Annotated in this window: 35 protein-coding genes; 21 read left to right on the top strand and 14 right to left on the bottom strand. The window is 72.5% G+C overall.

Annotated features, from left to right (window positions below; genetic code table 11):
• Window positions 1-199: 199 nt before the first annotated feature.
• Window positions 200-856 carry a hypothetical protein gene (locus ACZ63E_RS26075; RefSeq protein ID WP_465338726.1) on the bottom strand — a complete coding sequence of 219 codons (657 nt, stop codon included), beginning with the start codon at window positions 854-856 and terminating at the stop codon, window positions 200-202.
• Window positions 857-1035: 179 nt separating this feature from the next.
• The gene (locus ACZ63E_RS26080) at window positions 1036-2082 is read right to left on the bottom strand and encodes an SDR family oxidoreductase (RefSeq protein ID WP_465338727.1); all 1047 of its coding nucleotides are present in this window, start codon (window positions 2080-2082) and stop codon (window positions 1036-1038) included.
• A 75-nt stretch (window positions 2083-2157) separates the two neighbouring features.
• Between ACZ63E_RS26080 and ACZ63E_RS26085 the strand changes: the two genes are divergently transcribed.
• A complete protein-coding gene (locus ACZ63E_RS26085) occupies window positions 2158-2748 on the top strand; it encodes a TetR/AcrR family transcriptional regulator (RefSeq protein ID WP_465338728.1) in 591 nt (196 codons plus the stop codon).
• A gap of 52 nt (window positions 2749-2800) precedes the next feature.
• Complete coding sequence (locus ACZ63E_RS26090) at window positions 2801-3217, top strand: hypothetical protein (protein ID WP_465338729.1); 417 nt, start codon at window positions 2801-2803, stop codon at window positions 3215-3217.
• 54 nt (window positions 3218-3271) lie between these two features.
• Here the strand turns inward: ACZ63E_RS26090 and ACZ63E_RS26095 are convergent, their stop codons facing one another.
• The 6 genes from ACZ63E_RS26095 to ACZ63E_RS26120 all read right to left on the bottom strand — a co-directional run bounded on the left by ACZ63E_RS26095 (window position 3272) and on the right by ACZ63E_RS26120 (window position 7418).
• On the bottom strand, window positions 3272-3958 hold the full coding sequence (locus ACZ63E_RS26095) for an SDR family NAD(P)-dependent oxidoreductase (RefSeq protein ID WP_465338730.1): 687 nt from the start codon (window positions 3956-3958) through the stop codon (window positions 3272-3274).
• 11 nt (window positions 3959-3969) lie between these two features.
• Entirely contained in the window at window positions 3970-4362 is a 393-nt protein-coding gene (locus ACZ63E_RS26100; RefSeq protein ID WP_465338731.1) for an ester cyclase, read from the bottom strand.
• 95 nt (window positions 4363-4457) lie between these two features.
• Window positions 4458-5066, bottom strand: a complete 609-nt coding sequence (locus ACZ63E_RS26105) for a TetR/AcrR family transcriptional regulator (RefSeq protein WP_465338732.1) — start codon at window positions 5064-5066, stop codon at window positions 4458-4460.
• Between the two features lie 122 nt (window positions 5067-5188).
• Window positions 5189-6445, bottom strand: a complete 1257-nt coding sequence (locus ACZ63E_RS26110) for an alpha/beta hydrolase family protein (protein WP_465338733.1) — start codon at window positions 6443-6445, stop codon at window positions 5189-5191.
• 35 nt (window positions 6446-6480) lie between these two features.
• The gene (locus ACZ63E_RS26115) at window positions 6481-6951 is read right to left on the bottom strand and encodes an anthrone oxygenase family protein (RefSeq protein WP_465338734.1); all 471 of its coding nucleotides are present in this window, start codon (window positions 6949-6951) and stop codon (window positions 6481-6483) included.
• On the bottom strand, window positions 6948-7418 hold the full coding sequence (locus ACZ63E_RS26120; RefSeq protein WP_465338735.1) for a YybH family protein: 471 nt from the start codon (window positions 7416-7418) through the stop codon (window positions 6948-6950). Before ACZ63E_RS26120 ends, ACZ63E_RS26115 begins: the two co-directional genes overlap by 4 nt.
• A gap of 79 nt (window positions 7419-7497) precedes the next feature.
• Here ACZ63E_RS26120 and ACZ63E_RS26125 point away from each other — a divergent pair, with 79 nt between their 5' ends.
• From ACZ63E_RS26125 to ACZ63E_RS26155, 7 genes are all read left to right on the top strand, one after another.
• Window positions 7498-8148: a TetR/AcrR family transcriptional regulator gene (locus tag ACZ63E_RS26125; RefSeq protein ID WP_465338736.1), complete on the top strand. Its 651-nt coding sequence runs from the start codon at window positions 7498-7500 to the stop codon at window positions 8146-8148.
• A gap of 270 nt (window positions 8149-8418) precedes the next feature.
• A complete protein-coding gene (locus ACZ63E_RS26130) occupies window positions 8419-9381 on the top strand; it encodes a YdcF family protein (RefSeq protein WP_465338737.1) in 963 nt (320 codons plus the stop codon).
• Between the two features lie 519 nt (window positions 9382-9900).
• Window positions 9901-10893: an aminotransferase class I/II-fold pyridoxal phosphate-dependent enzyme gene (locus ACZ63E_RS26135; RefSeq protein ID WP_465338738.1), complete on the top strand. Its 993-nt coding sequence runs from the start codon at window positions 9901-9903 to the stop codon at window positions 10891-10893.
• On the top strand, window positions 10890-11891 hold the full coding sequence (locus ACZ63E_RS26140; RefSeq protein ID WP_465338739.1) for a polyprenyl synthetase family protein: 1002 nt from the start codon (window positions 10890-10892) through the stop codon (window positions 11889-11891). The genes ACZ63E_RS26135 and ACZ63E_RS26140 overlap by 4 nt, the downstream gene beginning before the upstream one ends.
• Window positions 11881-12885 (top strand): UbiA family prenyltransferase, encoded by a 1005-nt coding sequence (locus ACZ63E_RS26145; protein WP_465338740.1) that lies wholly within the window; start codon window positions 11881-11883, stop codon window positions 12883-12885. Before ACZ63E_RS26140 ends, ACZ63E_RS26145 begins: the two co-directional genes overlap by 11 nt.
• Entirely contained in the window at window positions 12882-14549 is a 1668-nt protein-coding gene (locus ACZ63E_RS26150) for a prenyltransferase/squalene oxidase repeat-containing protein (protein WP_465338741.1), read from the top strand. The genes ACZ63E_RS26145 and ACZ63E_RS26150 overlap by 4 nt, the downstream gene beginning before the upstream one ends.
• A complete protein-coding gene (locus ACZ63E_RS26155) occupies window positions 14546-15814 on the top strand; it encodes an FAD-dependent oxidoreductase (RefSeq protein WP_465338742.1) in 1269 nt (422 codons plus the stop codon). The genes ACZ63E_RS26150 and ACZ63E_RS26155 overlap by 4 nt, the downstream gene beginning before the upstream one ends.
• A gap of 62 nt (window positions 15815-15876) precedes the next feature.
• Here ACZ63E_RS26155 and ACZ63E_RS26160 read toward each other — a convergent pair whose 3' ends face one another.
• Complete coding sequence (locus ACZ63E_RS26160) at window positions 15877-16881, bottom strand: methyltransferase (RefSeq protein WP_465338743.1); 1005 nt, start codon at window positions 16879-16881, stop codon at window positions 15877-15879.
• A 141-nt stretch (window positions 16882-17022) separates the two neighbouring features.
• Here ACZ63E_RS26160 and ACZ63E_RS26165 point away from each other — a divergent pair, with 141 nt between their 5' ends.
• From ACZ63E_RS26165 to ACZ63E_RS26175, 3 genes are all read left to right on the top strand, one after another.
• Window positions 17023-17853: a TauD/TfdA dioxygenase family protein gene (locus ACZ63E_RS26165; RefSeq protein WP_465338744.1), complete on the top strand. Its 831-nt coding sequence runs from the start codon at window positions 17023-17025 to the stop codon at window positions 17851-17853.
• Between the two features lie 4 nt (window positions 17854-17857).
• Entirely contained in the window at window positions 17858-19054 is a 1197-nt protein-coding gene (locus ACZ63E_RS26170) for a cytochrome P450 family protein (protein WP_465338745.1), read from the top strand.
• 152 nt (window positions 19055-19206) lie between these two features.
• Window positions 19207-19674: an SRPBCC family protein gene (locus ACZ63E_RS26175; RefSeq protein ID WP_465338746.1), complete on the top strand. Its 468-nt coding sequence runs from the start codon at window positions 19207-19209 to the stop codon at window positions 19672-19674.
• Between the two features lie 223 nt (window positions 19675-19897).
• Here ACZ63E_RS26175 and ACZ63E_RS26180 read toward each other — a convergent pair whose 3' ends face one another.
• On the bottom strand, window positions 19898-20323 hold the full coding sequence (locus ACZ63E_RS26180; RefSeq protein ID WP_465338747.1) for an ATP-binding protein: 426 nt from the start codon (window positions 20321-20323) through the stop codon (window positions 19898-19900).
• 344 nt (window positions 20324-20667) lie between these two features.
• Here ACZ63E_RS26180 and ACZ63E_RS26185 point away from each other — a divergent pair, with 344 nt between their 5' ends.
• Both ACZ63E_RS26185 and ACZ63E_RS26190 read left to right on the top strand, forming a co-directional pair.
• Window positions 20668-21072, top strand: a complete 405-nt coding sequence (locus ACZ63E_RS26185) for an STAS domain-containing protein (protein ID WP_465338748.1) — start codon at window positions 20668-20670, stop codon at window positions 21070-21072.
• Window positions 21073-21129: 57 nt separating this feature from the next.
• Window positions 21130-21522 carry an STAS domain-containing protein gene (locus tag ACZ63E_RS26190; protein WP_465338749.1) on the top strand — a complete coding sequence of 131 codons (393 nt, stop codon included), beginning with the start codon at window positions 21130-21132 and terminating at the stop codon, window positions 21520-21522.
• Between the two features lie 267 nt (window positions 21523-21789).
• Here the strand turns inward: ACZ63E_RS26190 and ACZ63E_RS26195 are convergent, their stop codons facing one another.
• Together ACZ63E_RS26195 and ACZ63E_RS26200 are read right to left on the bottom strand one after the other, a co-directional pair.
• Complete coding sequence (locus ACZ63E_RS26195; RefSeq protein WP_465338750.1) at window positions 21790-22491, bottom strand: TetR/AcrR family transcriptional regulator; 702 nt, start codon at window positions 22489-22491, stop codon at window positions 21790-21792.
• A gap of 10 nt (window positions 22492-22501) precedes the next feature.
• Entirely contained in the window at window positions 22502-23614 is a 1113-nt protein-coding gene (locus tag ACZ63E_RS26200; protein ID WP_465338751.1) for an FAD-dependent monooxygenase, read from the bottom strand.
• A gap of 1209 nt (window positions 23615-24823) precedes the next feature.
• On the opposite strand from ACZ63E_RS26200, the gene ACZ63E_RS26205 reads away from it, so the two are divergent.
• Genes ACZ63E_RS26205 through ACZ63E_RS26235 form a run of 7 tightly spaced genes read left to right on the top strand, consistent with a single transcriptional unit; the run spans window position 24824 to window position 38449 of the window.
• The gene (locus tag ACZ63E_RS26205) at window positions 24824-29764 is read left to right on the top strand and encodes an amino acid adenylation domain-containing protein (RefSeq protein ID WP_465338752.1); all 4941 of its coding nucleotides are present in this window, start codon (window positions 24824-24826) and stop codon (window positions 29762-29764) included.
• Between the two features lies 1 nt (window position 29765).
• On the top strand, window positions 29766-34265 hold the full coding sequence (locus ACZ63E_RS26210; RefSeq protein WP_465338753.1) for an amino acid adenylation domain-containing protein: 4500 nt from the start codon (window positions 29766-29768) through the stop codon (window positions 34263-34265).
• A gap of 18 nt (window positions 34266-34283) precedes the next feature.
• Window positions 34284-34475 (top strand): MbtH family protein, encoded by a 192-nt coding sequence (locus tag ACZ63E_RS26215; RefSeq protein ID WP_465338754.1) that lies wholly within the window; start codon window positions 34284-34286, stop codon window positions 34473-34475.
• Window positions 34476-34518: 43 nt separating this feature from the next.
• Window positions 34519-35736, top strand: a complete 1218-nt coding sequence (locus ACZ63E_RS26220; RefSeq protein ID WP_465338755.1) for an MFS transporter — start codon at window positions 34519-34521, stop codon at window positions 35734-35736.
• Between the two features lie 10 nt (window positions 35737-35746).
• A complete protein-coding gene (locus ACZ63E_RS26225) occupies window positions 35747-36421 on the top strand; it encodes a class I SAM-dependent methyltransferase (protein ID WP_465338756.1) in 675 nt (224 codons plus the stop codon).
• Window positions 36422-36449: 28 nt separating this feature from the next.
• Complete coding sequence (locus ACZ63E_RS26230; RefSeq protein ID WP_465338757.1) at window positions 36450-37211, top strand: thioesterase II family protein; 762 nt, start codon at window positions 36450-36452, stop codon at window positions 37209-37211.
• A 44-nt stretch (window positions 37212-37255) separates the two neighbouring features.
• Window positions 37256-38449 (top strand): cytochrome P450, encoded by a 1194-nt coding sequence (locus ACZ63E_RS26235; protein WP_465338758.1) that lies wholly within the window; start codon window positions 37256-37258, stop codon window positions 38447-38449.
• 35 nt (window positions 38450-38484) lie between these two features.
• Here ACZ63E_RS26235 and ACZ63E_RS26240 read toward each other — a convergent pair whose 3' ends face one another.
• Window positions 38485-44217 carry an SDR family NAD(P)-dependent oxidoreductase gene (locus ACZ63E_RS26240; RefSeq protein ID WP_465338759.1) on the bottom strand — a complete coding sequence of 1911 codons (5733 nt, stop codon included), beginning with the start codon at window positions 44215-44217 and terminating at the stop codon, window positions 38485-38487.
• Window positions 44214-56222, bottom strand: a complete 12009-nt coding sequence (locus ACZ63E_RS26245) for an SDR family NAD(P)-dependent oxidoreductase (protein ID WP_465338760.1) — start codon at window positions 56220-56222, stop codon at window positions 44214-44216. Before ACZ63E_RS26245 ends, ACZ63E_RS26240 begins: the two co-directional genes overlap by 4 nt.
• Between the last annotated feature and the right edge of the window lie 91 nt (window positions 56223-56313).

Here is a 56313-nt window from a genome sequence, read left to right on the forward strand (position 1 = left end):
CTGGCCCCCCCACCCCCCCCCTCCCCCCCCCCCCCCACCCCCCCCCACCCCCCCCCCCCCCCCCCCCCCCCCCCCCCCCCCCCCCCCCCGTGCTTCGATGATCCGGCTTCGCCGGATCAGCAGCAGGCGACGGAAGCCCGTTGACCTTCGCGGTAGCCGATGCGCGATGGACCCGGAAGGATTCCGTTGCCGCCGCCGCTCACTGGGTCGGTGCGCAGGCTGTTTCACCCAGCACGACCTGGCCGCTGACACCCGAGGCCGGAAGGAACGTGACCGTCAGCATCGTCAGGCCGATGCTCCCGTCGCCCGGCAGGGTCTGGGCGTTGAACACCGCGTTCGCCAGCACCGTTCCGTTGGTCTTCTTGATCGGCGTCACATAGCCGACCGGAACCGGCTTCGGCGGAGCGGGGATGCCCGAAAGGCCGCTGTAGGTCCAGCCCGCGTTCGTCTGCGTCTGGGTCGCTTCACACTTCACGGTGAACGACGCGAGCTTGATGCGAGGGCCTCCCGCGCTCACCAGTGCCGAGAGCTCGACGTTCTTCCCCGTCGCGGTGGAGGTCGTGGCCGTGGTGTCGGTCTGCGGGTCCGTCACGGTGGTCGTGCAGGAGGAGGTGCCGCCACCGAAGCTGACACCCGTCTTGGACACCGGCGGCGCGGTCGCGCTGGTCGGTCCGTCGACCGAGCAGTAGCCCTGGACCGGAACCGTGGTCGTGGAACCGGCTTTGGTGAACTCGGCCGAGCCGATGTCCGCCACACCGGCTTGCGGATCGGCCTGCGCCGGCGCCGTGGTCGCGGCGAACCCGGCCACCAGGACGGCCCCCGCGAGCCCGGCTCGCCAGGCGATGGTTGTGCGCACTGCGCCCTCCTCGAGGCCGGAAGATCCGCGCGGCCGGCGGATCAGCTGCGAAGCAATCATGCGTAGCCCGGCCCCCTCCGGTGGCGGAAAGGCCGACAATCATTCGCCCGTGCGACGAGACTCACCCGGAAGAGGTGCGGCCGGAGGTTCCGGCGCCGCGCTCGGCCGGTTCCCGTTTCCTACCGCGGGGCCGTGCCCACCAGCCCCAGTTCGAGGAGGCTTTGCCCGCTGGCGGCGATGGCGTCTTCGGTCGAGCGCGGTCGCCAGCCGAGCACGGCGCGGGCGCGGCTGTTGTCGACGTGCCGGACGACCCCGAGGTTGCCGGTCATCTCCCGCAGCGCGGGTATCGCCGGGGCGCCCAGCCGCACGAAGACGTCCGGCATCCTGCGTCGCGCAACGCGGTCGGCCGCCTCGCCGAGGTGCTCGCGCAGGATCCGGGCGATACCGGCGAACGGCACGGCATCCCCGGCGGCCGCGATGAACCGCCGGCCGGCCGCGTCCGGGTGCGTCATCGCCCGTAGCTGCAGGTCCGCCACGTCACGCACGTCGACCACCGCGGTGAACAGGTTCGGGATTCCCGGCGGCCGGCCGTGCAGCATGCCGTGGATGAGCTGCAGCGACCCGGACAGGCGCACCCCGCTCGCGGGGCCGAAGATCCCGACCGGATTGACGACCGTCAGCTGCATGTCGCCACCGCCCGGTTCGGCGAGAAGATCCCAGGCGGCTCGCTCGGCGAGGGTCTTGGACTTGATGTAGGGCGTGACACCGGGCCCGCTCAGCGCGGTCCAGTCTTCCTCCGTGAAGGCGTGCGGCGTCGGCGGATGTCCGTAGCCGATGGCGCCGAAGGACGACGTGAGCACCGTGCGGTGCACACCGGCGGCCCGTGCGGCCCGGAGCACTCGCAGCGTCCCTCCGCGCGCGGGGACGATCAGGTCGTCCTCGTGCTCGGGCCGGCTCGCGGGGAACGGCGAGGCGACGTGCAGCACGTAGCGGCAGCCGGCGACGGCGGCCGCCCAGTGCTCGTCGTGCCCCAGATCGGCCACGGCGAAGGCGAGCCGGTCGGTGCCCGGTGCGCCCGCCGCGGCCACGGCGGCACGGACGTCACGTTCGGCAGCGGTGCGGCGCACCGTGGTGCGGACCCGGTAACCCGCCTCGAGCAGCTGGGCGATGCAGTGCGTGGCCAGGAACCCGGTGCCGCCGGTGACCAGGACGAGGTCGTCCGTCATGTCCATCTCCTTGTTGAAAACGCGTTGTCGAAACCGTACAGTCGAAAGTACGTTTTCGACAACCAGGGAGGGCACATGAGCGGTACGCCGGCTTCGCGGCGCAAGCGCCTGACATCCGAGCGTGAGCAGCTGATCCTGCAGATCACCTTCGACCTGGTCGCGGAGGTCGGTTACGAGCGCGCGACCGTCGACGAGGTGGCGCGCCGGGCCAGGGCCAGCACCGCGACGCTGTATCGGCAGTGGGACAGCAAACCCAAGCTGGTCATCACGGCGCTGCTGGCCCGGAAGTACCCGCCGCTGCCCGAAGTGGACACCGGTGACCTGCGCGGAGACCTGGTCGCCCTCGCCCGGCTGATACCGCCTCCGCATCCCGCCGGAGCTCCGACCCTGGGAATCTGGCAGGCGGTCCTCGCCGAACCGGAACTGGCGCAGGCACTGCGTGAAGTGTTGTTCGCCCCGCACCTGCGCGCCCTGGCGGCGATCCTGCGGCGTCACGTCGACCGCGGCGCCATCCGGCCGGACAACCCGGCACTGGCGCACGCCGAGATGTTCCTGCTGGGGAGCGTCTTCGTCGAGAAGCTCTTCACCGGCACCGAAGCGACCGCCGACCAGTTGGTCGCCGTCATCGACGCCGTGCTGCTGCCCGCGCTGACCGCGCCTGCCTGACCGTCGGTCCGCGAGGACTGCCGGCCAGGCGACGCGCGCCTAAAGTTCTCTCATGACGTCCTCGCCAGTCGACCCGGTCGCGCCGCCGGCGGCATACCTCTCCGCCGCCGAGTACAACCTCGCCTACCCCGACGCTCCGGTACCCGCCGACGAATCCGACCGAGAGACGTCCGAGCGGTTCACCGGCACCGGGTTGACCGACGACATCACCGGCAGCGGCGAAACCTGCCTCCTGCTCTTCCTGCCCGGCGGCGTTCCCGGCCCCCGCGAGCGGGACAAGACCGGAGTCGTCCTGGCCGGCCGGCACGGTGATGGCCCCTATCTCGTCCTCGCGGAGGGCGTGCCGCTGCGCCGGGCGTGGGAAGCCTTGACCGCCGACCGGCCGGATGGTCTCCTGGCCGCGCACGCGACCCTGCAGGCTTTGCCGGCCGTGCCGGCGCCCCTCGACCGCGCCGCGCAGCTTCCCTGACCAGAACGGCAGGACGGCCACCCCGAGTCGAGCGCGAAAGCAGCCTTACCGGGCCTACCAGGGCAGTTCGCCGCTCTCGTCCTGGAGGGTTCCGGTCGGGCCGTCCGCGGCGAGGACAGCCAGGCGCACGACCGTCTTGGCACTCTCGGCAGGCGGCCGTCCGATGCCGAACGCGGCGGTCATGTCGGTGGCGGCGGTGCCGGGCTCGACGGCGTTGAACTTGATGCCCGGCTGCGACTTCGCGTACTGGACCGTCAGCATGGTCGCCGCGGCCTTGGACGCGGAGTAGAGCGCGAGCGGCAGCCCGAACTCCGGCCGGTCCGGGTTGGTCACCGCCCAGAACGAACCGGCGCTGCTGGACACCGTGACCACGGTCGGGTTCGAGGACTTGCGCAGCAGGGGCAACGCGGCTTCGGTGACCCGCACGAGCCCGACGGCGTTGGTGTCGAACACCCGCAACGCCGTCGGGCCGTCGAGGGAGCCGCCACCGAGGACACCCGCGTTGTTGACCAGAACGTCGAGGCGACCCTCGGCGGCGTCGATCGTGGCCAAAGCTCTGGTCACCGAGGCGTCGTCGGTGACGTCGAGCTGCACGAACCGTGCGCCGAGCTCGGCTGCGGCCTTCTCCCCCCGCTCGGCGTCGCGGGCACCGACGTAGACGGTGTGGCCGTGCCGCAGAAGCAGTTTCGCGGTCTCGAACCCGATGCCCTTGTTGGCGCCGGTGATCAGGGTGACGGTCATGGATCTTCCTCTCAGCGGGTGAGCTGCCGGCGCAGCTCGCCGGCGTCGTGCAGGGCGGCCATGTGGACGAACCGTCCGTTGTGGACCCGGTAGATGGCGTATTCGGTGATCTCGAACGAGGCTCCGGTCGGTGCCACGCCGAGCCATTCCCGCACCGGGGTGCCGGTGTTGACCAGGCGCGCGGCCAGGCGGTCACCGTCCAAGAGCAGGTCCTGGAGCTCCCAGTGCAGATCGGGAACCGCGGCCACGTCGGCCTTCTGGACGGCGATGAGGTCGTCGCGGGTGGCCGGCTCACCGTTGAGGGTCGTCCGGTCGTCGATGAACTCGGCCATCCGGCCGAACTCGTGGGCGTTGAGCTCGCCCAGGTAGCGCTCGTAGAACTCACGCAGGTCGCGGTCGGGCATCTGCCGCCTCCGCTCTCGGTCCAATTCCGCATCGATCGATGCAGAACTCAACCGTAGCAGATTTCGCATCGATCACTACAGAAGTGGCGGGCGTCTCAGGAAAGCGGCCAGGCGCGCAAGGCCGCGTCGGCCATCTCCTCCAGCTCGGCGCGGCCGACACCGCCGGCCGCCTGCACGGCGATGCCGTAGGCCAGGGCCGTGAGGTAGCGGGCCAGCAGGGCCGGGTCCGCCCCGGATGGCAGGTCACCCTCATCGACGGCTCGCGCGAACCGGTCACGGAGGGCCCGGTAGCCGTCTTCACGCCAGTCGATCAGCAGATCACGGGCGCCGCGGCCGGTGTCTCCGGTGACCAGGGCCCCTTGGACACCCAGGCAGCCGTGCGGACCGGCCGGCCGGGTGGTCGTCCTGATCGCCCCCGCGATGAGCGCGGTCGCGACTTCCAGCGCCGTGGGCTGGTCCAGCGCTCGCACGACATACGCGCTCGGGCCCTCGGTGTAGCGCTCCAACGCCTTGCGGAACAGCTCTTCCTTGTTGCCGAAGGTCGCATACATGCTGGTGGTGGAAATCCCCATGGCCTCGGTCAACGCGACCAGGCTCGCCCCTTCGTAGCCGTGTTCCCAAAAGACGAGCAGGGCGCGCTCGAGTGCCTCGTCGGGGTCGAATCCCCGTGGCCGCCCCGTCGAGCGACGCCGTCCGGTCTCCACGGCCACAGCCTACCTCTTTTCGCATCGATCGATACGGAACTGGGCGGAGGCCGAGCGGTGAGATCGCGAACCTCGCCGTCCACAACCGGGGACACGGCCTGGACGTGCTGTTCGCCAACGCCTCAGCCGAGAGCGTGGTCGAGCCACTCGTAGAGGATCTCTTCCGCACCGGGATTGCCCATGTGCCGGCGGTTTCCCCGGACCACGAGGTCCTTGCCGTGACCCCGGGTCGCCGCGAGAATGCTGTCCTCGATCGGGAAGATCGAGTCTTCCATCCCGTTGATGACGAGCAGCCGGCACGAGGGTGTGTCGAGCACGCCGGAGTCGAGGAGGCTGAACTTGCCCGCCTCAGCGGCGTACCGGGCCACGGCTGCCGCCGGATCCGGGTCGCGGTAACCGAACTTCCAGGCGAGCGCGTCGGCCAGGGCGAAGGGGTATTCCATCCGGTTCTGGGCGCCGATCCAGCCGGGGTCGAACATGTGGTGGCAGCCGGCGCCTTGGGCCACGACGGCGCGCAACCGGTCCGCGTGGGTGTGGGCGGCGCGCAGCGCGTAGTAGCCGCCGGTGCTGATGCCGCGGGCGAACACCTTTCCGATGTCGAACCCGTGCTCGTCGGCGGCGCCGGCTGTCCAGTCGAGAACGCTGCTCAGCAGCCGGTCCGGTGAGGCGGGATCGTTCGGCGCCGCGGGGCAGTCACCGGTCCCGGGGATCTCGAAGCTGACCGTCGCGTAGCCGCGCTCGACGTGGGCCTGGGTGCGCGGGGTGTGATCGGTCCGGTAGGCGTCGAGGCCACAGATGAACAGCAGGACGGGCCAGCCGGCCGCAGGCTTCGGACCTCGGGGCAGCCGGAGGTGGGCGGCGATGCCCGTGCCGAGATCGCCGGCGGCGGAGTCCAGGTGGGCGAAGGGGATCTCGATGGGGACGCTCGGCGGGTCGAGCAGCCGGCCGCCTCGTTCGTAGGCGGCTTTGCCCTTTTGCCAAGCCTGCCGGCTCAACGGTGACCGGTTGATGGGAAACCGCGCGATGCGGTACACCGCTGCCGCGCGCAGGTACAACTCCTTCGCTTCGGCCGCGCGGCGGACCGACGCAGCTTCGTCCGCGGCGGCGGCAAGGCGGTCGGCGACCGGGAAGAACGGCTTCGCGTAGTCGTCGGGACGCGACAAGATCGCCGGATCGTCGGCGAAGACGTCGCTCAGCTCGGCGAAGATCGGGTCGAAGTCGGCCACCCTGCCGTCGGTGAACGGGTAGCTCCCCGCCGCGCAGGGCGCCCGCCACTTCTGCGACCACAGTGCCGAGATCGAGTCATGGTGTGCGAAGCGGGGATACCCGTCGTAGCCGTTCTCCGCGGTCGATCGGACGTGGTAGGCGTTCGTGGTCATGACAGTGAGCCTCCGCTCCAGGTCGGGTAAGCCGGTCAGCTGAGCAGGCTGACGCCCAGGGCGAGCACGGCCAAGCCCTGCAGCGCAGCCCGCAGGACGATTACGCGGTCCCAGCTGCGCTGCCACGCGCGGACTTCGGCGGGAGCGTCGCCGGCGTCGGCCGCCGCGGTCAGCTTGCGGTTGATGGGGGCGCTGACGCGCAGGTAGACCAGCACCCAGATCACCAGCAGCACGAACGCGGCCGCCGCGGCCACCGATCCTGCGGGGTGCCCGGCGACGGCGGCCACCACCGCCGCGGCGGCCGCGGCGACAACCCCGAGGATGCCGGGAGCCGGCATCCGCCGATCGCCGAAACGGTGCACATTGCCCATCATCGAGGTGAGCGTCGCGTCGTCGACCCGCGCGAGAGCGGGGCGCTGGACGAGGGCGCAGAACGTGTCCGTGCCGTAGACGATCCCGGTGCTCAGGATCGCCACGAGGGCCGCGAAATGGGCGAAGGTGATCATGCCCGCTCCCTCGGCCGGCGCACCGGTTCCCAGAGGGGAATCCGGAAGGTCGCATAGGTGAACTTGCCGGTGATCTTCCCGGCGGCGTCGAAGTGGAAGACGTCCAGGCCGTGCCACTGCACCCGGCCGCCGTGGCGAAGCCGCGCGAACCAGCGCAACAGCGGAGTCGCTCGCCGGCCCTTGGCGCCGGTCAGGTCCAGCCGGCACACCCATCGGATCACCGCCCGGCCTCGCTCCTCGTCGACCACCTCGTCGTAGACGTCGAAGAACAGCTCCCCGTAGCGGCCGGCGAACTGCGGCGCCAAGGCCGCCCGGATCGCCGCGAGCCCGCGCAGCTCCGGACCGCGCCCAGGCAGGTAACGGGCGTCTTCGGCGAAGAAGGACATCACCCGGTCGAGGTCGGGATCGTTGAAGGAGGCCACGAACGCATCGATGGTCCGGCTCAGGCCGGCACTGCTGACCGTCATGGGCCCAGGTTATAAGAACACCGTCTCCTTAACAAGAGAACAGTGTTGCTTAAAACCTGGCGGTACTCTGACGGCCATCATGGATGCGGCGTTCCAGCGGGCCAGGCGCCCGGAACAGAAGGACCAGCGGCGCGAGACGATCCTCGCCACGGCAGGCGAACTCGCGCTCGAATCCAGCGTGACCCGGGTGAGCCTGGGCGACATCGCCACGGCGGTCGGCCTGGCCAAGTCCAACGTCCTGCGCTACTTCGGCACCCGCGAAGAGATCTACCTCCAGCTGACCATGCGGGAGGGCACCGGCTGGGCGGCCGCGGCCGGCGCCGCCCTCGAAGGCGAGAGCGGGGTCACGGCGGTCGCGGCCGCCCTGGCCGGCGCCTACGCCGACCGGCCGCTGTACTGCGACCTCACCATCCACACCGAAACGATGCTCGAACACAACGTCTCCGTCGCGGCACTGCGAGCCCACAAGCGATGGGCCGTGGACATGTACTTCACCCTCGGCCGGCAGATCTCCACCGCCTGCCCCCAGCTGGACGTCGCCGACGGCGCCGCGGTGGTCATGGCCGCCGGCGCGTTCGTCGCCAAGCTGTTCCCGCTCACCCGTCCCCCGCGGGCACTGCAGGAGCTGTACGAGCAGGAACCCGAGATCGCCGGGGTGTTCCCCCCGTTCCGGCCCACCCTGCAGCGCATGATCGCCGCCACCGCCGCCGGGCTGCCGAGCACGTCCTGAAGCGAGCCGTCCCGGCGCACTCGGCCAGGCCCGCGGCCGCCGAGCCGCCGCTTGATTCGGTCGCCCCGCGATCGGGCACCTCGCGCCGACACGCCACAGTGGAGCGTACAGCGCGGAGAACCCACCGCCCGGTCAGGTGAATCGCCGTCGCCGACGAGTGTCACAACCGCGCTGTTCACTCCCGAGGTCCGATGATCCTGCTGGCGATCCGAACCCGAGACTCCGGAGGCGACAGCCATCCTCTACGCCCTGGCCGCCCTGTTCCTGATCGTGGCACTGGTCAGCATCCGCCAGGACCGTCGGCGGTTCCGCAACGCGGTCCTGCTCGGCTTGGCCGTCGCCTGCCTGGTCATCGCGCTCCTCGACGACATCGACCGGCTTCCCCCGGAAACCGCCGGCGTCGTCGTGTTCTTCGTCCTCCTGGCACCGCTGGTCACGGTGCTGGTCCTGACGGTCTTCCTGCTCGCGAACGGGGTGACCATGATCCGGCGTGAGAGCCGGTCCCTGGGCAACCTCCTGTCCTTCCTCGCCGGCCTGGGGCTGCTGGCACTGGCGGTCCTGCTGGTCACCGCCCAGTACACCCAGCACCCGGCCATCGGCGCCGTGGCCGTCGCCGCATTGGCCGCGGTGTCCTACGTCAGCTTCCTGTTCTGCTGCTACCTGGGTTACGCCTTCCTGTACAGCCGGCTGCGCGTCCGTCCCGGCGTGGACTTCGTGATCGTGCTCGGCTCCCGGATCATCACCGGCAGGATCCCGCCGCTGCTGGCCGCCCGGCTCGACAAGACGATCGCCGTCTACCGGGACGAGCGCGACCGGGGCGGCGACCCGGTGGTCGTCGCCTCCGGCGGCCAGGGACCGGACGAAAACCAGCCCGAATCCCACGCCATGGCCGACTACCTCATCGCCTACGGCGTTCCCGCCGACAAAGTGCTCCGCGAAGACCGCTCGGCGACCACGGCGCAGAACCTCGCGTTCAGCCGCGAACTCATGCGGCAGCACCGGCCCGGGCACCGGTGCGTGGTCGTCACCAACAACTTCCACGCCTTCCGCGCCGCGATCCTTGCCCGCACGGCGAAGGTGAACGGACAGGTCGTCGGCGCACCGACCGCCCTCTACTACTGGCCCAGCGCCACCATCCGGGAGTTCACCGCCATCCTCATGGAGCACCGGCTCGTCAACTTCGGCGTGACGGGGTTGCTCGCGCTCACCGGCTTCCTGGCCGCGCTCCCCTGAACTCGCCTCCGGCGCCCCACCGGACCACCACCCCGACGCCGGGTCCCGGAACCGAAATTCGGAAATGCGGGCAACAGGAGAAACCGGGCTCCATCGTCGTGGCCGGTGTCGCGGCGCGCGACCTTAGCCGAACACCGCGCCGCCCGCCACCCGTCGAACACGAATCGCATTAATCTCGACCAGTCCCAAAAAATCGCCGTCTACGCGAATTCGACCAAGGTCTTCCGCCATTCGACGACGCCTACTCTGCCGAATGGCACAATCCGACGTGCCCGTTCCGCCGACAGGGTGACAGCGGCCGGCCATGACTCTTTGTGATGCACCTGCTGTCCGCGAGGGCAAATCACTCCCACGCGCTTGACAACGGCAGAAACCCGGTTCACAAGACAGATTCACGAATTACATTATTGTTGTTCAAGAATTGCACCCATGATGCCTTGACCGTGGAACGGCAACGATCGTAAGGTCGAGATCGCCCAGATCGGGAAGGTTCGTAAATTGACTCGAATCATTCATCAATTGGCATTCAACGAGAATCATTGGCCCCTGTTGCCGGGAGTGCCGGAAGCGCTGGCCGGCTCACTCGCCACCATCAACCTGACCGGTGACGCACTCGCCGCGCGGCTGGAACGGCGACTGGCCGAGGACCTCGGCACGACGGCGGGCCGGGTGGTCGCCGGCGCGGGTTCCGGGGCTCTGCTGCAGCAGTTCCTGACCGCGCACTGCGCGCCGGGCTCGACCGTGGTGCACACCGAGCCGTCGTTCGACCTCTACCCGCTGCTGATCCGCAACGCGGGAGCGGAGCCGGTCGCGGTGCCCGCGGCTGAAGACGACCGGCAGGATTTCGCCGCCCTCGCCGGAGCCGTCGACGAGCGGACCCGGGTCGTGCTGGTGTGCAACCCGAACAACCCGACCGGCGAAGTCCTGGGCTTGCCGTGGCTGCGATCCCTGCTCGCCGCGCTGCCGCCGCACGTGCTCGTGCTGGTCGACGAGGCGTACCGCGAATTTGCCGACCCCGTCCTGATCGGGGACGCGACAACGTTGTCGGATCCGCGCCTGACCGTGGTTCGCACCTTCTCCAAGTCGCACGGCCTGCTCGGCCTGCGAGTCGGTTACCTCGTCGGGGCGGAAGAAGTGGTGGGGCCCCTGCGGCGGACGGCGCCGTTCCACCGCGTGCCCACCGTCGCGCAAGCCGCCGCGCTGGCCGCTCTCGACGCCGGTGACCGGATGCGCGCGCAGTGCCGGGAGGTGGCCGCGGAACGGGACCGGGTCCGCGCGGGCCTGCACGAACTGGGCTTCGACGTCCCGCCCAGCGGGGGGAACTACCTCTGGGTGCGGCTCGGGCCGCGCAACCAGGAGTTCATCACGCACCTGGCCGAACACGGGGTGGCGGTGCGGGAAGTCGCCGGTGGCGTCCGCGTGAGCACCGGGCTCCCCGAGGCCAACGACGCCGTGCTCGCCGCGGCCCGCTCGTTCACCACCCACCCGCTCGTCACGGAGGCCGCGCGATGACCGGCACGATGAGCCAGGCGCTCGAGGCAGGCGACCGGTCCGAGGTGATCCGCGGCGCCCTCGTCCGGCGGCGTTCCGGGGCCGGCGACCGGTTCGACGAGCTGACGCACTACGCCATGGCTGTGCCGGGCAAGCTGCTGCGCCCGTTGATGCTCGTCACGGCCGCAGAAGCGGTCGGCGGCGCCGCCGAGAACACGCTGCCCGCGGCGGTGGCGGTCGAACACCTGCACGTGGCCTCGTTGGTGCACGACGACATCATCGACGGCGACGACCTGCGCCGCGGCCGCCCTTCGGTGCACGCGCGCTACGGCGTCGCGGACGCCATCGTCACCGGGGACGCCCTGCTGTTCGACCTGTTCGCCGCGGTCGCCGAATGCCGCGCACCGGCGCAGGTGGTGGTGGCGGTCGTCGACGAGCTGGCTCGCTCGGGCGGTGATCTGTGCCGTGGGCAGGTGCTGGAGTCGGCTTTGACACCGCCGGGGCCGCATCGGCCGGGGAGCCGGTTGGCGGACTACCTCGACGTCGCCGCGTTGAAGACGGGGGCGTTGTTCCGCGCCGCGTGCCGGGCCGGCGCACTGCTCGGCGGCGGTTCGGCCGAGCAGGTCGACCTGCTCGGCGACTACGGCCGGCACACCGGCGTGGCCTTCCAGATGTACGACGATCTCCTGCCCTACCTGGACTCCGGCCGGACCGGCAAGCCCGATGCCAGCGACGCCGCCAACCTCCGGCCGACCTGGCCGGTGCTGATCGCGCACCGCGACGGCCGGCCGGAACACCGAAAGGCCGTCGAGACCGCGCTTTCCGGCTCGCTCACCCCGGCCGAGGCACTCGAGTCGCTGCGGCTCGCGGTGATCGGCAGTGGCGCGCTCGACACCGCTCGCCACCTCGCGCGGGAGCGCTCCGGCATCGCGGTGGCGCGCCTGCGGGAGCTGCCGGGAGCCGAGGCCGCCGACCGACTGGCCGGCATCGCCGAGCTCGCCGTCGACCGTGACCACTGAGGCACGCGCCCCCGGGATCGCCGGGCGGACGGTACGGGGACGAGCGCAGGCGCACTGGGAGACGTGGCGGCCCTACACGACGTGCTACCCGGCCCTGCTCGGGCTCGCCGGGGTGCTGCTCGCCGGGGGCCGGCACCCCGCAGAGATCGCCGCCGCGGTGCTCGCTCCGGTGCTGGGCTGGATTTCCGGGCACTACCTCGGCGACTACTTCGACCGGCACCTGGACGCGATCGCGAAGCCGCAGCGGCCGATCCCGTCCGGGCGGTTGTCCCCCACCGCGGCGCTGACCGCGGGCATCGGCTGCGCGACGGCGTCGCTGGCGGTCGCGGTCGCGCTCAACTGGCGCATCCTGCCGGTCTTCGCGCTGGCGATGGGCGGCGTCGTCGCCTACAGCGCCGTCTTCAAGCGGATGGGGTTCAGCGGGAACCTGAGCCGGGGTGTGCTGTCGGCACTGGCGCTGGTGATCGGCGCGATGACCGCCGTCCCCTGGCCGCCGATGGCGCTGCTGCCGGTGGCCGCGGGATTTTTGCTGCACGACACCGCGTCCAACCTGATCGGCACCGTGCGGGACGTCGACGGCGACCGCGCCGGCGGCTACCACTCGGTGCCGGTGCGGCACGGCGTCGCGACCGCGGTCAAGCTCGCGAGCGGGCTGTGGCTGGCGGGCACCACCGCGGTCGGCCTCGGCGCCCTGGTCGCCGCGCGGCCGGGCGCGCAGCTCGCGCTGGTCGTCGTGGCCGCGCTGCTGGGCGGCTGCGCGTTCTCGGTGGCACGGCCGGTGTCGCTCACGGCCCGGCGAGCCCTCCGCTCGCACGAGCTCCTGGTCGCCGAACGCCTGGTGCTGACCGCCGCGGTGGTCGCGGGGGCCGCCGGCGCCGGCACCGCCTTGCCGGTGCTGGTGCCGGCGCTCGTCTTCTCACTCGCTCTGCAAAGCCGGATGCGGTCCCGGCACGAGTTCCCGGACGGCACACCGAACAAGGGAGACAGGCCATGAGCTCGGTCCACACCGGCACGGTGGCGGAACTGGAAACCGCGATCTCGGCGGGGGCGCGGGACCTGTTCGGGGCCCAGCGTGCGGACGGGGTGTTCGACTTCGGGGCGAGCACCCTGCGCTCCACCCTCGCGACCGCGGGGGCGATCACCGCGCTGCACTTCGCCGACCCGGGCGGCGCCGCGGACCTGATCGAAACGGGCGCCGACCGGCTGCGCCGCACCCGCAACGACGACGGGGGCTGGGCGATGGTGCCCGGTCTGCCGAGTGAACCGGGCCCGACCGCGGTGTCGGCGGCGGCCCTGCACCTGATCGACCCGGCCGGCAACGCACCGGTGGTCGAGGCCGGCCGGCGGTGGATGGCGGACTACGGCGGCCTGGAGGCGATCCCGCACCCGGAAGTCGTGCTGTGGTGCCGCCAGTTCTACGGGTTCGCCGGCTGGCTCGCCCCGGAGCGGATGCGCCGGTTCCCACTGGAGCTCGCGCTCGTGCCGGGCCTGTACCGGCGGCTGTTCGACCTGCGGCTGCCGATGGCCTCGGCGCTCGGGCTCGCGCAGGTCCGGCACCGGCCGCTGACCCGGCTGCAGCGATCGCTGGCCCGCCGGGCGGAGCCGAACGCGCTGCTGGGCATCCGGCAGGCCTTCGAACACGAGGGGTCCGCCGGCTCCTGGTCGGAGGACGCCTGGGTCACCGGGCTGGTCTGCATCGGCCTCGCGCGGGCCGGGCTCGGCCAGGACATGGTCGACGCGGCGGTGCGGTGGTTCCGCCGCACCATGCACCCCGACGGCTCGTGGGCGACGACCCCGCTGGACGCGGCCTGGACGATGTACGCGGTCCGCGGCCTGATCGAGGCCGGCTATCGCGACGACGAACGGCTGGCGGTGTCGCGGGACCTGTTCGTGCGCCTGCAGCAGCACCGGCCGTTCCTCGCGTTCGCCTGCCCGCCGGGGTTCTGGGGCTGGTCGGGTGCGGTGGGGTGGCCCGCGGTGCTGGAGACCGGCGAGATCGTCTCCGCGCTGGCGAAGCTGCCCGGGCAGGACCAAGCCGACGCCGTCCGCACCGGCGCGGCTTGGCTCGGGGATCGCCAGGACAGCCGTGGTTCGTGGGGACTCTGCGTGCGCAACACCAAGGTCGCCAACAGCGGCCCGTGCCCGATGACGACGGCGCAGGCCGTCGACGCCCTGCTCGACGCGGGAGTTTCCGTTCGTGGCAAACGGATCCGGCGCGCGGTGCGGTGGCTGGGCCGAGCGCAGCTGCCCGACGGCAGCTACGAGTCGGTGTGGTACCGCGAGCACACGATGGGCACCGCGGCGGTGCTGGAAACCTTCGCTCGCTGCGGTGCCGCCGACGGCGAAGCGGGGACCCGCGCACGGTCGTGGCTGCTCGGCGCGCGCAACGACGACGGCTCGTGGGGTGACGGGCACGGCGCGCCCGGGACCGTCGAGGAGACCGGCTGGGCGGTGTCGTCCCTGCTGGCGGCGGGTGCGGAACCGGCCGCGGTGGCGGCCGGGGTCCGCTGGCTGCTGGACGCCCGCGTCGCCGGCGGCGGGTGGCCCGCCGAACCGGTGCACGAATACGTCCGCCGGGTCAGCCGCTACGCCAACCCGGGGTTCACCACCGGTATGGCGTTGCGGGCGTTGGGCCGCTACCGGGCGGTGGCCCGATGAGCGCGCCGGACGTCGTCGTCTGCGGAGCCGGTGTGGCGGGCCTCGCCGCCGCCTGCGCGCTGGGGCGGCTGGGGCAGCGAGTCCTCGTGCTGGAGAAACAGCCCGTGCCCGCGCCCGTGGCCAAAGGTGAGGTGCTGCAACCGGGCTCGCTGGCGATCCTGCACGACTGGGGCGTGACCGACCGGCTCGAAGCCGCCGGGGCGGTGAGGTTGTCACGCCTGGTCGCCCGCGCCGCGGACGGCTCACCACGCATGGTGCTCGACTACGCCCGGCTTCCGGCCGCGCAGCCGTGGTTGCTGGCCCACGACTACCAGGCGATCCTCGACGCGTTGACCGACGCGCTCCCGGACAACGTCGAGGTGCGCCGGGGCGTGCACGTCCGCGAACCGCTGCGGGCCGGCGGCCGGGTGGCCGGCGTCCGGTGCGAGGACGGGGACATCCCCGCGACGCTCGTCGTGGCGGCCGATGGCATGTCCTCTCGGCTGCGCACCGCCGCCGGGCTGAGCGCGCGGCGGCAGGACTACCCGCATCGCTTGGCGGCGTTCGAACTGCACGACGTCGCCGAGCTCGAACCGGACTTCTCGGCCTACGTCACCGATGGCGGGTTGCGGCTGCACTACCCCCTGCCCGGCCGCCGGGTCCGGCTCTACGTCCAGGTCGGCCCCGGCGAGCTGCGCGGGATCGGCCCGGACGGGCTGCGGACGTGGGCGGACGGCGTGCTCGACGGCTGTCCCGGCCTGGCGCCGCTGGCCGCGGCGTTCCGCGCCGCGCTCGAGCGCCGTCAGGTGCTGCCGGTGTCCCGGTCGACGGCGGAAACCTTGGTCGCGCCGGGGATCGCGCTGGTCGGCGAGAGCGGGCACTCGGTGCACCCGATGGCGGCGCAAGGCATGAACAGCTCGATCGCGGACGCCCACGAGCTGGCCGCGATGGTGCGCCAGGGCGGCACACTGACCGCCGACGTCCTCGACCACGCGTTGCGCCGCTACGACGAAGCGCGCCAGGCCAACCTGGCCCACATCGGGCGGACGAGTCACAACGCCGCGCGGATGATCACGACCCGGTCCTGGGTCGGCCGCCGGGCGCTGGCCGGCACCGGCCGCAACGACCGTCTCCGGCACGAAGTCATGCACACGATGTCGGGGCTCGGGGTGCGCCGGCTCACCCCGCTGGACCGGCTGCACCAGATCGAACTGCTGCCCGACCCGCGGGCGGCCCGGCTCCCCGCCTGGGTGAACCGGGCGGTCTCCGGGGAGCCGGCCCGATGAGTCCGGGCCGGTCCGGCCCGGTGCGTTTTCCCCGCGGCGTCAGGGAAAACGCACCGGGGGACTCACCCGCGGGCGTACTCCAGGATCACCAGGCCGTCCGCCCCCTCGATCCGCCCACACGGTTTCAGACCGGCAGCGGTGGCGAGCGCGTCGAAGTCCTCCGGCCGCCGTTCCCGGCCGCCGAGCAGGGTCAGCGACTGCAGGTCGAACGACGAGTTGTTCTTGGCGTGCTCCGCGCCGGCGAGCACCTCCACCACGAGCACCCGGCCGTCCTCCGGAACCGCCTCCGCGCAGCGGCTCAGGATCCGGGTGGCGTCCGCGTCGGGCCAATCGGTCAGCACGCGGGAAACCATCAGCACGTGGTATCCGGTGGGCAGCGGGTCGAAGAAGCTGCCGCCGGCGAACTTCGCCCGGTCGCCCAGCCGGGCGAGGAACTCCTCGGCCTCCGGCCGGACCTCGGGCAGGTCCAGCACCGCGCCGCTCAGGTGGGGGTGCGCGGTCAGCACGGCCGCCAGCAGCGCGCCGGTGCCGCCGCCCACGTCGAGCACGCTCGGCACGGCGCTCCAGTCGTGGCGGGCGGCGACCTCGGGACCGGTCTGCCAGGCGAACCCGGCCATCGTCGCGCCGAAGAACGACCGCAGCTCTTCGTCGTCGCGGTAGTCCGCCCAGAAGTCCCGGCCGTGCACCGCACCGTAGGCCGAGGCGCCGGTGCGGACGGCGTGCAGCATCCCGCTGTAGGCCAGATCCATCTTCAGGCCGGGACCGTCGGCGTCGAGCCACGACCGCAGCAGCGCGTTCTGCTCGTCCAGCAGGGCCCGGGACACCGGGGTCAGCTCGTGCTCGCCCGGTGCGGGCTCGGCGAACAGCCCGACCGCCACGAGGTGGCGCAGCAGGCGGGCCAGCGCGTCCGGATCGGTGCCGGACGCCCGCGCCAGCGCCGCTGTCGTGGTGCACCCGTCCCGCACCAGCTCGGGCAGCTTCAACGCGACCGCGGACCGCACCGCGAACGGCGTGGCGAGGTCGACGAGAGCGGCGAGGGCGGCGGTGCCGGTGGTCTCACTGGTCACGGTGGTCCTTTCGGGAATGTCCCGCAGAGGGATTCGATGACCTTCTGAAGATGACACGAAAAACCGGCTCGGACAAGTTTCCGGGAATATTCGACCATCCGTTCCGCGTGATGCGGAACGGCTTTCAGGAATGAGCGGAAAATGATTTCTCTTGACGTTCGCCCCCTCACCGGGGCGCTGGGCGCCGAGATCCGCGGGGTTGCGCTCGCCGACGTCGACGACGCCCTGTTCGACCGGATCCACCAGCTGCTGCTCAAGCACCTGGTGCTGTTCTTCCGCGACGAAGCCGGGCTCACCCCCGCCGATCACAAGGCCTTCGGCAGCCGCTTCGGGCCGCTCGAAGTGCACCAGTTCCTGCCCAAGCTGGCCGAGCACGAGGAAATCGTCGTCCTCGACTCCGACCAGGGCGCCAAGGCGGACGTGTGGCACACCGACGTCACCTACGCGGCGTCCCCGCCGATCGCCTCGATCCTGCAGATCGTGCAGTCGCCGGAAGTCGGTGGTGACACGATGTGGAGCAACCAGTACCTGGCCTACGAGGCGTTGTCCGAACCGCTCCGGGAACTGGCCGACGGGCTCACCGCGCTGCACGTGTTCGAATACGGGTCGTTCCGCAGCGAGGCCGAGCACCCCGTGGTCCGCGTGCACCCCGAAACCGGCAGGCGATCCCTCTACGTCAACCGGATGTTCACCAAGCGCATCCCGCAGCTGACCGCCGAAGAGAGCGCGGCGGTGCTGGCCACCCTGTTCGCCGTTTCCGAGAGCCCGCAACGGGTGTGCCGCTTCCGGTGGTCCGAGGGAGCCGTCGCCGTCTGGGACAACCGCGCCACCCAGCACCACGCCGTCAACGACTATTCGGCACGCCGGGTCGGCCGGCGGGTGACGGTGCTCGGCGACGAGCCCAAGGGCGACGGCGCACGCTGGCCGCACCACCGGGTGGCCGGCATGAGCGCGACCGCGGTCAAGGACTGACGCCGTGGACGACCGGGACTTCATGGCGTTGTACTGGCGGGACCCGCACCGCGCGCTGGCCCACGCCCGCGAGCACACCCCCGTGCGCGAGGTGACCTTCGAGACCGGGCCGACCTGGCTCGTCACGCGGTACGCCGACGTGCGGGCCGGGCTCGCCGACCCGCGGCTGGCGAAGGACTACCGCGCCGCGCTGCCCGCCGAAGAACGCGCGACCGCCCCACCGGGACTGCCCGCGCCCATGTCGCACATGCTCACCTCGCTCGACCCGCCCGACCACACGCGGCTGCGCAGCCTGGTCACCCAGGCGTTCACCGTGCGCCGGGTGGCCGAACTGCGTCCCCGCGTCGAGGCCATCGCCAAGGACCTGCTTTCCGGCCTGCCCACCGACGAGCCGGTGGACCTCGTGGCCGGCTACGCGATTCCCCTGCCGATGGAGGTGATCTGCGCGCTGATCGGCGTGCCGGAACTGGACCGCGAGGACTTCGCCCACTGGTCGACGGTGCTGATCGACGAGTGCCCCGAACCCGAGCTGGTCCGCGCCTCGAACCAGCTGGCGGACTACCTGGGCGGGCTCGTGGCACTGCGCCGCAAGGAGCCGGACGACGCTTTGCTGTCCGGGCTCATCGAGGCGTCCGACGGCGGCGAACGCCTGTCCGACCTCGAGATCGTCGCGATGGCGATGCTGCTGCTGATGGCCGGCCACGAGACGACGGCGGTGTTCGTCACCAACAGCGTGCGGGCCCTGCTGGCCAACCCGGCGGCGCGGCGGCGGCTGAAGCCGGGTGCTGCGGTGGACCTGGTCGAAGAGCTGCTGCGCTGGGTCTCCCCCGCGCTCAACGCGTCGCTGCGGTTCGCCACCGAGGACCTCGAGATCGGCGGTGTCACGATCCCCCGCGGCGCCTCGGTCACCCTCTCCACGGGGGCCGCCAACCGCGACCCCGGCCGGTTCGCCGACGCGGCCGCCCTCGACCCGGATCGCGAACCCGCCGGCCACGTCGCCTTCGGGCACGGCATCCACCGCTGCCTCGGCGCGGCGCTGGTGCGACTGGAAGCGGAGGTCGCTCTCACGGCGTTGTTCGATCGCTTCCCGGAGCTTCGCGCCGCCGCCCCCGAGGACGAACTGACGTTCCGCCGCAGCGTGCACGTCCACGCGCCGAGAACCTTCCCCGTGGTGCTCGGACCGCCCTCCGACGCGAGCTGAGCGGCCGCCGAACCCGAGTGCGTCGTCGACACCAGGGACCCGCCCGCGAGGCGCCGATCTCGGCCCGGGCCGCGCCGCGGGGAATGCGGTGCGGCCCGAAGTCCCGAGCTGCTCGAGTCGTCCTCCCGGGACATCCGGGTCAGAATGCACCCATGACAACCAGCGACAAGCGGATCACGGTCGAGCGCACCGTCGACGCGGCAGCCCACGACATCTTCGACCTGCTCACCCGTCCCGACCGGCACGCCGACATCGACGGGTCGGGTTTCGTGCGCTCGGCCGACCACCCGCAGCGGATCACCGCGGCCGGGCAGACCTTCACCATGAACATGACCGGCGAGCACATGGGCGGCGACTACCAGACCGACAACCACGTCACCGGCTACCACGTCAACAAGGTGCTGGCCTGGCGAACAGGTCCGGCCGGCACCGAGCCGCCCGGGTGGGAATGGCTGTGGGAGCTCACCCCCGAAGGACCCGAATCCACCGTCGTCGCGCTCACCTACGACTGGAGCAAGGTCACCGACAAGAACATCCTGCAGAAGGTGTCGTTCCCGCTGGTGACCGAAGAGCAGCTCCAGGCGTCACTCGCCCACCTCGCCACTGCCGTCTCGTCCTGAGCAGTCGTGGGCAACGGCTGGAACTCCGGCGCGCGCGGGACCTCGAGGATGCGGTGCTATGGCGCAGGAGTACTCCGGTTCAGCGGCGTGACAACGCGGCCCACACCGTCTTGCCGGCGACGGTCAAGCACTGACCCCACCGGTCGGCGGCCTCCTCGGCCTGCCTTTCGCCGGCATCGGAGACCGGCCACGGAAGTCCGTGGACCCCTCGGTGCGCGCGGAACTACTCCAGCACCGCGCCCTGTGGGTGATCGACCGAGGTCAGCTCAGCCCAGACCGTTTTGCCGTTTTCGTGCTGAGCCTGGCCCCACACCATCGCGCACGACTCGATCAGCGTCAGCCCGCGGCCGCCGTCCTCGGCCGGCGGACGGGGGCACGCTCCGTCCACGCAGGAGTCGTCGACCTCGATGCGCAGCCACCCCGGCCGGCGTTTGAGCCGGACCTGCCGCGGCGGGGTGCCGTGGCGCAGGGCGTTGGACACCAGCTCGTCCAGCACCATGATCATGTCGGTGAGCTCCCGCGCGGGGATGTCCGCGAGGGCGGTGCGCGCCCAGCCGCGGACCCGGGCCAGTTCGGCCAGGTCGTCGGCCACGTCGAGGATTCTGACCTCGACCTGCTTGTCGGTGTGTTCGGCACGGTCAGCCGTCATCAACTATCCATTCCGGTTCGGCGCCCTGACTCCCCCAAGGCAACACAGTCCACGGGACTTATGCCCCGTTCGGCGGGTGGCCAACCACGGACAGCGGTACGGCATCCGGGCACGCAGACCGGCTGTCACTGGCGACCTTCTCACTGTGACGGATCCGTCACAGCGGGGTGAAGGTCGGGCCCGCTTTGCAAGAGCTGTCGGTGCCTCCGGGTAGTCTCGTCGTGCGACGTCGTTGAGCACCCAGCCCCGTCGCTTCACCCCCGTCGGCACCGGACTCCGGCGGTCGCCTCGCACGCGACCGGCCTGACGGTGCCAGGGGCCACCGCATCACGGGCTGGAGCACCATGGCCGTCGAAGACGCGTCCTCGCGTGCGCTGTTCACCATCGAGACTGCCGACCGCGGCGACGTGGTGGTGGTCGAAGCGTCCGGCGAGCTGGACTTGGCCGCGGAGCCGCTGCTGGGCGCCACCCTCACCCAGGCCGAGACGCGAAGACGGCCGGTGGTCGTGGACATGACCGCCGTGACGTTCTGCGCGTCGTGCATCCTCGGGCAGCTGGCGGCCACGGCGGTCCGGCTGACCGAGGCCGGGCTGCCTCTGGTGGTGGCCACCGACGTCGATGCCGTGCTGCGCCCGCTGACGCTGCTGGGCATGAACCGCTACCTCACGATCACGACCTCCTTGGCCGCGGCTTTGACCACGGCCACCGCGGCTCTGACCTCGGACCCGCTCGAGCCGGAACCGAGCTGAGCTCGCGGCGCCGGAACACCCGTTCGGCGTCCCGCAACCGTTAGGCGGACGATCCGCATGACCGAACCCACCACCCTCTGCTGCACCACCTGCGAGCACCCCGACGTCAGCGTCGTGGTCGCCGCCGGCGTGCTCGACCTGCACACCGACCCGCAGCTGGAAGTCGAACTGGCCACCACCGACCCCGACCTGCCCCTGATCGCCGACCTGCAGGCGGTGACGTTCTGCGCGGCCAGCAGCATGGGCCTGCTCGACGCCGCCCACGACAGCCACGCGCACCGCGACGACCTGCTGGCCCGCGGCGGGTTCGTCCTGGTGACCCGCCAACGGGCCGTGCTGCGCCCGGTGCAGGCGCTGGGCCTGGACCGGAAACTGACCGTGGTCCCCACCATGGCGCGGGCGCGGGCCTGGCTCGGTCTGCCCCCGGCACTCGCGGCGATGTCCCGATGACCGAACGAGGGCGCCGCCGGACCTGCTCCGGTGCTCGACACAACCGGAGGCCCGGGCCTCGTCATAACCACCATGGCGGCGCCATCGACCGCACCGCCCGACCGAAGGGCCATTCACTCCCGCGACCACAGTGGCGCGCGAAAGCCATTCCGGCTCGGACTCAATCCCTCAGTCGCGCGAAATCACCTGCGTGGGCGGAGCAGCACGCGAGGGCGAATCGGTAGCCAGGACTGGGCGGCGATCCGGTCGAGGTCTCGGAAGATGCGGTCACCGCGCGGCGTCGCCGGAAGAGGCGGCGTGCTGTCCGGTGGCGTGCGAGGTGTCTGCTTCGGCGCCACGGACCATCCGCGCCTGCTCCGGCCCGGCGTAGCCACCGGTGGCACGCACCCCGGCGAGCACGATCGCGGTGACCCGCCGCGCGTCGGCTCGGGTGAACACACGGGCGCCGCGCCCGAGGAACAGGTGGACGGGACCGCTGAGCATCTCGAGGAGGAAATACGAATCGACCGGTGGCAGCTCGCCGGCCCGGATCCCCGTTTCCACCCGCCGGCGCAGCGTCGCTTGGCGCCGGGCGAAGACCTCGTCGACCACAGTCTGCAGCTGGGGGTCCTCTCTGGCCGAGCTCATCACGTTCAGCAGGGCCCGTCCGTGCGGGCTCGCCAGGGAGGCGGCGAGGGCTTCGAGAAAGTCGACGAGGTCGGCTTCGATGTCACCGGAGTCGTGCAGGGGCGCCGCATCGGCGCTGAAGGCGGTCAGCGCGTCGGCGACCAGGGCCGTACGGTCGGGCCAGTTGCGATAGACACTGGTCTTGTTGACCCCGGCCTGCTCGGCGACGTCCTCGTAGCGCAGGCCTCGGATTCCGTCCCGCGCGACCAGCTCGACGGCGGCCTCGAGCATCTGCCGGCGCAGCCGGGCGGTCCGCCCACCCGGCCGCCGGGCGGGTTCTCGCTCGGGTCCGTCGTCGGCCACGGACGACACCTTACAGCGGCTGCATTGAGCGCAGCCGGGCGTTGCGCGCCTCGATGGCCTCCCAAGTGGCAGGAACCATGAGGTCGGCGCCGCCGCGCGCGAACTCCTGGGCCGCCGCCGCATGGGGGCGCTGGCGCTGCTCGTAGGCGTTGAACGCCGCCTCGAGGTCATCACCGTGGCGACCGAGCTCCTCGGTGAGCGTCCACGCCCCGAGCAGGGCCAGCGAGGTGCCGCGCCCGGCCATCGGCGTCGCGCAGTGCGCAGCGTCCCCGATCAGCACGACCCGTCCCCGGTGCCAGCTCGGCATGAGGATCTGGACGAGCACGTCGAAGTAGAGGTTCGGGTCGTCCTGGGCGGTCGCGACCAGCTCGGGAACCTTCCAGTCCTCGATCCCGGCGAAGGCCTCGGCCAGGACTCGCTTCTGCGCGCCCAGGTCGTGGTGGTCGTAGTCGATCGGCTCGGACCGGAACTCGAAGATCCCCAACGCCTTGTCGCGGTAGCGGGCCACACCGGCGAAGCACCCCGGCAGGTTGAGGACCTCCGTCACGCGGTCGCCGGAAGCCGCCTGGCCGGGCGCGTCCCCGATCGCGACGTACACCCCGAGGTGCTCGGCGAAGTCCTGCTCCGGGCCGAACACCAGCCGGCGCACCGCCGAGTGCGCCCCGTCGGCGCCGACGACGAGGTCGTAAGCGGCCTCGCGGCCGGAGGCGAAGGTGACCACCACTCGGCTCCCCTCGTCGGCCAGCACCGCGATCGACTCTTCGAAGCGCAGGTCGACCTGCTCGGGCAAGGCCTGCCGCAGAACGGCCATGAGGTCCTCACGGGGGATCTCGATGTCGTCAGGGCTCTCGTTGATCTCCGCCATCACCAGGGAGGCCACGGCCGCGCCGGAGCGGTCGACGAACGTCGTCTGCTCGGTCATCGTGATCCGGTGCTCGAGTACCGCGTCGAGGATGCCCATCCTGCGCGCGGTCTCGATGGCCTCGCCGCGAACGTCGATCGGCGAGCCGTTGACGCGCAGGTGGTCGGCCCGTTCGACGATCTCCACTGCGTGCCCGGCCCGCGCGAGATCGATGCCCGCACTCAGCCCGGCCGCTCCTGCCCCACTGACCAGGATCCGCATGTCCACCCCTTAGTCCGTTGACTCACCAGTAAAGCAACACTTTGTTGCTTTAATTAGACTAACACCCCCTTAAGACAACGACAAGGTGCGTTAGAGCACGATGGGTGCGGCGACGGCGATCCCGGACCAGCGCGTCCGGTCACCCACGGACGGCTTGGGCGAACACCGCCGGCTCCCGTCGGATGCCGGGCCAGGTCGGCTGCAGCCGGACATCCGCCGCGTCAGCACCGGCTCGCTGCCCTGCCGCGCGGCACTGGACGACGCCGAGCCGGTCACCACCACGCGCACCAAGAGGAGTCATCACCCGCGACCCGAATCGGGAACGACATGCCGCCGACCGCGAACCGGTCTTCGCTCGCATCGTCTACGACCGGATCGCCAGGAGCGCCCCCGCAGGGCGATGGCGACCCACCTCGCGCCATCGGCCGCAGTCAGGCCGGCCGGGAGTTCGCAGCCTTCCGGGACACGGCGTTGTGCATTTTGGCGAACGGCCCGCACGACCGGGGTCCGCTCTCGGCGTCGGTCGAGGAGGCCTCATCCCCGGACGACGATCGACGCCGGCGTCGCGGCCTGTTCGGAGCACCCATGGCCGCATATTCGGCTGCCGGGCCTCGCCCGCGCCCTAACGAGCGCAGTCTCCGCCACAAACGCATATTCGACTATTTCAAGAGGCTCATTCGACAACTTGGTTTCATGACCGTCACCCGAAAGGCCCCCTCCCCGAGTCGCAGCCACACCGGGTGCCACCCGGCTCCGGTGGCGCTTCGACCACCGCGCGGACGACGTGCCCGCATATCACCGTGACCAGCAACAACGAGGACAAATGTCGCCGTCCTCGCTTTCCGTGCCCTGTTCGATCGCCTTTTCGCCGGCACTGACCAGTCCCACTCCGGGTAGTGCATACGGCGGACTCGGAGACGCGCGAACAGCGGGGGTCTAATCGGGTGATGTGCCCAGGCCGAGTAGCACGTCGATCAGGTCGTGGGTAGCATCGGATGAAGCGTGATCATCAAAACCGCTCGCGGGTCGGCCCCGCGTTGTCAGCAACCATCGTTCCCGCAAGAATGGAACGTGGAATCCAGGTAAACCAACGGATCGTCAAGTAATCTCAGTCAGTTGAGCGCCCTTTACCGATACGCGCCCGATTCGTCCCGTCTCAGACATCCGACGACCAGTCCGACTCCGCATTCACAGGGGGATCCTTTCGGCATGCCCGTGAACTTGAACACGTTGCTGTCCGGCCATCCTTCGAACTCGACAGCCGTCATCCACGAGGATCGCTCTCTCAGCTATGGCGAACTCGACGAAAGATGCAGAAAACTCGTCCGCGAGCTGGAACGCCACCAGGTTCGCCACGGCGAGGCCGTAGCGGTTTCCTGCCGTGCACGCGTCAACGCCTTGATCGCCCTGCTCGCATGCCTGAAAAGGGAGGTCGACTACGTTCCGGTGGATCCGCTGGCGCCGGCAAGCGTGAATGCCGGCATCTGCCGGGCGATGGGAGCCCGGCTGATCGTCCGGGAAGAGGAAAGCGGCCTCCTGTGCCTGGACGAATTGTCCGAAACGGCGGATCGCGCACCCCGTCCACCAGGTGCGGAAAGAATCGCCTACACCGTGCCCACCTCGGGGACGACCGGCTTACCGAAAGGCGTGCAGGTCTCCCGAACCGTACTGGCCGCACACCTCTCGTCGATACGGGAAACGTTCGGTGTGGTGCCCGGTGACCGGGTCCTGTGGTTTGCCGCGCCGCACGTGGACGTTTCGATCGAGCAGGCTCTTCTCCCGCTGAGCGTCGGTGCGACGATCGTCGCACGGAGCGCGGCACCCCCGAGGTTCGCCGAGCTCGCGGCGCTGCTGGCCCGCCACCGGGTCACCGTGGCGAACCTGCCTGCCGGGTACTGGAACGCTTTTGCGCTCGCGCTGCGCCCCGAGGACGTCGCCGCGTGCTCCGGGCTTCGCTTGATGATCTCGGGCAGCGAACGGATGTCCCCCGGTTCGGTACGGGCCTGGCAGGAAAAGCTGCCGCACGTTCCGCTCGTCAACGCCTACGGCCCCACCGAATGCGCGATCACAGCGACGACCTACCGCGTGCCGGAAGCGTTTTCCCCGGATGTGACCGACGTCCCGATCGGCTCGGCCTGCGGCGAACGGTTCCTGTACGTGGTGGACGAGCACCTGGACCCGGTACCCGATGGCGAGCCGGGCGAACTGTGCGTCGGCGGCCCACTGCTGGCCGACGGCTACCACGGCGATTCCGAAGCGACGGACGCGGCGTTCGTGCCGGACCCCTTCGCCGACGACGACCACGCACGGATGTACCGCACGGGTGACCTCGTCCGCCGCTCCCCCTCCGGAAACCTGGACTTCGTGGGACGGATCGACGACCAGGTCAAGATCCGCGGTTTCCGGGTCGAACCCGCACGAACCGCGCAGGTCCTGGAGCGGCATCCCGCCGTGCGGTCGTGCGCCGTACTCGGCCGCCCCACGCCGGGCGGCGGCGCCGTACTCGTCGCCTACGTCGTGGCGCCGGACTGCGACGCCGCGGAACTCCTGGCACACGCGGAAAAGGCACTGCCTCCACCGCAGGTTCCCCGAGTCCACCTTCTGGACGCGCTCCCGCTCACCGCGGACGGGAAGCTCGACCGCCGCGCGCTGCCGGAGCCCGCCGACGAGCCGGAGCCGGCCACGCCGAGGCCGCTAACCTCGACGGAAGCCCGGCTCGCCACGGTCTGGCGCGAGGTCCTCGCCGTTGACCACGTGGGCCCCGGCGACAACTTCTTCGCGCTGGGTGGCGATTCACTCCGTGCGCTGACCACCATCGCGCGCCTGACCGAAGAGTACGGCGCCGACGTTCCCGCCCAAGCCGTCTTCTCCGCGCCGACGCTCGCGGACCTCGCGACGGAACTCGACCTGGTCGGCCCGTCTGCCGCGGCCGCGGTGCCCGAAACACGAACCGTGGACCACGAGCACGCGCTGTCGAGTGGCCAGGAATCGTTGTGGTTCTTGAACAGCTGGGCTCCGGACAGTCCCGTCTACAACGTGCCGTGGTGCTTCCACCTGCGCGGGCCGGTGGATCCCGGGCTGCTGGAACGGTCCCTCAACGCGCTGGTTCGCCGGCACGCGCCCCTCCGCTCGGCGTTCCCCGGCCCCTGGGGCGAACCGCGCCGGGTGGACCTGCCTGACCTGTGGGTGCCGCTGGAGCTGCACGACCTGCGCGACGCCGGTCCCGAGGACGCCGCCGCGATCATCCGGCGGTCCGCCCGGACGCCGTTCGACCTGGCCCGGGGCCCGCTGATGCGTACCGTCCTCCTGCGCCGTGGTGAGGAGGAGTCCGACCTGATGGTCGTCGTCCACCACATCGTCTGGGACGAGCTGTCGCTCGCGGTGTTCGAGGCCGAGCTGGCGGAGATCTACACCGCGGGCGGCCGAACCCCGCTCTCCCCGCTCCGCCGGCAGTACCAGGACTTCGTCGAACTCCGGGCGAACCGAGCGGAAACCGACGTGTTCCACGACGATGTCGCCTACTGGCGACGACGGCTGGCCGGTCTGGCGCCGGTCCACGGCCTTCCTCGACCGGAAGACCAGGGTTACCTAGGCGACACCGTCACCTTCGGCCTCGACACCGGGACCACCCGGCGGATCCGCGCGCTGGCTCGCGCCGAGGGAGTCACCCCCTTCCTGGTCCTGGCCACGGCCTGTGCCGTGGTGCTGGGCGAGCGCGCCCGGCAGGACGACATCGTCCTCGGCACTCCCGTCAGCGGCCGCCCGGCCGGCTTCGAGGGTCTCGTCGGCTACTTCGTGAACCTGATCGCGCTGAGGTTCGACCTCGGCGGGCACCTCGGCTTCCGGGAGCTGCTGCACAAGGTCCGCACCACCGTCTTGCCGGACTTCGGTCACCAGGACGTGCCGTTCGACGTCGTCGAACGCGCCGTGCACAGCCAAGAGGGCCATCGCGAACCACTGGTGCGGGTCGCCTTCGAGATGCACACCCACGAACACCGCGCCATCCGGCTCGGACCGGTGACCGGGACCCGCGAGCTCGTGCCCACCGGAACCGCGAAGTTCGACCTCGGCTGGCAGGTGACCGACCACGGCGACGAACTGGACGGGGTCGTCGAGTTCAACTCCGGCCTCTTCGACCGGGCGACCGCCCGGGCCGTGGTCGAGGACTGGACGTCACTGCTGGGCCGCGTCACCGCCACCGGGGACGACGCACCGGGCACGGACCAGAGGAGGAACTCCATGACTGCCCCGCCTCCCGACGCCGGAACGGCCCGGTGGAACGACACGGCGGCGGACTTCCCCCGCGCCACCACACTGCACGAACTGGTGCGTGCGGCCCTGCGCCGCGAACCCGAGACCGTCGCCGTCGTGGCCGGGGACCGGGTCCTGACCCGAGGCGCTCTGGATTCGGCGACGGACGAGCTGGCGCGACGGCTGCGTGCGGCGGGAGTGACCCCCGGGACGGTTGTCGGCGTGCTCGCGGAACGTTCTCCGGAGCTGGTCGTGGCACTGCTGGCGGTGCTCAAGGCGGGTGCCGCCTACCTGCCCCTGGACCCCGAGTACCCGCCGGACCGGATCAGCGTGATGGTCACCGACGTCGACGCCCCGGTCGTCCTGTGCCAGAAAGCGCTCGCCGGGCTGGTTTTCCCTTTCTCTTGCTCGCTGGGGGGGGGAGGACCCCCCCCTCCCCCCCCCCCCCCCCCCCCCCCCCCCGCGGCCGGGCCGCTCGACCCGGCCTACGTGATCTTCACCTCCGGATCCACCGGGCGGCCGAAGGCCGTGGTCACCCAGCACCGCGCGATCTGCAACCGGTTGAACTGGATGCAACGCCGCTTCCGGCTCGGCGCCGACGACGTGGTGCTGCAGAAGACCTCGGCCGGTTTCGACGTCTCGGTCTGGGAGTTCTTCTGGCCGCTGCTCACCGGGGCGAAGCTGGTGCTGGCCCGCCCCGGCGGGCATCGCGACCCCACCTACCTGCGCGACGTCATCCGGGAGCACGAGGTCACAACCGTCCACTTCGTACCGTCCATGCTGGCGGCCTTCCTCGACCAGGAGGACGTCCACGGGTGCCGGTCGCTGCGCCGCACGATCTGCAGTGGTGAGGCACTGCCGCCGGCACTGGTCAACGAGTTCCTCTCCCGGGTTCCCGGAGAGCTGCACAACCTCTACGGCCCCACCGAGTCGGCGATCGACGTCAGTTCCTGGGAATGCCACCCCTTGCCCGCCGACGCGCGCGCGACACCGATCGGACGGCCCATCGACAACGTCCGGCTTCACGTGCTGGACGCCGACGGACGTCCGGTCGCGGCCGGCGACGAAGGCGAGCTCCACATCGGCGGCGCCGGCCTGGCGCTGGGGTACCTCGGCCGGCCCGCCCTCACGGCCGACAGATTCGTGCCCGACCCGTTCTCCGACACGGGCGAACGCCTGTACCGCACCGGTGACATCGTCCGGCACCGCGACGACGGCGAACTGGAGTTCGTCGGACGGTACGACGACCAGGTCAAGATCCGGGGTCAGCGCGTCGAGCTGGGCGAGATCGAGGTGGTGCTCGAGCGCCATCCCCGGGTCGCGCGGGCGGCCGCGACGGTGCAGGACCACCGGGTGCACGCCCACGTGGTGCTCGCCCCGGGCCCGGCCCCGGCCGAGGGGGAACTGGTCACCCACGTGCGCAGCATCCTCCCCGAACACATGGTGCCCACCGGGTGGTCGCTGCTGCCGGCTCTGCCGTTGACCGCCAACGGCAAGATCGACCGCACGGCACTGCGCGCCGCCCTCACCCCCGCCCCGATCGTGGCGACGCCCGCCACGGAAGGCGATCACGCCGTGGAGGACGTCCTCGCCAGAATCTGGTCGCTCGTGCTGGAGCTGCCCGAGCTGAGCCACGACCAGGATCTGTTCGCTTCCGGCGCCCACTCGCTGAACACCCTGCGGGCCCGGGCGCGGATCACGTTCGCCCTGCGCACCGAGCTCCCCATCCGAACCTACTTCGAGTCCAGGACGATCAGCGGGCAGGCCGGCCGGCTGCGGGAGCAAGCCGGTCCGGACTCGAAGATCGACGCGCGAGCGAGCGCGATCCGTGCCCTGCCGGCGATGGACGAAGCCGAATGGGTACGCGCGGTCGCCGAGATCAGCACGGAGGTGGGCTGAGATGACCGGCACCTGGATTCCCGTGACGAAGGCCGGCGCCACCACGGGACCGCTGGCCCCGGGCCAGCGAGCACTCTGGTTCCTCGACCGCTTCGCACCGGGTACGGCGACCTACAACATCCCGTGGGCCCTGCGGCTGCGCGGGCCACTCGACACCCCGGTGCTGCAGCGCAGCCTCGACGCCGTGGTGCGGCGGCACGAAGCTCTCCGGACCACCTTCTCCGGTGCGCTGGGCGAGCCTCGCCAGGTGGTCCACCCGACGATGCCCGTGCCCATCGAAGAGCACGACCTCCGCTCCGCCCGCGATCCCGCGGCCGCGGCGGCCGCCCGGCTGGCCGAGCTGGCGCGGCGGGGCTTCGACCTCGAACACGGCCCGCTGCTGCGCGCCGCGCTGGTGCGCTCGGAGGCCGGGGAAACGACTCTGCTGGTGGTGTTCCACCACATCGTCTTCGACGAGCTGTCGACCGCGGTGTTCGAACGTGAGCTGAGCGAGCACTACGCCGCCGCGGCGACCGGGACCGGACCGCTGCCGCGGCCGCCGATGGTGCAGTACCTCGACTTCGCCCGGCACCAGCAGGACCTCGGCCGCGCACCGGAGGCCGCGAAGAGACTGGATCGGTGGCGCGAACGGCTCGCCGGGGCGCCGACCGTCCTGGAACTGCCCACCGACCGGCCTCGCCCGACGGTGCGGAAGTTCACCGGCGCCACCGTGTCCGCGGACCTGCCGGACCCGGTCGCGGCGCGCGTGCGTGCGTTGGCGGCCGCCGAAAGCACCACGCCGTACGTGGTCCTGCTCGCCGCCTTCGCCGCCCTGTTGCGGCTCGACACCGGGCAAGAGGACCTCGTGATCGGCAGTCCGGCCGCAGGCCGGGACCGCTTCGAGTGGGAAGACCTGATCGGCTACTTCGTCACCATGCTGCCGCTACGCGTCGACGCCGGGGGCGACCCGGCGTTCCGTGACCTGCTTCGCCGGGTCAACCTCGCCGTGCTCGACGACCTCGACCACCAGGAAGTGCCTTTCGAGTCCATTGTGGATGCCGTGCTCGCCGACCGCCCGGCGGACCACTCACCGCTGGCGCAGGTGGTGTTCGGAATGCACGACGAGCGTGCCGCACACCGGGAGGTCACCCTCGGACCGGTGCGGGGCACGCGGCTGTCGCTGGACACCGGGACGGCCAAGTTCGACCTCATCTGGTCGGTGTCCGACCGGGGCACCGGGTTCGGGCTGGAAGTCGAATACGACACGGCCCTGTTCGACGAAGCCACGGTCGACCGTGCCGTGCACCGGTGGCTGCTGCTGCTCGACGCTGTCACGCAGGACCCGCGGCAGCCGATCACCGCCCTCGACCTGCTCACTCCCGCCGACCGCGCGATCGTCGGCCCCGTCGCCCCCGCGCCGGCCCGCGCGGCGGTCGCGCTGCACACCCGGTTCGAACAGGCAGCGGCACAGCACCCCGGCCGGGTCGCCGTTTCGGTCGACGGCGAGTCACGGACCTACGCGCAGCTCGATGCCGGAGCCAACCGGGTCGCACATCGGCTGCGCGCGCTCGGCGTCGAACCCGGTGATCGGGTGGGACTGCGCCTCGAACCGTCCGCGGCCCAGGTCGAAGCCGTACTCGGGGTGCTGAAGGCCGGTGCTGCCTACGTTCCGGTGAACCCCGTGGATCCAGCCGAACGAGCGGACCTCGTCTTCACCGACGCCGGAGTCCGGCTGACCCTGTCCGGCGAAGACGTCCACGCCGCGAGATCGGAACCGGCGGACAACCCCGGTATCACCGTCTCGGCGGACGACCCGGCCTACGTCATCTACACCTCCGGCTCCACGGGCCGCCCCAAGGGCGTGGAGGTGACCCACCACAACGTGGTCTCCCTTTTCGACGCGACGTCGCCGGAGTACGGGTTCGCCGCCGACGACGTCTGGACCGTGTTCCACTCCTATGCCTTCGACTTCTCGGTCTGGGAGCTTTGGGGCGCGCTGCTGCACGGAGCCCGCGCGGTGCTGGTGCCGTTCGCGGTCAGCCGCACGCCGGAGGAGTTCGCCCGGCTGCTGGCGGACGAGCGGGTCACTGTGCTCAGCCAGACCCCGTCGGCACTGGGGCAGCTCACCGCGGCGCTGGCCGAGCGGCCGCGAACACTGCCGGACCTGCGGCTGGTCGTGCTCGGCGGGGAGGCACTGCGACCGCACCACGTCGCCGGCTGGTTCCGGCACGCGGACGCGCCGAAGGCCCTGCTGTGCAACATGTACGGCATCACCGAGACAACCGTGCACGTGACCCGGCACGACATCGCCGGCCCGGAGGACTTCACCACCAGCGTGATCGGCCGGCCGCTGCCGCACCTGTCGGTCGCGGTCCTCACCCCCGCCGGAAAGCCGGCGCCGATCGGGATCGTCGGGGAGATGTTCGTCGGCGGCGCGGGCGTCGCCAACGGATACGTGGGCAATCCCGGGCTGACCGCGCGGCGTTTCGTCACCAGCCCGGTCGCCGGTGACGGTTCGCGGTGGTACCGCTCGGGCGATCTCGCCCGCTGGCGGCCCGACGGCACTCTCGAGTACCGGGGCCGGTCGGACCACCAGGTCAAGATCCGCGGGTTCCGGATCGAGCCCGGCGAGATCGAACACGTGCTCGCCGAACACCCGGCGGTGTCCGGGTGCACGGTGCTGCCGCGGACCGAACCAGGCGGCACGCACCAGTACCTCGTCGCCTACGCCGCGACCGGCGGTGGGAACACCTCCGCGGCCGAGCTGCGGGCCCACCTCGTGTCCCGGCTTCCCGCGCACCTCGTACCCGCGGTGATCACCCCGCTGCCGGACCTGCCCTTGACCGCGAACGGCAAGCTCGACCAATCGGCTCTGCCCGCGGCCGCCCAGGTTCCCGGGGACCAGGGTCGCCACGAGCCACCACGCACGGAGCGGGAACGGTTGCTGGCGCGGGTGTGGCAGGAGGTGCTGCGGGTGGACCGGGTCGGCCGCACCGACAACTTCTTCGAGCTCGGCGGCGACTCGATCCGCAGTGTGGACGTCGCGGGCCGGATGCGCGCCCACGGGTTCGACCTGAGCCTGACGGCCTTGTTCGCCAGCCCGGTGCTGGCCGATCTGGCCGCGGCGGCCCTCCCGGTCGGCGCTGCCGGGGACGCGGTCCCGAGCGCGGCGTTCGACCTGGTCCCTGCCGGCGACCGGGCGCACCTGCCGCCGGACGTGGTCGACGCCTACCCGATGACGTCCATGCAACTGGCGATGGTCTACCACATGGAGCTGGAACCGGGCCGCAGCCCGTATCAGAACGTGAACAGCTACCGGATGTCCGGCGCTTTCGACGAGCACGCGATGAGCGTCGCACTCGCCGAAGTCACCACCCGGCACCCGGTGCTGCGCACGTCGTTCGACCTGGTGTCCGCCGGCGTGCCGATGCAGCTCGTGCACCGGACGGCCACCGTCGACCTGACCGTGGAAGACCTGCGCGGCTTGGACTCCTCCACCCAGCACGAGCGCGTCGTCGAACTGGCGAACCGGGAGTGGGCCAAGCCGTTCGACGTGACTCGCGCGCCGATGCTGCGGGTGTTCATCCAGCGGCTCGCCGCCGGCACGTACCAGTTCACCCTCGTCGAACACCACGCCATCCTCGACGGCTGGAGCTTCACCTCGCTGCTGGCCGAGCTCCTGCGCCGGCACGCCGAACTGCGCGACGATCCCCGGCCCCGGCCGGCACCCGAGCCCGTCACCTCGTTTCGCGACTACGTCGCGCTGGAGCGGGCGACGGCGGAATCGGCTGCCTCGAAGCGGTTCTGGGCCGATCGGCTCGCCGGGGTCCGGCCGACCACGTTGCCCCGCACCGGCAGCGGCGATGCGCGCGCGGCCGACTCCGGAGTGCTGGAGCGGGAGCTGCCCGAAGCCCTGGGCGCCCGGCTCCGGCGGTTCGCGGCCGAGCACGGCGTAGGGGTCAAGAGCGCCGCGCTGGCGGCCCACGTCGTGGCGCTGGCCAAGCTCACCGGCGACCGCGAAATCGTCACCGGGCTGACGGTCAACGGACGGCCGGAAGACGACACCGGCACCGATGCCAAGGGCGTGTTCCTCAACACCGTCCCCCTCCGGGCCGTTCCGGCGCCCGACTGGCCCACCCTGGTGCGGGACCTCCACCGGCAGGAGACCGAACTGCTTCCCCACCGGCGCACGCCGCACAGCGAGATCGTCCGGCACCTGGCCGGTCCCGCACTGGAGTGCAGCTTCACGTTCAACCGGTTCCACGCGCTCGGCACACTGTCCACAACGGACGCCGCGATCATCGACCCGCGCCTGGGCGTGGAACCGACCGTGCGCCGCGAGCCGAACCACTTTCCGCTCAACGTGGCGCTCGTCCAGGACCCGGGCTCGGACCGGTCACTGCTGATCGCCGACAGCGGCACCCAGGCGCTGTCCGCCGAGCAGCTGCACCGCTACGCCGCCGACTACGCGACCGCTGTGGACGTCATGACCGGCGCCCCGTGGTCGGCTCCCTTCGCCTGACAAGCACCGGAGGATCCCGTGCACGAAAACCGACAGTTCGCCGTCGTCGTCAACGACCACGCCCAGTACTCCGTCTGGCCCGCGGACACCGAGCCGCCCGCCGGCTGGCACGCCACCGGCTCCACCGGGACCCGGCCGGAGTGCCTGGAGCAGATCGACCGGGTGTGGACGGGTCTGCGGCCCGAATCCCTGCGCGGGGCATCCCGCTGATGCCCCGCTCGAGCACCTTCGGCCGGCCGGGAGGAGGGTTCGGATGCTGCGCGATCCCGCGTTCCGCGTGCTGTTCTGCTTCCAGGTGCTGACCGGCTTCGCCAGCAACAGCCTGTTCCTCTCGCTGGGCGTGTGGGCCAAGGACCTGACCGGCAGCAACTCCGCGGCGGGGTTGGTGTTCTTCTGCGTGGTCCTGCCGGTGGCCTTCGGGCCCCTGATCGGGTACGCCGTCGACCACCTTCGCCGCAGATCGGTGCTGCTGACCGTCAACTGTGCCGCGGTCGTGCTGGTGCCGTCGCTGCTGCTGGTGCGTTCGGCCTCGAGCCTGTGGCTGATCTACGTCGTGGCCGGCGCGTACGGCCTCGCCGCCGTCTTCCTGCGGTCCGCCCAAGCCGGAATCGTCAAGACCCTGGTGGCCCACGACGACCTGGCCGTCGCCAACGCCTACCTGCGTTCGGCCGGGGAGGTGATGCGGGTCGTCAGTCCCCTGTTCGGGGTCGGGCTGTACGCCTTCCTCGGGGGCCGCACCCTGGCGCTCGTCGTCGCGGTCGTGTTCCTGCTGGCCGCGGTCACGCTGCGCCGGCTGCGGGTCGCCGAGGCCGCGCCCGTGTCCGCCGACGTCCCGCGGAGCGTGGTGCGCAGGGTCGGCGCCGGGCTGACCCACCTGTGGTCCCAGCCGCGGCTGGTGGTGATGACGACCGCGATCGGCCTCGCGTTCGGGGTCGTCGGGTTCTTCGACAGCTCGGACTTCGCCGTCGTCAGCGAGGGACTGGGCAAGCCCGCGTCGTTCCTGGGCGTGCTCACCAGCGTCCAAGGCGTCGGCAGTGTGGCCGGCGGCGTCACCGCGGCGGTGCTGATCAGGCGGCTCGGCGAGTCCGCGACCGCCGGGGCCGGGCTGGCCGGGATGGCCTTGGGCGCGCTCGGTATGACACAGCAGTCGCCGGTCGTCGTGTTCGCGGCGTTCGCCGCGTTCGGCGTCGGGGTGCCCTGGCTCGTCGTCGGTTACACCACAGCCTGGCAACGGGACACCCCACCCCACCTCGTCGGCCGGGTCGCCACCGCCGCCGACCTGTCGATCCTGGGCCCGCAAGCGCTTTCCATCCCGATCGGCGCGCTGCTCATCGAATCGGTGCCCTACCGCCTGCTGCTGACCGTCTGCTTCGTGGTGCTGCTCACCGCCGGCGTCACCCTCGTCCTGCGCCGCCGAGCGGACGCTCGACCCGGCGTCCGCTCGGAAACCTCCCCGTCAACGTCCAGTTAGGAGTCCGCCCATGTCCCGCCAGAAAGGCACCGGCCCCGGCGCGTTCAGCCCCGAAGGTGACCCCGTCGAGCTGTACTCCATCCTCCGCGCCGGCCGCACACCCGACGTCGTCAACAGCGCACTGCCGCCTTCGGCGTTCGTGCTCGAGCTCGGCGCCGGCGCCGGACGGCTGACCCATCCGCTCGTCGAGCTCGGCCACAAGGTCGTCGCCGTCGACCACAGTCGCGACATGCTCGCCCACATCCGCGGCGCCGAAACCGTGTGCGCCGAGATCACCGACCTCGACCTCGGCACCCGCTACGACGCGGTCGTGCTGGGTTCCTGCCTGGTCAACCTCACCGACGCCGAGGTGCGGTACGAGATGCTCGCGACCGCACGCCGGCACGTCCGGGACGGCGGCCAGGTCATCATCGAACGCGCGCTGCCCGAATGGTTCACCGGGGTCGGTGAACCCCGGGAATGGGACGAGCTGACCGCGACGCTCGTGCGCGCCGACCACCTGACCCCGCACCTCGTGCGCGCCCTCATGCACTACAGCTGGCGGGGCCGGGAGTGGACCCACCTGCAACACGTGCAGTTCCTCGACGACGCCGAGCTGGACCTCTACCTCGGCTCCGCCGGGCTGAGCCGAGCCGGCTGGCTGACCGACGACATGTCCTGGTGCACCGCCACTCCCGTGCGCTGACCGACCGCCCCGGAAGGAGCAGAAGACCATGCCGAACCCGGCCACCCGGGGCGACTGGTTCTGGTTGCCCGAACCCCGGCCGGACGCCGCTGTCCGGCTCTACTGCTTCCCGCACGCCGGCGGCGACGCACCGGCCTTCGCCGACCTCGCCCGCGAACTGCCCGAGCAGGTCGAGGTCTGGGCCCTGCGCATGCCCGGCCGCGCCGGACGGGCCCACCACCCACCGCCCCCGACGTTCGACGCACTCCTCGACTCGGTCACGCACGCGGTCGTGACCTCCCTCGACCGGCCCTGGGCCGTACTGGGACAGAGCATCGGCGGCCTGCTCGCCTACGAGACGGCCCGCGCCCTCGCACCGGTGTCCGCCCCGCTCGCCTGCACCGTGCTCGGGTTCGCCGCGCCCCACACCCTGGATTCGCCGGGTGGCACGACCGCCGCCGACGCCGACGAGCTCATCGACTTCCTGCTTGGTGACGACGACCACGCGGCGGCGATCCTGCGGCATCCGGTGCTGCGCGAGCACGCCCGCGACGTCCTGCGCTCCGACCTGGGTCTGCTCGGCTCCTACCGCCATCGGGCCGAACCGATCTACGGGCAGCCTCTGCACGTCGTGCGTGGCACCGACGACACCTCGTTGTCGCGCCGGGACGCCGAGTCGTGGCACGAACTGTGCACGGGTCACGTCACGACGGCCGAGCTGCCGGCAGGCCACCTGATCCTGCAGTCGGGCGCGGCGGCGGTGCGCGCGGTGGCCCGCACCACGACCGAACTGCTCACCGCCCGGCTCTGACCCCCGGCACCCGGGCCCGCACTCAAGACCTTCCAGGAGGAGCCATGACCGGAGTGGCCACCACCCTCGACCTCACCGATCCCGCGTTCTGGGCCGCCGAGGACTGCCACCGGGTGCTGCGCGAACTGCGTCACGCGGCACCCGTGCACCTGATCGAATCCGCGGAAGAGGGACCACTGTGGTGCGTCCTGTCACACCAGCTCGCGAGCGCCGTGCTCAACGACGCGGCGACGTTCAGCTCGCAAAGCGGGTCCCTGCTCGGCTCGGGAAAAGGCACCACACCCGCCGGCGCCGGCAAGATGATGGCGCTCACCGATCCCCCGAAGCACCGCGACCTGCGCCGGCTCGTCCTGCCGTTCTTCACCAAGAGCAAGGCCACCGAACTCACCGGCCGGGTGCACCAGCTGACCGGCGAAGTCGTCGAAGCCGCGATGGAGCGTGGCGACACCGACTTCGTGCGCGGCATCAGCACCGCGACGCCGCTGGCGGTGATGTGCGACCTGATCGGCGTCCCCGAAGGCGACCGGGACCACGTCGTCCGCCTGTGCGACGCGGCGTTCCTGGGCACCACGCCGGCCACCCGCAGCGCCGCGCACCAGAACCTGCTGCCGTACCTGTTCCAGCTGGCCCTTCGGCGTCGCGCCGACCCGCAGGACGACATCATCAGCACCCTGGCCACCCACCGCGTCGACGATGAGCTGCTCCCGCTCGAGGAGGTGCTGCTCAACTGCGACAACATCCTGGTGGGGGGAATCCAGACCGTGCGGCACACCGCCACGATGGCGATGCTCACGCTCATCGACCACCCCGAGGCGTGGGAGACCCTGGCCGCGCCGGACTGCGATTCCGCGCTCGCCGTGGAGGAGCTGCTGCGGTGGACCTCGGTCGGCCTGCACGTGCTGCGCACGGCGACTCGCGACGTCGAGCTGGCGGGCCGGACCATCCGCGCCGGTGACCGGGTCGTGGTGTGGCCACCGGCGGCGAACCGGGACGAGGCGGAGTTCGAGGCGCCGGACCGGCTGAACCTGCGCCGATCCCCGAACCGTCATCTCGCGTTCGGCTGGGGTCCCCACTACTGCATCGGCGCCCCGCTGGCTCGTGTCGAACTGGCTTGCCTGTTCACGGTTCTCGCGCGACGAGCCGCACCGCCCGGCCTGGCTGCCCCTCCGGAGTACAACAAGTCCATCATCAACTTCGGACTCGACACCCTGGAGGTGCGTCTCTCGCCAAGTCGCTGATCCCCGGTCGATGGCCGTGCCGCGCGAGCGACTGCTCACGGCCGGGTGAACCGCGTCCGGATGGCGTCGGCAACCTGGTCGGCGTGTTTCGCCATGATGGTGAAGTGGTCGCCGTCGAGGACCCGGTTCTCGTGCGGCTGCGGCCACTCGTGGCGCCATTCGGCGTCTTCCAGGGGGTCGGCGCCGGCCGGTGTCTGGGGCGGGGCGGCGGCGGTGAGCATCAGCACCGGCACCGACAGCTCGGGGTCGAGGCGCCATTCGTCGTTGTGCAGGCCGATGTAGAGCGCGGACGCGGTGATCTTCTCGAACGAGTAGTTCTCGCGCCGCGTCACTTCCTGGTACTGCCGTTGGAAGAACTGCTGCAGCCGCACCGGGATGTGGTCGCCGGTGTAGGTGTCGATCAGCACCACGCCGAGGGGCCGCGGGACGCCGGCGCGCTCGATCGCGGCGGCCACGGCGTGTGCCTGGGCACCGCCCGACGAGTAGCCGACCAGCACGTACGGCTCGTCGCCGCCAGCCCGGCCGACGGCGTCGGCGAGCGTGTCGACCAGTGCGGTCCACGACGCCGCCACCGGCGTGTCCGTCGTGTACCCGGGCGGCACGATCACCGTCACATCGGCGACGCCGGCGAAATGCGCGGCCATGGCGCTGTAGTTCAGCACCGGTTCCCAGGTGGAGATCGACGGCAGGCAGATGAGCTTCGGCATGAGCCCGCCGCGCGCCAGTTCCGTGACGCGCACGCCGGCGGCCAATTCCTCGACCGTCGTCCCTCGTTCGCGGACCGCGGCGGCGGCCGTGGCGAGCGCGGTCGCCGCCGGGTACTGCCCGCTCTCCGCCAGCGCGGCGTAGACACTCGCGAAGTCGCGGCCGGACGACGGGGTTTCGCGCGGTCGGTCGAGCCGGGCGAGCAGGTCCTGGGCGCCCGCGCGCGGGGTGGCGTGGTCGAACACCCACGTCACCGGCAGCTGCACCCCCGTGGCCTGGCTGAGCCGGTTGCGCAGTTCCACCGCCGTCAGGGAGTCGAACCCCGCTTCGCGGTACACCTTCGTCGCGCCGAGCCCGCCGTCTTCGGTGTCCCGGCCCAGGACGACGGCCGCCTCGCGGCGGACGAGGTCGGTGAGCACCTCCAGCTTCGCCCCGGCGTCCAGGCCGGTGAGGTCCGGCGGCCCCGGCTTCGGCGCGGCCGTGCGCGGTGCGAGGTCCCGCAGCAGCGGGTCGACCGTGCCCGCGCGCAGCGCCGCGTGGTCGAGCAGCACGGGCACCAGCACCGGTTCGGTCGACGCCAGGGCCGCGTCCAGCAGCGCGAGGCACGTCTCTTCCGGCATCACGCGCAGTCCTGACCGGGCGGTCCACTGCGCTTCGCGAGCCGTGCGCTGCTCGTCCGCTTCCCGGTAGCTCCACAGGCCCCACGCCAGGGAAGTCGCGGGTAGACCGGCTGCGCGGCGGCGGGCGGCGAGGGCGTCCAGGGACGCGTTGGCCGCGGCGTAGGCGCCCTGCCCTGGGCTGCTCAGCACTCCCGCGGCCGACGAGAACAGCACGAACGCCCGCAGGTCGCTCTCGCGCGTCAGCTCGTCGAGGTACTCGGCGGCCTCGCTCTTCGGGCGCCGTACGGCGGTCAGCCGTTCCCGGGTGAGGTCACTGATCAGGGCGTCGTCGAACACGCCCGCGGCGTGGACCACCGCGGTCAGCGGCCCGGCCGACGCGACGAGGTCGCGCAGCTGGGCCCGATCGGTGACGTCGCACGCGACGGTGCGCACCGACGCCCCCGCCGCCGCCAGCTCGGCGACCAGCGGCGCGTTCGCGCCGGTCCGCGAAGCCAGGACCAGCCGCCGGATCCCGTGCGTGGCAACGAGGTGCTTCGCGACGGTTCCGCCCAGCACGCCGGTGCCGCCGGTGATCAGCACCGTCCCGGCCGGGTCGAGCGGGGCCGCGTCGCCGGTGTGCTCGAGCCGCTTCAGGCGGGGCGCGACGAGCGAGCCGTCCCGCACGGCCAGCTGCCACTCCCCCGTGTCCAGCACGTCGGGGATCTCGTCGCCGGGGAGGTCCAGGAGCAGGAACCGGTCCGGCAGCTCGGCCTGGGCGCTGCGCACCAGGCCCCACACCGCGGCCGCGCGCGGGTCCGTCTCGGCGTCCCGCGTGACGACCACCAGCCGTGTGGGGCCGGTGGCGAACCGCTGGAGCGCGTCGAGGACGTCACCGAGGTCGCCCGCCCGCAGCACCGCCCACGGCTCGTCCGTCACCTCGTCGGTCGAGGGCAGTTCGACCGGTCCCGGCACCGGCGAAACCGGCACCCAGTCCATCACCAGGGGTTTCGGCGCGAACGACACCGGTCGTGTCACCAGTGACCCGGCCGAGAACACGGGCGCGCCCGTCTCGTCGGCGATCACGACCGCGACGCCGTCCGCCGAGACGGTCAGCTTCACGCGCACGACGGAACCGGCGGTCCCGGGCACGGCGACGTCCTTCCACGCGAAGGCGATCCCCGGCTCGCCGTCCGCGAGGAAAGCGAGGTGCAGGGCCGCGTCCAGCAGGGCGGGGTGGATCGCGAACCCACCCGGCTCGGCCTCGACCGCGACCTCGCCGTAGAAGCACCCGTCCGCCCGCCACGCCGCGCGCAGCCCCTGGAACGCCGGGCCATAGTCGTACCCCAGGTCGGCGAGCTTCGCGTAGAAGTCCTGCAGCCCCAACGGTTCCGCATCGGCCGGTGGCCAGGGCCCCGGCGGTTCCGGGACCTCCGCTTCGGCGCCGAGCGTGCCGGTGGCGTGCCGGGTCCACTCCGGACCGAGGCGGGAGTGGATCTCGAAGGCGCGGCCGCTCACCGCCACCTGCACCGCGACCTTGTCCGCGCCCAGCACCAGCGGCGCCTCCATCACCAGTTCGCGCACGACCGGCTGGTCCACGCGGCGGCCGGCCTGCACCGCCAGTTCGACGAACAGCGACCCGGGCGCCAGCACGGTGCCCGAAACCGCGTGCTCGGACAGCCACGGGTGCGTCTCCCGCGACAGCTCACCGGTCAGCACGAGCCCACCGGACGGGCTCGCGACGGCCGCGCCGAGCACCGGGTGCCGCACGCCTTCCAGGCCCAGCCGCGTGGGGTCGCCGTGAGACTCGGGGCGCAGCCAGAAGTGCCGGTGCTCGAACACCGTGGTCGGCACCGGAACCGGCCGGACCTCGGGCAGCGCCGACGTCCAGTCGACGTCGGCGCCGTGGGCGAACAGCTCCGCCAGGGTCCGGGCCAGCCGGTCCGGGCCGCCGTCGTCGCGGCGCAGCACCCCGGTGACCGCCGCGTCCGGCAACGTCCCGGAGATCGACGAGGCCAGCACCGGGTGGGTGCTCACCTCGACGAACAGCCCGAACCCGGCCAGCGCGGCGACGGCGTCGGCGAAGCGCACCCGGTTGACCAGGTTGCGTCCCCAGTACCCGGCGCCGGGCGGCTCCCGCACCCAGTCGGCGTCCACAGTGGACATCCAGGGCACGGCCGGCACGCGGCCGCGGACGTCGGCCAGCAGTTCCACCACCCGGCCCGCGATCGGTTGCGCGTGGCGCGTGTGCGAGGCGAACGATGACGCCACGGCGCGCACCCGCACCCCGCGCTCGCGGTAGTGCCGTTCGACCTCGGCGATCGCGTCGTGGCTCCCGGCCAGCACCACCGAGTCCGGGCCGTTGACCGCGGCGATCTCGATCCCGTCCGGAACGGCCACCTGCTCCACCGGCAGCCCGACGGTCACCAGTCCCCCGCCGCGGCCCAGCTCGGCGCCCGCCGCCGCCCGCAGCGACACGACCTTCGCCGCGTCCTCCAGCGTCAGCGCGCCCGAAACGCACGCCGCCGCGATCTCCCCCTGCGAATGGCCGACCACCGCGTCCGGCCGCACCCCGTAGGACTCCAGCAGCGCGGCGAGGGACACCATCACGGCGAAGGTGACCGGCTGCAGCACCTCGACCCGGTCCAGCGAGCCGGCGCCCACCACGACGTCCCGCAGTGACCAATCCACCCAGGGCGCCAACGCGCGCTCGCACTCCGCCATCCGGGCCGCGAACACCGGCTGGGCGAGCCACAGGTCCCGGCCCATGCCGACCCACTGCGCACCCTGGCCGGGGAACACGAACACCGTCTTCGGCTCCTCGCCCGCCACACCGGTGACCACCCCCGCCGAGGTGCGGCCCGCGGCGACGTCTCGCAGCCCGGCGACGGGGTCCGCGCCGAGCACCACGGCGCGGTGCTCCCAGCGCGCTCGGCCGGTGGCCAGCGCCCGGGCGACGCCCGCCCGCTCCGCCCGGGTCGTCGTCAGGTGTTCGGCCAGCTTCGCGGCCTGGGCGGCCAGCGCCGTGGCGGACCGCGCCGAGACGACGAACGGCCAGGCCCCGGGTGCCTCCACGGGCAGTTCCTCGGTCCCGGCTGGAGCTTCTTCGAGGATGACGTGCGCGTTCGTTCCGGCGACGCCGAAGGAGGACACGGCGGCCCGCCGCGGGTGCCCGTCCGGCTTCCAGGCGACCGGCTCGGTCAGCAGCTCGACGTCACCCCGCGACCAGTCGACCTGGTCGGTCGGCCGTTCGACGTTGAGCGTGCGCGGCAGCAGCTCGTGCCGCATGGACAGGACCATCTTGATCACCCCGACCACCCCGGCCGCCGCCTGGGTGTGGCCGAGGTTGGACTTGACCGACCCGAGCAGCAGCGGCCGGCCACGGCGCTGCTGCCCGTAGGTCGCCAGCAGCGCCTGCGCTTCGATCGGGTCGCCGAGCACGGTCCCGGTGCCGTGAGCCTCCACGGCGTCCACTTCGGACGGCTGGACGCCGGCGTCGGCCAGTGCCTGCCGGATCACCTGCTGCTGCGCCGGGCCGTTGGGCGCGGTGAGCCCGTTGGACGCGCCGTCGGAGTTGACCGCGGAACCGCGCAGCACCGCCAGGATCGGCTTTCCGGTGCGCTGCGCGTCGGAAAGCCGTTGCAGCACCAGGACTCCGGCCCCTTCGGACCAGCCGGTGCCGTCGGCGTCGGCGGAAAACGACTTGCACAGCCCGTCGGAGGCGAGCCCGCCCTGCTTGGAGATCTCGGTGAACACACCAGGCGTCGCCATCACCGTGACCCCACCGGCCAGCGCGGTCGAGCACTCGCCGGCCCGCAGGGCGCGCTGGGCGAGGTGCAGCGACACCAGCGACGACGAGCACGCCGTGTCGACCGTGAGCGACGGCCCCTGAGCGCCCAGCACGTAGGAAACGCGGCCGGACAGCGCCGCCGGGGCCGTGCCGGTGAGCAGGAACCCCTCCGACTCGCCTTCGGCACCGATCCCGTAGGACTGCATGGAAGCACCGACGAAGACGCCGAGATCGCTGCCCCGCAACGAAGTCGGGTCGATCCCGGCTCGTTCCAGGGCCTCCCACGCGGTCTCCAGCACCAGCCGCTGCTGGGGATCCATCGCCAGCGCTTCGCGGGGCGAGATGCCGAAGAAGTCGGCGTCGAACGCGCCCGCGTCGTGCAGGAACGAGCCGCGCCGGGTCACCGACTTGCCGGTGCCGAACAGTGCGTTCAGGTCCCAGCCGCGGTCGGCGGGGAACTCGCCGACGGAGTCGCGCCCGTGCACGAGCAGGTCCCAGAACTGCCCGGGCTCGGCGATGCCGCCGGGCAGCCGCAGGCCGATCCCGACGATCGCGACGGCCTCGCCGCGCTCGGCCTCCAGCTGCGCCACGCGGTCCCGGGCCCGGCGCAGCTCGACGGTCATCCGCTTGAAGTACTCGACACTCTTGTCGTCCACACCGGCCTCCACCGCCGTCACCCGAGTTCCTGGTCGAGGAATTCGAAGAGGTTGTCCTTGGTGACCTCGTCGAGGTCGCCGTTGCGCGCCGGTTCCGCCACCGGGAGCGCGTCGAGCAGTTCCCGCAGGCGCGCGGCCACGACGGCCACCGCGGGATCGGCCGCGTCGAGCGCGCCCAGCTCCGCGCCGAGCCGGTCGAGCCGGGCCGGCCACGCGGGTTCGGCGGCTGGCTCGGCCAGCTGCTCGTGCAGGTGCCCGGCCAGCGCCGTGGCGTTCGGGTGGTCGAAGACCACCGTCGCCGGGAGGGCCGCGCCCGTGGCCGCGCCGAGCCGGTTGCGCAGCTCGACCGCGGTCAGCGAGTCGAACCCGGCGTCGCGGAAGGACCGGGTCCGGCCGATTTCCCCGCCCAGTACCGCGGCGGCTTCCGTGCGGACGAGGTCGAGCAGGCGCGCCCGCCGTTCCGGCTCGGCCAGCCCGGTCAGGTCGAGCCGGGACCGCTTCGGCACGGCCGCGACACCCGCGAACGCGGCGAGCACAGCAGGCAGGTCTCCCGCTCGGGCGCGGAGGGCGGGCTTGTCCAGCCGGATGGGCACCAGGTCCGCTCTCGGCGCGGTCAGCGCGGCGTCGAGCAGGCGCATCGCCCGCTCCGGGGCCAGCGGGCGGACCCCCGACCGGGTCATCCGGCCGGCGTCGGCCTCGGTCAGCCGGGCCGCCATGCCCGTGTCCCACGCGCCCCAAGCCAGCGAGACCGCCGGGTGCCCGGCGGCGCGCCGCCGGGCCGCGAGGGCGTCCAAGGCCGCGTTCGCGGCGGCGTAGTTGCCCTGCCCGGCGCCGCCGAGCACCCCGGCGGCCGAGGAGAACAGCACGAACGCGGCCAGGTCCCGGTCGCGGGTCAGCTCGTCGAGGTGCACCGCGGCGTCCAGCTTCGGCCGGAGCACCCGGTCCACCGCGTCGGCGTCCATTGTGGACACCGTCGTGTCGGCGACCACGCCCGCCGCGTGCACCACGGCGGTCAGCGGCACCGGGACGGCGTCGAGCAGGGCACGCACCTGGTCCCGGTCCGCGACGTCGCAGGCGGCCAGCGTCACCTCCGCGCCGAGGGACTCGAGCCGCTCGCGCAGTTCGGTCGCCTCCGGTGCCGTGCGGGCGGCCAGCACGATTCTGCGCACGCCGTACGCGGTGACGAAGTGCTCCGCCACGACGCCGCCCAGCGCGCCGGTGCCGCCGGTGATCAGCACCGAGCCGGCCGGGTCCGGTCGCCGGGGCAGGGTGAGGACGTTCTTGCCGACGTGCCGGGCCTGGGACATCGCGCGGAAGGCGTCGACAGCGTGGCCGACGTCCCACCGGGTGATCGGCGGCAGCGCCAGCGCGCCTTCGGCGAACAGCCCGAGCAGCGTCGTCAGCATCTCCCCGATCCGGTCCGGTCCGGCTTCGTTGAGATCGAACGCCCGGTAGCCGGGAACACCGGTGCGGACGTCGGTCTTGCCCATCTCCAGGAACCGCCCGCCGGGGCGCAGCAGCCGCAGCGACGCGTCGACAGCCTCCCCGGTCAGCGCGTTGAGCACCACGTCGACCGGCGGGAACCGCCGCTCGAACCCGGTGGTCCGCGAGTCGGCGATGTGGTCGTCGGCGAGGCCGCTTTCGCAGAGCAGCGCGTGTTTGGGCGTGCTCGCCGTGGCGAACACCTCGGCCCCGAGGTGCCGGGCGAGCTGCACGGCGGCGGTGCCGACCCCGCCGGTCGCCGCGTGCACCAGCACCTTCGTGCCGGCACCGAGACCGCCGAGGTCCACGAGCCCGTAGTAGGCGGTCAGGTAGGCCACCGGCACCGCCGCGGCCTGCTCGAACGTCCATTCCGCGGGGATCGGCGCGACGAGCCGCGCGTCGGTGGTCGAGACCGGGCCGAAGCTGCGGGGGAACAGACCGAAGACCCGTTGTCCCGGCACGAAATCCACGTCGGGACCGACCTCCGTGACGACGCCGGCCGCCTCGCTGCCGAGCACCGGCTCGCCGGGGTAGAGGCCGAGCGTCATCAGCACGTCGCGGAAGTTCACGCCCGCGGCCCGCACCTCGACCCGGACCTCGCCCGCCGCCGGTGGGCGGTCCGGGCGGCGGCGCGCGGCCACCCCGTCGACGGTCCCGGACCCGGTGACCTCCAGCGCCCACGCGCTGACGCCGTCGAACGCGGCCAGCCGCGGCACCCACACCGCGCCCTCGCGCACGGCGACCTGCGGCTCCCCGGCCCCGACGGCCAGCGGCAGCTCCGCCGGATCGCCGAGTTCGGCAAGCAGGTACCGGCCGGGATTCTCGGTCTGCGCACTGCGAACGAGACCCCAGACCGCCGCCACGACCGGATCTTCCCGCGCCGGGCCCGTGACCACCGCCAGGTTCCGACCCTGTGCCTCGGCCTCGGCGATGTCCGCCAGCACCGCGGCGACGGCTTGCCGGGCCTCCGGCGCCTCGACCCGGTGCACGAGCCACCCGTCGGTCGCGGCCTTCGTGGCGGCAGGCAGCCGCACCCAGTCGAGCGCGTACAGGTCGTCCACGCGGGAGCCGGGCGCGGCCGGACGGCTGAGCAGCGAGTCCAGCGTCAGCACCGGATCACCGTGCCGGTCGAACACCGCGACCGCGGCCCCGCCGTCGGCCGGGGTGAGCCGGACCCGGACCGTGGTGACGTCGCGGGCGTGCAGTTCGACGCCGGTCCAGGCGAACGGCAGCCGCGGGTCGCCCGCGTCCAGCGCGCCGACGTGCAGCGCGGCGTCGAGCAGCGCCGGGTGGAGGCCGAACCCGGCCGGGTCGAGCGAGTCCGGCAAGGTGACCTCGGCGAACAGCGTGGCGTCCTGCCGCCACGCGGCGCGCACCCCCTGGAACGCCGGTCCGTAGCCGTAGCCCTGGTCCGCCAGCCGCTCGTAGAAGTCGCTGACGTCCAAGGGCTCGGCGTCGGGCGGCCACTCGGTGAGCGGGTCCGAGGCGGCGGTCGCGGGGGCGAGCGTGCCGCTCGCGTGGCGGGTCCACCGGTCCCCGGTCCGGGCGTGGACGGCCACCGGGCGCCGACCGTCCTCGGCCGCTCCGACGATCACCTGGACCGTCGTGGTTTCCCGGGGTTCGAGCACCAGCGCCGACTCGATGACGAGTTCGGCCACCGCCGGGGAGCCCACCCGGGCGCCCGCCTGCAGCGCGAGGTCGACCAGCACGGCGCCGGGCAACAGCACCGTCCCGGAGATCACGTGCCCGGCGAGCCACGGCTGGGCCGCGAGCGAGACGCGGCCGGTCAGCACGATCCCGCCGGTCTCGGGGTTGTCCACGGCCGCACCGAGGATCGGGTGCCGGACGTGGTCCACCCCGAGCCCGGCCGCGTCGCCGGTGCCGGGCGGCAGCCAGTACCGCTGGTGCTCGAAGGCGGTCGTCGGCATCGGTGCCTTCGGTCCGGCCGGGAGCACGGCGGCCCAGTCGACGTCGGCTCCGCGCGTGAACACCGCGCCCGCGGCGGCGAGCGCGGATTCGGCCTCCGGGCGGTCCCGGCGGGTCACGGCGACGGCGGCCGGGCCGTCGGCGAGACCCGCGATCAGGCCGGTCAGGGTGCCGCCGGGACCTAGCTCCAGCACGGTGCGCACCGGCAACGCGGCCACGGCGTCGGCGAACCGGACCGTCCGGCGCACCTGGGCGGTCCAGTAGTCCGGCGAGCAGGCTTCGGCGTCGGACAACGGTTTCCCGGTCACCGAGGAGATCAGCGGCACGGTGGGCGGGCGGAGGTCCAGCGTCGCGGCGACCGCGTGGAACTCGGCCAGCATCGGTTCCATGAGCACCGAGTGGAACGCGTGGCCGGTGGTGAGGTCGCGGCACCGGTGGCCGGCTTCGGTGAGCGTGCCGACAGCCTCGGCGATCCGGTCACGGTCGCCGGAGAGCACCACGGAGGCCGGTCCGTTGACGGCCGCCAGATCGAGGTCACCGCACAGGGCGCGGACCTCGGCCTCGCCGGCGGCGACCGCGACCATCCGGCCCACGCCGGGCAGGTCCTGCATCAGCCGCCCGCGCGCGGCGACCAGCTTCGCCGCGTCCGGCAGGGTCAGCACTCCGGCGACGTGGGCGGCGCTCAGCTCGCCGATGGAGTGGCCCAGCAGCACCGACGGCCGGATGCCCCACGACCCCAGCAGCGCCGCCATCGCCACTTCCACCGCGAACAGCGCCGGTTGCGTGTGCACCGTGGCGTCCAGGTCACCGCCCTCGAAGACGAGCTCGCGCAGCGGCAGGGCGAACTCCGCGCACACGGAGTCGAACGCGTCGCGGAACACGGGGAACACTTCGTAAAGCTCCCGACCCATCCCCGGCCGCTGGGCGCCCTGACCTGCGAACGCGAAGGCGACCGCGCCGTCGCCCGCCGGGACGGACGCGGGCAGGGACCGCAGCGCCTCGGCGGCCTGTGCGGGATCCTCGGCGACGACGACCGCCCGGTGTTCCCAGTGCGCCCGCGCGGCGAGGGTCCGGGCGACGGCGGGCAGGCCGGCGTCCAGGTGCGCGGCGATCCGCTCGGCCTGCGCGGCGAGCCCGGTTTCCGTGCGGGCCGAGACTATGAGCGGCACCGGGCCGGTCGCCGTCTCGGCCTCAGGTGCCCGCGGCGGGCCTTCTTCGATGAGCACGTGGGCGTTGGTGCCGGACACGCCGAACGAGGAGATTCCCGCACGTCGCGGGCGTTCGCCACGCGGCCAGGCGACGGGCTCGGTCAGCAGCGCCACCGATCCCTCGGTCCAGTCGACCTTCGCGCTCGGGGTGGCGGCGTGCAGGGTGCGGGGCAGCAGGCTTTCGCGCAACGCCAGCACCATCTTGATCACGCCGGTGACCCCGGCCGCGGCCTGCGTGTGGCCGAGGTTCGACTTCACCGAGCCGAGGTGCACGGGTTCGGACCGGTCCTGGCCGTAGACCGCCATGATCGCCTGCGCCTCGATCGGGTCGCCGAGCACCGTGCCGGTGCCGTGCGCTTCGACGGCGTCCACTTCGGACGGTGCCAGTCCGGCGTTCGCCAGTGCCTGCCGGAGCACCTTCTCCTGCGCCGGGCCGTTCGGCGCGGTCAGCCCGTTCGACGCGCCGTCCTGGTTCACCGCGCTTCCTCGCAGCACGGCCAGAATCTCGCGGCCTTCGCGGCGGGCGTCGGAAAGGCGTTGCAGGGCCAGAACGCCGACACCCTCGGCCCACCCGGTGCCGTCGGCGTCGGCGGAGAACGAGCGGCAGCGTCCGTCCGGGGACAGGCCGCGCTGACGCGCGAACTCGACGAACCCGCCTGGGGTGCCCATCACCGTGGCGCCGCCGGCCAGCGCCATCGAGCACTCGCCCGACCGCAGGGACTGCGCGGCCAGGTGCAGCGCCACGAGCGACGACGAGCACGCGGTGTCGATCGAGACCGCCGGGCCCTGCACCCCGAGCACGTACGCCACACGACCGGCCGCGACGCTGGCCGCGGTGCCGGTGCCGAGCAGTCCTTCGAGGTGTTCGGCGCGCGTCCCGCTCGCGTAGTCGTGGTACATCAGGCCGGTGAAGACCCCGATTTCCTTGCCGCGCAACGACGTCGGGTTGACGCCCGCGTGTTCCAGTGCCTCCCAGGAGGTCTCCAGCAGCAACCGCTGCTGCGGATCCATCGCCAGGGCCTCGCGCGGGCTGATCCCGAAGAAGCCCGCGTCGAAATCGCCCGCGCTGTCGAGAAAGCCGCCGTGGCGGGTGTAGGTCGTCCCGGGGGTGGCGGGGTCCGGGTCGTAGAGCGCGGCCAGGTCCCAGCCGCGGTCGGCGGGGAAGCCGCCGATGGCGTCGCCGCCGCGGGAAAGGAGGTCCCAGAACTCGCCGGGCTCGGTGATGCCGCCGGGCAGGCGGAGGCCGAGGCCGACGATCGCGATCGGCTCGGTGGTCGGCACCGTCACCGCCGCCGTGGAGACTGCCGTGGTACCGGCGAGACGGTCGCGCAGGTGCTCGGCCAGTGCGGTCGCGCTGGGGTGGTCGAACACGGTGGTCGCGGGGAGCCGGAGTTTGGTCGCCGCGGCGAGCCGGTTGCGCAGCTCGACCGCGGTGAGCGAGTCGAAGCCGAGGTCGCGGAAGGCCGTCGACGGCGGCACCGGCTCCGAACCCAGCACCGCGCCCGCTTCACGGCGCACGAGCGCCAGCAGGTCACGCTCAGGGGCCGCGAGGCGCCGGGGCGGCCCGGCGAGGGCGCGGAGCACCGGCGGGAGCCGTTCGCCCTGCTCGCGCAGCTTCGGCAGGTCGAACACGACCGGCACCAGCAGCGGACGCGGCGAGCGCAGGGCCGCGTCGAACAGCCGCAATCCTTGCGCGGGGGCGATGCCGGAGAGCCCGGCCCGGGTCATGCGGCTCTTGTCCGTGTCACTCAGGTGCCCGGTCATGCCGGACGGCGGTGTCCAGAAGCCCCAGGCCAGCGACCAGGACGGCAGCCCGGCTGCCCGCCGCTTCGCCACCACGGCGTCGGCGTAGGCGTTGGCGGCGGCGTAGTTGGCCTGGCCCGCGGACCCGAGCACGCCGGCCGCGGACGAGAACACGATGAACGCGTCGAGATCGCGGCTCAGCTCGTCGAGGTGGTCGAGCGCGTCGGCCTTCGGGCGCAGCACCTCGTCGAAGCCGGTCAGGTTGGTCAGCAGCCCGTCGTCGAGGGCGCCCGCCGCATGGATCACGACCTTCGGAGCCAGGTCGAGGAGCTTCCGGACCTGCTCGCGGTCGGAGACGTCGCAGGTTTCGAAGCGGACGTCGGCCGTCCGCAGGCGTTCGGCCAGCTCGGCGTCGTAGCCGGACCGGGACGCGAGCACGAGGTTGCGCACGCCGTGTTCGGTGACGAGGTGTTCGGCGACGAGACCGCCGAGCGTTCCGGTGCCCCCGGTGATCAGCACCAGGCCGTCGGGGTCCCAGGTGAAGGGGTCACCCTCGTCGCGGACCCGCGTCAGCCGGGGGACGCGCGGGCGGCCGTGCTCGATCAGGAGCTGGGTTTCCCCGGCGTCGAGGGCCGCGGTGACCAGGCCGGGCAGCTCCGGGGCGTCGTTCGCCAGCAGGAACCGGCCGGGGTGCTCGGCCTGGGCGCTGCGGACCAGACCCCACACCGCCGCGGCGACCGGTTCGTCCGGCGGCTGGGAGGTCGCGACGACCAGCTGGTCTTCGGTCCGGAGCAGCCGCAGCACCTCGTCGAGGACCGACCGCAGCGGCCGGTCGGTGGCGACGCGGTGGATCGGCCAGGAGGCCGTGGACGCGGTCGTGAGCGGTGCGTCGACCCAGTCGAGGCCGTAGAGCGGGTCGGTCGCGACCGGGCGGGTGACCAGCTCGCCGAGCGTGAGCACCGGGGCGCCCGCCGGGTCCTGCAGGTGCAGGGCGATCCCGTGCGGGGTCGGCGTCAGCCGGGCGTAAACGGTGGTCGCGCCGGTTTCGTGCACGGCCAGCCGGTTCCAGGCGAACGGCAGGCGCACGCCATCGGCGCCGCCGAGCGCGGCGGCGTGCAGGGACGCGTCGAGCAGCGCCGGGTGCACGGCGTACCCGGTGGGTGCCTCCGGCAGCGTCACCTCGGCGAAGATCTCTTCCCCCTGCCGCCAGACCTGGTGCACGCCTTGGAAAACCGGGCCGTAGCCGTAACCGAGGTCGGCGAGTTCGGCGTAGAAGCCGGCGACGTCGACCGGGTCACCGGCCGGGGTGAAGAGGGTCGGTTCGACGGCCGCGCCCAGGGTTCCGGTGGCGTGCCGCGCCCAGTCGCCGTCCTCGGCACGCGCGTGGATGCTCAGCTCGCGGCCGTTGGTCACCAGCTGGATGCGGCGGGGGCGCGCGTCGAGCGCGATCGGTGCCTCGATGACCAGTTCCTCGAGGCCGGGGTGTCCGGCGAGCACGCCGGCCTGCAGGGCCAGTTCGGCCAGCACCGCGCCGGGCACGAGGACTTCCCCCGCCACGACGTGGTCGGCCAGCCAGGGCTGCAGCGTGGTCGACAGCCGGCCGGTGAGCACCAGCCCGCCGGTCGCCGGGTTGTCGACGACGCCGTCGAGGATCGAGTGTGCGAGCGGCGAGCCGGTGGCGGCCGGGCGCGGCGCGAGCCAGTAGTGACGCCGCTCGAACACCGTGGTGGGCACGGCCACCGGGGGCACGTCGGGCACGACCGCGGTCCAGTCGACGTCGGCGCCGTGGGCGAAGGCTTCACCGAGTGAGCGGAGGAACCGGTCGCGGCCGCCGTCGTCGCGACGCAGCGAACCCACCGCGGCCGCGCCGGGCAGCGTGTCGAGCACCGCGGCGGTGAGGATCGGGTGCGGGCTGCACTCGACGAACAGGCCGAACCCGCCGAGCTCGGCGACGGCCGCCGAGAACCGCACCGGTTCGCGGAGGTTCCGCACCCAGTAACCGGTATCCACCGCACCGGCCCACTCGACGTCCACAGTGGACATCCACGGAATCTCGGGCGTGACGGTCTCCACCGCGCCGAGGCGCGACCGGATCTCGTCGGCCACCGCGTCCACCTGGGCGGTGTGCGAGGCGTAGTCGACCTCGATCCGGCGCACCCGGACGTCGGCCTGCCGGTAGCGTTCCTCCAGTTCTTTCAGGAGGGCGGGGTCTCCGGCGAGCACCACCGAGCGGGGCCCGTTCACCGCCGCGATCTCCACGCCTTCGGGCACGTCGTCCGGGGAGATCCCCACCGACAGCATGCCGCCGCGTCCGGCCAGCCCGGTGGCGATCACCTGGCTGCGCAGCGCGACCACCTTCGCGGCGTCCGCCAGCGACAGCGCGCCGGCCACGCACGCCGCCGCGATCTCCCCCTGCGAATGCCCGAGCACCGCGTCCGGCGTGAGTCCGTACGACTGCCACAACGCGGCCAGCGACACCATCACCGCCCACGAAACGGGCTGAACGACGTCGACCCGGTCCAGCCGCCCGCCGAACACGACGTCCCGCAGCGACCAGTCCACGAAGGGCGCCAGCGCGCGCTCGCACTCGGCCATCCGCGCGGCGAAGACCGGCTCGGACTCCCACAGTTCGCGGCCCATGCCGGGCCACTGGGCACCCTGGCCCGGGAACACCAGCACAGTCCGGCCGGAACCGGCTGTCACCGGGGTCGCCGCCCGCAGCGCGGCCGCGGCATCTGAGGCGGACTCCGCGACCACGACCGCCCGATGGCTCCACACCGAACGGCCGGTCACCTGCGCGCGAGCCGTCCGGACCAGCGACGCGCCGCTCTCCAGGTGCTCGGCCAGCTTTGCCGCCTGTGCGGCCAAACCGGACTCCGTCCGCGCCGAGACGACCAGCGGCACCGGCCCGGCGACGGGCGGTTCCGCGACCGGCTCGGTCCGCGGTCCTTCCTCCAGCACGACGTGCGCGTTCGTCCCGGACATGCCGAACGACGACACCCCGGCCCGGCGCGGACGTCCCGTTCCCGGCCAGCCGGTCCGCTCGGTCACCAGCCGGACCGCTCCGCTCGACCAGTCGACCTGGCCGGTCGGGCGCTCGGCGTGCAGGGTTCGCGGCAGCTCGCCGTGCCGCATCGCCAGGACCATCTTGATCACGCCGATCACCCCGGCCGAGGCCTGGGTGTGGCCGAGGTTCGACTTCACCGAGCCGAGCCACAGCGGCGTCTCGCGGCCCTGGCCGTAGGTCGCCAGCACCGCCTGCGCCTCGATCGGGTCCCCCAGCACCGTGCCGGTGCCGTGCGCCTCGACTGCGTCCACTTCGGACGGTTCCATGCGCGCGTTGGCCAAGGCCTGGCGGATCACCTTCTCCTGCGCCGGACCGTTCGGCGCGGTCAGCCCGTTGGACGCGCCGTCCTGGTTGACCGCGCTGCCGCGCAGGATCGCCAGAATCTCCCGTCCGTCGCGCTCGGCGTCGGAAAGCCGTTGCAGCACCACGACTCCGACGCCTTCGGCCCAGCCGGTGCCGTCGGCGTCGGCGGAGAAGGGCTTGCACCGGCCGTCCGCGGCCAGGCCGCCCTGCCGGGCGAACTCGACGAACCCGGTCGGCGTGGCCATCACGGTGGCCCCGCCCGCCAGGGCCGTCGAGCACTCCCCCGCCCGCAGCGACTGCGCCGCCAGGTGCAGTGCCACCAGCGACGACGAACACGCCGTGTCCACGGTGACCGCCGGACCCTGCGTCCCCAGCACGTAGGCCACCCGTCCGGAAAGGACACTCGACGACACGCCGGTCAGCAGGAAGCCCGCCGAGTCCGGTGAGGACATTCCGTACGCCTGCGTCGCCGCGCCGACGAAGACGCCGAGCTCGCTGCCGCGCACCGACTTGGGCGCGATCCCGGCGCGTTCCAGCGCCTCCCACGACGTCTCCAGCAGCAACCGCTGCTGCGGGTCCATGGCCAGGGCCTCGCGGGGGCTGATGCCGAAGCACCCGGCGTCGAACAGACCCGCGTCGCTCAGGAAGCCGCCGCGGGTGCCGGCCGCGTCGAAGTCCGGGTCGAGGTCCCAGCCGCGGTCGTCCGGCGCCGCGCCGATCACGTCCCGGCCCTCGGCGAGCAGGTCCCAGAACTCCTCCGGCGTTTCGACGCCGCCCGGGAGCCGCACACCCAGACCGACGATCGCGATCGGTTCGTCGGCGGTGGCCCGCGGCCCGGCCGGTTCGGACGCAGGCGCCGCGCCGGTCAGCTCGGCGTGCAGGAACGCGCCGAGCCGGCGGGCGTCGGGGTGGTCGAACGCGACGGTGGCCGGCAGCCGGATCCGGGTCGCCGCACTGAGCCGGTCGCGCAGTTCCACCGACGTCAGCGAGTCGAACCCAGCGTCCCGGAACGCCTGCTCCCCGTCGATCGGCCCGGCGAGCGCGAGCACCGCGGCGGCCTCGGCCCGCACCAGCTCGACGAGCTCGGCCGCCGAACGGTGTGCCACCGGCGCCGCGGCGGTCTCTTCGTCCGCCGGTTCGACGACCCGCGACAGGAGCGGGCTCGGCCGCGCGGCGGTGAACAGCGCGCCGAAGCGCGGCCAGTCGATCCGGGCCACGACGGCCGCCGTGCGGCCGCTGCCGACGACCTCGGCCAGCGCGCGCACGGCGGCTTCCGGCTTCATCGTGAGCACGGCGCGGCGGCGCAGCTCGGCCTCGCCGTCGGCGGCCATGCCCGCGCCGCCCCACGCGCCCCAGGCGATCGCGGTGGCGGTGAGGCCGCGGGCGCGGCGGGTGCCGGCCACGGCGTCGAGCACGGCGTTCGCCGCGGCGTACGCGCTTTGCCCGGCGGCTCCCCACACCCCGGCGATGGAGGAGAACAGCACGAACGCGTCCAGCGGCCGATCGCCCAGCAGCTCGTCCAGCACGATCGCGCCACCGGCCTTCGCCGCGAGCACGTCGTCGTAGGCGCGCCGGTCGAACTCGTCGATCCGGTGCAGCCCGCCGGGCACCCCGGCCGCGTGCACCACGGCGTCGGGCGGGTACAGCGCCAGCACCTCGGCGACCCCGTCCCGATCGGTGATGTCGCAGGCGACCGGGATGATCCGCGGGTCGTCACTGGTGCCGCCGCCGCGGCTGAGCAGCACCACGCGCTCCGCCCCGGCGGTCAGCGCCCACGCGGCGACGTGCCCGCCGAGCGCGCCGGTGCCACCGGTGATCAACACCGTGCCCCGCGGCGTCCACCGGGCCGAGCCGCCCGGCAGCGGGACGAGCCGCCGTCCGAACGTCCCGTCGGCGCGGATCGCCACCTGGTCTTCGTCGCCGCCGAGCACCCCGAGCAGCGCATCCACCGGCGTTCCGGCCGGCAGGTCGATCAGGCCGCCCCACTGGTGCGGCAGCTCCAAGGCCGCGACCCGGCCGAAGCCCCACAGTTCCGCGGCGGCGAGGTCCACGGCCTCGGTCGCGTCAACCGCGACGGCACCGCGGGTCGCCACCCAGACGCGGGCGTCCGGGTACGCGTCCAGCGTCGCCACCAGCTCGTCCACGGACGGCGACACGCACAGCACACCGTCCGGGATACTTTCGGTGCCCAGGGCTGCCGCGAGGTCGTCGTCGCCGAGTACGAGCCAGCGCCCGGCGGGTGGCCGGGAGCGGTCCGGCAGGCGCTGCCAGGTGATCTCGTACCGCCACGGGTCCACAGTGGACCGCGGGGGGGGGGGGGGGGGGGGGGGGGGGGGGGGGGAGGGGGGGGGGGGGGGGGGGGGGCGGGGGGGGGGGGGGGGGGGTGAG

The sequence above is a fragment of the Amycolatopsis sp. NPDC104819 genome (assembly GCF_055583145.1).

Excerpts from the sequence above, each read along its gene's own strand:
- ACZ63E_RS26080 (WP_465338727.1), bottom strand. The coding sequence starts at position 2,082 with ATGACGGACGACCTCGTCCTGGTCACCGGCGGCACCGGGTTCCTGGCC.
- ACZ63E_RS26085 (WP_465338728.1), top strand. The coding sequence starts at position 2,158 with ATGAGCGGTACGCCGGCTTCGCGGCGCAAGCGCCTGACATCCGAGCGT.
- ACZ63E_RS26090 (WP_465338729.1), top strand. The coding sequence starts at position 2,801 with ATGACGTCCTCGCCAGTCGACCCGGTCGCGCCGCCGGCGGCATACCTC.
- ACZ63E_RS26095 (WP_465338730.1), bottom strand. The coding sequence starts at position 3,958 with ATGACCGTCACCCTGATCACCGGCGCCAACAAGGGCATCGGGTTCGAG.
- ACZ63E_RS26100 (WP_465338731.1), bottom strand. The coding sequence starts at position 4,362 with ATGCCCGACCGCGACCTGCGTGAGTTCTACGAGCGCTACCTGGGCGAG.
- ACZ63E_RS26110 (WP_465338733.1), bottom strand. The coding sequence starts at position 6,445 with ATGACCACGAACGCCTACCACGTCCGATCGACCGCGGAGAACGGCTAC.
- ACZ63E_RS26115 (WP_465338734.1), bottom strand. The coding sequence starts at position 6,951 with ATGATCACCTTCGCCCATTTCGCGGCCCTCGTGGCGATCCTGAGCACC.
- ACZ63E_RS26120 (WP_465338735.1), bottom strand. The coding sequence starts at position 7,418 with ATGACGGTCAGCAGTGCCGGCCTGAGCCGGACCATCGATGCGTTCGTG.
- ACZ63E_RS26125 (WP_465338736.1), top strand. The coding sequence starts at position 7,498 with ATGGATGCGGCGTTCCAGCGGGCCAGGCGCCCGGAACAGAAGGACCAG.
- ACZ63E_RS26140 (WP_465338739.1), top strand. The coding sequence starts at position 10,890 with ATGACCGGCACGATGAGCCAGGCGCTCGAGGCAGGCGACCGGTCCGAG.
- ACZ63E_RS26150 (WP_465338741.1), top strand. The coding sequence starts at position 12,882 with ATGAGCTCGGTCCACACCGGCACGGTGGCGGAACTGGAAACCGCGATC.
- ACZ63E_RS26155 (WP_465338742.1), top strand. The coding sequence starts at position 14,546 with ATGAGCGCGCCGGACGTCGTCGTCTGCGGAGCCGGTGTGGCGGGCCTC.
- ACZ63E_RS26165 (WP_465338744.1), top strand. The coding sequence starts at position 17,023 with ATGATTTCTCTTGACGTTCGCCCCCTCACCGGGGCGCTGGGCGCCGAG.
- ACZ63E_RS26175 (WP_465338746.1), top strand. The coding sequence starts at position 19,207 with ATGACAACCAGCGACAAGCGGATCACGGTCGAGCGCACCGTCGACGCG.
- ACZ63E_RS26180 (WP_465338747.1), bottom strand. The coding sequence starts at position 20,323 with ATGACGGCTGACCGTGCCGAACACACCGACAAGCAGGTCGAGGTCAGA.
- ACZ63E_RS26185 (WP_465338748.1), top strand. The coding sequence starts at position 20,668 with ATGGCCGTCGAAGACGCGTCCTCGCGTGCGCTGTTCACCATCGAGACT.
- ACZ63E_RS26190 (WP_465338749.1), top strand. The coding sequence starts at position 21,130 with ATGACCGAACCCACCACCCTCTGCTGCACCACCTGCGAGCACCCCGAC.
- ACZ63E_RS26200 (WP_465338751.1), bottom strand. The coding sequence starts at position 23,614 with ATGCGGATCCTGGTCAGTGGGGCAGGAGCGGCCGGGCTGAGTGCGGGC.
- ACZ63E_RS26205 (WP_465338752.1), top strand. The coding sequence starts at position 24,824 with ATGCCCGTGAACTTGAACACGTTGCTGTCCGGCCATCCTTCGAACTCG.
- ACZ63E_RS26210 (WP_465338753.1), top strand. The coding sequence starts at position 29,766 with ATGACCGGCACCTGGATTCCCGTGACGAAGGCCGGCGCCACCACGGGA.
- ACZ63E_RS26220 (WP_465338755.1), top strand. The coding sequence starts at position 34,519 with ATGCTGCGCGATCCCGCGTTCCGCGTGCTGTTCTGCTTCCAGGTGCTG.
- ACZ63E_RS26225 (WP_465338756.1), top strand. The coding sequence starts at position 35,747 with ATGTCCCGCCAGAAAGGCACCGGCCCCGGCGCGTTCAGCCCCGAAGGT.
- ACZ63E_RS26230 (WP_465338757.1), top strand. The coding sequence starts at position 36,450 with ATGCCGAACCCGGCCACCCGGGGCGACTGGTTCTGGTTGCCCGAACCC.
- ACZ63E_RS26235 (WP_465338758.1), top strand. The coding sequence starts at position 37,256 with ATGACCGGAGTGGCCACCACCCTCGACCTCACCGATCCCGCGTTCTGG.